This window comes from Zemynaea arenosa (genome assembly GCF_004614185.1).
Lineage (GTDB): Bacteria > Pseudomonadota > Gammaproteobacteria > Burkholderiales > Burkholderiaceae_D > Telluria > Telluria arenosa.
Genome location: NZ_SPVF01000252.1, coordinates 57,672 through 104,120 on the forward strand (window position 1 = coordinate 57,672; position 46,449 = coordinate 104,120).

Annotated in this window: 53 protein-coding genes, 1 tRNA gene and 1 pseudogene (1 of these 55 cut by a window edge); 41 read left to right on the forward strand and 14 right to left on the reverse strand. The window is 60.3% G+C overall.

Annotation, left to right across the window (positions count from 1 at the left end; translation table 11 throughout):
* Nucleotides 1-197 carry the 3' portion of a hypothetical protein gene (locus tag E4L96_RS19935; protein WP_135208961.1) on the forward strand. 1,135 nt of this gene lie to the left of the window's left edge, so only the last 197 of its 1,332 coding nucleotides appear in the window; its start codon lies beyond the left edge, outside the window; its stop codon occupies nucleotides 195-197.
* 10 nt (nucleotides 198-207) lie between these two features.
* Nucleotides 208-1,104, forward strand: a complete 897-nt coding sequence (locus E4L96_RS19940; RefSeq protein ID WP_135208962.1) for an HNH endonuclease — start codon at nucleotides 208-210, stop codon at nucleotides 1,102-1,104.
* A gap of 29 nt (nucleotides 1,105-1,133) precedes the next feature.
* Here E4L96_RS19940 and E4L96_RS19945 read toward each other — a convergent pair whose 3' ends face one another.
* Nucleotides 1,134-1,751, reverse strand: a complete 618-nt coding sequence (locus E4L96_RS19945) for an AcaB family transcriptional regulator (protein ID WP_167758755.1) — start codon at nucleotides 1,749-1,751, stop codon at nucleotides 1,134-1,136.
* 503 nt (nucleotides 1,752-2,254) lie between these two features.
* Here E4L96_RS19945 and E4L96_RS19950 point away from each other — a divergent pair.
* From E4L96_RS19950 to E4L96_RS19960, 3 genes are read left to right on the forward strand one after another with little or no spacing between them, the layout of a single operon-like run.
* A complete protein-coding gene (locus E4L96_RS19950) occupies nucleotides 2,255-2,803 on the forward strand; it encodes a hypothetical protein (RefSeq protein WP_135208964.1) in 549 nt (182 codons plus the stop codon).
* A complete protein-coding gene (locus E4L96_RS19955) occupies nucleotides 2,800-3,507 on the forward strand; it encodes a DUF7146 domain-containing protein (protein ID WP_135208965.1) in 708 nt (235 codons plus the stop codon). The genes E4L96_RS19950 and E4L96_RS19955 overlap by 4 nt, the downstream gene beginning before the upstream one ends.
* The gene (locus E4L96_RS19960) at nucleotides 3,504-4,568 is read left to right on the forward strand and encodes a DUF932 domain-containing protein (protein ID WP_135208966.1); all 1,065 of its coding nucleotides are present in this window, start codon (nucleotides 3,504-3,506) and stop codon (nucleotides 4,566-4,568) included. The genes E4L96_RS19955 and E4L96_RS19960 overlap by 4 nt, the downstream gene beginning before the upstream one ends.
* 75 nt (nucleotides 4,569-4,643) lie before the next feature.
* On the opposite strand, the gene E4L96_RS19965 is transcribed toward E4L96_RS19960, so the two are convergent.
* Nucleotides 4,644-5,330, reverse strand: a complete 687-nt coding sequence (locus tag E4L96_RS19965; RefSeq protein WP_135208967.1) for a S24 family peptidase — start codon at nucleotides 5,328-5,330, stop codon at nucleotides 4,644-4,646.
* Nucleotides 5,331-5,586: 256 nt separating this feature from the next.
* Here E4L96_RS19965 and E4L96_RS19970 point away from each other — a divergent pair, with 256 nt between their 5' ends.
* From E4L96_RS19970 to E4L96_RS20095, 26 genes are all read left to right on the forward strand, one after another.
* A complete protein-coding gene (locus E4L96_RS19970) occupies nucleotides 5,587-5,919 on the forward strand; it encodes a hypothetical protein (protein ID WP_135208968.1) in 333 nt (110 codons plus the stop codon).
* Entirely contained in the window at nucleotides 5,916-6,458 is a 543-nt protein-coding gene (locus E4L96_RS24725; protein ID WP_135208969.1) for a FlhC family transcriptional regulator, read from the forward strand. The genes E4L96_RS19970 and E4L96_RS24725 overlap by 4 nt, the downstream gene beginning before the upstream one ends.
* 99 nt (nucleotides 6,459-6,557) lie before the next feature.
* Nucleotides 6,558-8,084 carry a MobH family relaxase gene (mobH, locus tag E4L96_RS19980; protein ID WP_135208970.1) on the forward strand — a complete coding sequence of 509 codons (1,527 nt, stop codon included), beginning with the start codon at nucleotides 6,558-6,560 and terminating at the stop codon, nucleotides 8,082-8,084.
* Nucleotides 8,078-9,946, forward strand: coding sequence for a conjugative transfer system coupling protein TraD (gene traD / locus E4L96_RS19985; RefSeq protein ID WP_135208971.1), 1,869 nt, complete (start codon nucleotides 8,078-8,080; stop codon nucleotides 9,944-9,946). Before mobH ends, traD begins: the two co-directional genes overlap by 7 nt.
* 9 nt (nucleotides 9,947-9,955) lie before the next feature.
* Entirely contained in the window at nucleotides 9,956-10,552 is a 597-nt protein-coding gene (locus E4L96_RS19990; protein ID WP_135208972.1) for an IncC plasmid conjugative DNA transfer DtrJ family protein, read from the forward strand.
* 2 nt (nucleotides 10,553-10,554) lie between these two features.
* On the forward strand, nucleotides 10,555-11,037 hold the full coding sequence (locus E4L96_RS19995) for a lytic transglycosylase domain-containing protein (protein ID WP_135209018.1): 483 nt from the start codon (nucleotides 10,555-10,557) through the stop codon (nucleotides 11,035-11,037).
* A 124-nt stretch (nucleotides 11,038-11,161) separates the two neighbouring features.
* Entirely contained in the window at nucleotides 11,162-11,503 is a 342-nt protein-coding gene (locus E4L96_RS20000; RefSeq protein ID WP_135208973.1) for a hypothetical protein, read from the forward strand.
* Nucleotides 11,504-11,522: 19 nt separating this feature from the next.
* Nucleotides 11,523-11,822, forward strand: coding sequence for a type IV conjugative transfer system protein TraL (gene traL, locus E4L96_RS20005; RefSeq protein WP_135208974.1), 300 nt, complete (start codon nucleotides 11,523-11,525; stop codon nucleotides 11,820-11,822).
* A gap of 13 nt (nucleotides 11,823-11,835) precedes the next feature.
* Nucleotides 11,836-12,435, forward strand: a complete 600-nt coding sequence (gene traE, locus E4L96_RS20010; RefSeq protein WP_135208975.1) for a type IV conjugative transfer system protein TraE — start codon at nucleotides 11,836-11,838, stop codon at nucleotides 12,433-12,435.
* Nucleotides 12,386-13,186, forward strand: a complete 801-nt coding sequence (locus tag E4L96_RS20015; RefSeq protein WP_220433459.1) for a TraK domain-containing protein — start codon at nucleotides 12,386-12,388, stop codon at nucleotides 13,184-13,186. Before traE ends, E4L96_RS20015 begins: the two co-directional genes overlap by 50 nt.
* Before the next feature lies 1 nt (nucleotide 13,187).
* Entirely contained in the window at nucleotides 13,188-14,456 is a 1,269-nt protein-coding gene (locus E4L96_RS20020; protein ID WP_135208976.1) for a TraB/VirB10 family protein, read from the forward strand.
* Between the two features lie 16 nt (nucleotides 14,457-14,472).
* The gene (locus E4L96_RS20025; protein WP_167758756.1) at nucleotides 14,473-15,189 is read left to right on the forward strand and encodes a DsbC family protein; all 717 of its coding nucleotides are present in this window, start codon (nucleotides 14,473-14,475) and stop codon (nucleotides 15,187-15,189) included.
* Nucleotides 15,186-15,731, forward strand: a complete 546-nt coding sequence (locus E4L96_RS20030) for a TraV family lipoprotein (RefSeq protein WP_135208978.1) — start codon at nucleotides 15,186-15,188, stop codon at nucleotides 15,729-15,731. Before E4L96_RS20025 ends, E4L96_RS20030 begins: the two co-directional genes overlap by 4 nt.
* Before the next feature lie 9 nt (nucleotides 15,732-15,740).
* Nucleotides 15,741-18,248 carry a type IV secretion system protein TraC gene (gene traC / locus E4L96_RS20035; RefSeq protein ID WP_135208979.1) on the forward strand — a complete coding sequence of 836 codons (2,508 nt, stop codon included), beginning with the start codon at nucleotides 15,741-15,743 and terminating at the stop codon, nucleotides 18,246-18,248.
* Nucleotides 18,245-18,607: a hypothetical protein gene (locus E4L96_RS20040; RefSeq protein ID WP_135208980.1), complete on the forward strand. Its 363-nt coding sequence runs from the start codon at nucleotides 18,245-18,247 to the stop codon at nucleotides 18,605-18,607. Before traC ends, E4L96_RS20040 begins: the two co-directional genes overlap by 4 nt.
* 2 nt (nucleotides 18,608-18,609) lie before the next feature.
* Nucleotides 18,610-19,125: a conjugative transfer signal peptidase TraF gene (gene traF / locus E4L96_RS20045; RefSeq protein ID WP_135208981.1), complete on the forward strand. Its 516-nt coding sequence runs from the start codon at nucleotides 18,610-18,612 to the stop codon at nucleotides 19,123-19,125.
* 10 nt (nucleotides 19,126-19,135) lie between these two features.
* A complete protein-coding gene (traW, locus tag E4L96_RS20050) occupies nucleotides 19,136-19,756 on the forward strand; it encodes a type-F conjugative transfer system protein TraW (protein WP_135208982.1) in 621 nt (206 codons plus the stop codon).
* On the forward strand, nucleotides 19,753-20,745 hold the full coding sequence (locus tag E4L96_RS20055) for a TraU family protein (RefSeq protein WP_135208983.1): 993 nt from the start codon (nucleotides 19,753-19,755) through the stop codon (nucleotides 20,743-20,745). The genes traW and E4L96_RS20055 overlap by 4 nt, the downstream gene beginning before the upstream one ends.
* A gap of 202 nt (nucleotides 20,746-20,947) precedes the next feature.
* The gene (gene trbC, locus E4L96_RS20060; protein WP_167758757.1) at nucleotides 20,948-21,418 is read left to right on the forward strand and encodes a type-F conjugative transfer system pilin assembly protein TrbC; all 471 of its coding nucleotides are present in this window, start codon (nucleotides 20,948-20,950) and stop codon (nucleotides 21,416-21,418) included.
* Nucleotides 21,415-22,707 carry a conjugal transfer protein TraN gene (traN, locus tag E4L96_RS20065; protein WP_135208985.1) on the forward strand — a complete coding sequence of 431 codons (1,293 nt, stop codon included), beginning with the start codon at nucleotides 21,415-21,417 and terminating at the stop codon, nucleotides 22,705-22,707. Before trbC ends, traN begins: the two co-directional genes overlap by 4 nt.
* On the forward strand, nucleotides 22,701-23,069 hold the full coding sequence (locus E4L96_RS20070) for a hypothetical protein (RefSeq protein WP_135208986.1): 369 nt from the start codon (nucleotides 22,701-22,703) through the stop codon (nucleotides 23,067-23,069). The genes traN and E4L96_RS20070 overlap by 7 nt, the downstream gene beginning before the upstream one ends.
* Entirely contained in the window at nucleotides 23,066-23,866 is an 801-nt protein-coding gene (traF, locus tag E4L96_RS20075; RefSeq protein WP_135208987.1) for a conjugal transfer protein TraF, read from the forward strand. Before E4L96_RS20070 ends, traF (E4L96_RS20075) begins: the two co-directional genes overlap by 4 nt.
* Nucleotides 23,863-25,275: a conjugal transfer protein TraH gene (locus E4L96_RS20080; RefSeq protein WP_135208988.1), complete on the forward strand. Its 1,413-nt coding sequence runs from the start codon at nucleotides 23,863-23,865 to the stop codon at nucleotides 25,273-25,275. Before traF (E4L96_RS20075) ends, E4L96_RS20080 begins: the two co-directional genes overlap by 4 nt.
* Before the next feature lie 11 nt (nucleotides 25,276-25,286).
* Complete coding sequence (locus E4L96_RS20085; protein ID WP_135208989.1) at nucleotides 25,287-28,007, forward strand: conjugal transfer protein TraG N-terminal domain-containing protein; 2,721 nt, start codon at nucleotides 25,287-25,289, stop codon at nucleotides 28,005-28,007.
* A 27-nt stretch (nucleotides 28,008-28,034) separates the two neighbouring features.
* A complete protein-coding gene (locus E4L96_RS20090; protein ID WP_135208990.1) occupies nucleotides 28,035-28,508 on the forward strand; it encodes a hypothetical protein in 474 nt (157 codons plus the stop codon).
* The gene (locus E4L96_RS20095; protein ID WP_135208991.1) at nucleotides 28,505-29,101 is read left to right on the forward strand and encodes a hypothetical protein; all 597 of its coding nucleotides are present in this window, start codon (nucleotides 28,505-28,507) and stop codon (nucleotides 29,099-29,101) included. Before E4L96_RS20090 ends, E4L96_RS20095 begins: the two co-directional genes overlap by 4 nt.
* A gap of 155 nt (nucleotides 29,102-29,256) precedes the next feature.
* Here E4L96_RS20095 and merR read toward each other — a convergent pair whose 3' ends face one another.
* Entirely contained in the window at nucleotides 29,257-29,655 is a 399-nt protein-coding gene (gene merR, locus E4L96_RS20100) for a mercury resistance transcriptional regulator MerR (RefSeq protein WP_135208992.1), read from the reverse strand.
* 65 nt (nucleotides 29,656-29,720) lie between these two features.
* Between merR and E4L96_RS20105 the strand changes: the two genes are divergently transcribed.
* From E4L96_RS20105 to E4L96_RS24510, 3 genes are read left to right on the forward strand one after another with little or no spacing between them, the layout of a single operon-like run.
* Nucleotides 29,721-30,065, forward strand: a complete 345-nt coding sequence (locus E4L96_RS20105; protein ID WP_135208993.1) for a mercuric transporter MerT family protein — start codon at nucleotides 29,721-29,723, stop codon at nucleotides 30,063-30,065.
* Between the two features lie 12 nt (nucleotides 30,066-30,077).
* On the forward strand, nucleotides 30,078-30,353 hold the full coding sequence (gene merP, locus E4L96_RS20110) for a mercury resistance system periplasmic binding protein MerP (RefSeq protein ID WP_135208994.1): 276 nt from the start codon (nucleotides 30,078-30,080) through the stop codon (nucleotides 30,351-30,353).
* A 4-nt stretch (nucleotides 30,354-30,357) separates the two neighbouring features.
* Complete coding sequence (locus E4L96_RS24510; protein ID WP_135208995.1) at nucleotides 30,358-30,570, forward strand: GDCCVxC domain-containing (seleno)protein; 213 nt, start codon at nucleotides 30,358-30,360, stop codon at nucleotides 30,568-30,570.
* A gap of 914 nt (nucleotides 30,571-31,484) precedes the next feature.
* Here the strand turns inward: E4L96_RS24510 and E4L96_RS20120 are convergent.
* Both E4L96_RS20120 and E4L96_RS20125 read right to left on the reverse strand, forming a co-directional pair.
* Entirely contained in the window at nucleotides 31,485-31,712 is a 228-nt protein-coding gene (locus E4L96_RS20120) for a hypothetical protein (RefSeq protein ID WP_229414644.1), read from the reverse strand.
* The gene (locus E4L96_RS20125) at nucleotides 31,705-32,751 is read right to left on the reverse strand and encodes a PRTRC system protein D (RefSeq protein ID WP_135208997.1); all 1,047 of its coding nucleotides are present in this window, start codon (nucleotides 32,749-32,751) and stop codon (nucleotides 31,705-31,707) included. The genes E4L96_RS20120 and E4L96_RS20125 overlap by 8 nt, the downstream gene beginning before the upstream one ends.
* A gap of 1,017 nt (nucleotides 32,752-33,768) precedes the next feature.
* On the opposite strand from E4L96_RS20125, the gene E4L96_RS20130 reads away from it, so the two are divergent.
* Nucleotides 33,769-34,866 (forward strand): integrase domain-containing protein, encoded by a 1,098-nt coding sequence (locus E4L96_RS20130; protein ID WP_167758758.1) that lies wholly within the window; start codon nucleotides 33,769-33,771, stop codon nucleotides 34,864-34,866.
* Nucleotides 34,850-35,665, forward strand: a complete 816-nt coding sequence (locus E4L96_RS20135) for a hypothetical protein (protein WP_135208999.1) — start codon at nucleotides 34,850-34,852, stop codon at nucleotides 35,663-35,665. The genes E4L96_RS20130 and E4L96_RS20135 overlap by 17 nt, the downstream gene beginning before the upstream one ends.
* Nucleotides 35,666-35,876: 211 nt before the next feature.
* On the opposite strand, the gene E4L96_RS20140 is transcribed toward E4L96_RS20135, so the two are convergent.
* Nucleotides 35,877-36,272 (reverse strand): hypothetical protein, encoded by a 396-nt coding sequence (locus tag E4L96_RS20140; RefSeq protein WP_135209000.1) that lies wholly within the window; start codon nucleotides 36,270-36,272, stop codon nucleotides 35,877-35,879.
* Between the two features lie 248 nt (nucleotides 36,273-36,520).
* Nucleotides 36,521-36,748 carry a hypothetical protein gene (locus E4L96_RS20145; RefSeq protein ID WP_135209001.1) on the reverse strand — a complete coding sequence of 76 codons (228 nt, stop codon included), beginning with the start codon at nucleotides 36,746-36,748 and terminating at the stop codon, nucleotides 36,521-36,523.
* A 62-nt stretch (nucleotides 36,749-36,810) separates the two neighbouring features.
* Here E4L96_RS20145 and E4L96_RS20150 point away from each other — a divergent pair, with 62 nt between their 5' ends.
* The gene (locus E4L96_RS20150; RefSeq protein ID WP_135209002.1) at nucleotides 36,811-37,332 is read left to right on the forward strand and encodes a hypothetical protein; all 522 of its coding nucleotides are present in this window, start codon (nucleotides 36,811-36,813) and stop codon (nucleotides 37,330-37,332) included.
* 117 nt (nucleotides 37,333-37,449) lie between these two features.
* Nucleotides 37,450-37,692, forward strand: a complete 243-nt coding sequence (locus tag E4L96_RS20155) for a hypothetical protein (RefSeq protein WP_135209003.1) — start codon at nucleotides 37,450-37,452, stop codon at nucleotides 37,690-37,692.
* Nucleotides 37,693-37,910: 218 nt separating this feature from the next.
* Here the strand turns inward: E4L96_RS20155 and E4L96_RS20160 are convergent, their stop codons facing one another.
* Nucleotides 37,911-39,125, reverse strand: a complete 1,215-nt coding sequence (locus E4L96_RS20160; RefSeq protein WP_167758759.1) for a DUF1173 family protein — start codon at nucleotides 39,123-39,125, stop codon at nucleotides 37,911-37,913.
* Between the two features lie 187 nt (nucleotides 39,126-39,312).
* Here E4L96_RS20160 and E4L96_RS20165 point away from each other — a divergent pair, with 187 nt between their 5' ends.
* Entirely contained in the window at nucleotides 39,313-39,531 is a 219-nt protein-coding gene (locus E4L96_RS20165; RefSeq protein ID WP_135209005.1) for a helix-turn-helix transcriptional regulator, read from the forward strand.
* A 14-nt stretch (nucleotides 39,532-39,545) separates the two neighbouring features.
* Here E4L96_RS20165 and E4L96_RS20170 read toward each other — a convergent pair whose 3' ends face one another.
* From E4L96_RS20170 to E4L96_RS20195, 6 genes are all read right to left on the reverse strand, one after another.
* The gene (locus E4L96_RS20170) at nucleotides 39,546-39,794 is read right to left on the reverse strand and encodes a hypothetical protein (RefSeq protein WP_135209006.1); all 249 of its coding nucleotides are present in this window, start codon (nucleotides 39,792-39,794) and stop codon (nucleotides 39,546-39,548) included.
* On the reverse strand, nucleotides 39,787-41,091 hold the full coding sequence (locus tag E4L96_RS20175) for a tyrosine-type recombinase/integrase (RefSeq protein WP_135209007.1): 1,305 nt from the start codon (nucleotides 41,089-41,091) through the stop codon (nucleotides 39,787-39,789). Before E4L96_RS20175 ends, E4L96_RS20170 begins: the two co-directional genes overlap by 8 nt.
* Nucleotides 41,092-41,279: 188 nt before the next feature.
* Nucleotides 41,280-41,370: transfer RNA gene (locus E4L96_RS20180), tRNA-Ser, on the reverse strand.
* Between the two features lie 82 nt (nucleotides 41,371-41,452).
* Nucleotides 41,453-42,763 carry a serine--tRNA ligase gene (gene serS / locus E4L96_RS20185; protein WP_135209008.1) on the reverse strand — a complete coding sequence of 437 codons (1,311 nt, stop codon included), beginning with the start codon at nucleotides 42,761-42,763 and terminating at the stop codon, nucleotides 41,453-41,455.
* A gap of 98 nt (nucleotides 42,764-42,861) precedes the next feature.
* Complete coding sequence (locus E4L96_RS20190; RefSeq protein ID WP_135209009.1) at nucleotides 42,862-43,047, reverse strand: hypothetical protein; 186 nt, start codon at nucleotides 43,045-43,047, stop codon at nucleotides 42,862-42,864.
* 131 nt (nucleotides 43,048-43,178) lie between these two features.
* Nucleotides 43,179-44,504 (reverse strand): replication-associated recombination protein A, encoded by a 1,326-nt coding sequence (locus E4L96_RS20195; protein ID WP_135209010.1) that lies wholly within the window; start codon nucleotides 44,502-44,504, stop codon nucleotides 43,179-43,181.
* A gap of 207 nt (nucleotides 44,505-44,711) precedes the next feature.
* Between E4L96_RS20195 and E4L96_RS20200 the strand changes: the two genes are divergently transcribed.
* The gene (locus tag E4L96_RS20200; RefSeq protein WP_229414646.1) at nucleotides 44,712-45,773 is read left to right on the forward strand and encodes a sigma-54 interaction domain-containing protein; all 1,062 of its coding nucleotides are present in this window, start codon (nucleotides 44,712-44,714) and stop codon (nucleotides 45,771-45,773) included.
* Nucleotides 45,774-46,022: 249 nt separating this feature from the next.
* Nucleotides 46,023-46,449, forward strand: a pseudogene (locus E4L96_RS20205) (hypothetical protein); the annotation flags it as partial.

The following is a 46,449-nucleotide window of genomic DNA, read 5'->3' on the forward strand; positions in this document are numbered from 1 at the left end:
ATTTCATATCGAATTCTCATCTCTCGGCTCTCTACGTGCACTATCTCGTTCCCAGGACTTGCGAACGGCATACTTGGCTCATCGATGAAACCGTTGACCGATTTGGTCCGGGCCACGTCCCGGTCCCAGTTATTCCGATTTTCTCTAACTCTGAGCCTTTGGGGAGCGAAGTACCAGCTTGGCGGCAACCAATCTAGGAACTGTGCAATGAACGAACCGCACCTTCGTTTAAGCCCCGACCGACCGACTTCCTTGAAGAATGAAACATGTCCTTATTGCGGAAAGAACCTCTCCCGCCGCTCGTCTACGAAAGAGCATGTGGTAGGCCGGCGCTTTGTTCCCCAGGGGACCATGAGCGGATGTTGGAATTTGATTCTTCGCGCCTGTCGAACCTGCAATCAACTCAAATCTGACTTGGAGGATGACCTTTCTGCCATCACGATGGCTTTTCACACATTTGGATTGACTGGCCTAACGGACGATTTACTTACCCGCGACGCTATGCGAAAAGGTGGGAGAAGTTTCAGTCGAACGACCGGAAAGCCGGTTAGCCAGAGCAAGACAACGTTGAATTTCAGCGGGAAGGCTGGCGCGATGCACATTACTGGAAACTTCGTCGCGCCGGCCCAGCTCGACGAAGAACGTGTCTTCGAATTAGCACGCCTCCAACTCACCGGTTTTTTCTATTTTCTGACATACGATCTCACCGCCAATCGCGGTAACTGGTGGTCTGGCAGCTTCATGCCTCTCTTGGGCACGGCAAGGTCAGATTGGGGCAATCCGATCAACCTTCACTTTATGCGCACAGTTGAGAAATGGGATTACCGACTGATCGTTACTACCGCTGACGGATACTTTCATGCAACCATCAGGAGGCATCCCACGGAAGATCTCTGGGCTTGGGCCGTCGAGTGGAACCGCAGCTACCGGGTTCTAGGCTTCTTCGGTGGCGAAAGAGCGGCGGTAGAAATCGCGTCCACTTTCCCTCAGCTGTATGCGGAGGCAGTTTACGAAAGCGGTTCAGAATGGGTACGAATGCGGATTGAGACGCCGTTAGCGGAAGCAGTGGACACACTTTTTGCAAACCCGGGGGTGGCGCGCTAACCTACCGCATCCACCGCTGGGCAAGCCGTCTACGGCAAACAGTTTGAGGTAGCCGGGTTAGCGGCAGCCGCATCGGACTGCTCGCAGTTCGTGGCTCCAGACAGAGACGAATCTCGCGAAGAAGATTGATCAGTCGATGCCCGCGCCACACCATTCCCTAGCTGGCCGGCACATGCACGAGCAAGTCCGGCTACTCGGCGGACCCATTTCTTTGCACTGCTCTTCGCAGCAAACACCGTGGTATTGGTGGCGATCTGGTCCAACGCCAAGGTCTCCAGCATAGGCATCAACTGATCAATCTTCAGAATGAGCTCATGTAGCGATCGTCCGAAAGGGGATATTAGGGTTACATCGATCGTCAAGGGCGGAACAGCATAGACGGCCAGGGATGTAATCCCATGTTCCCTGCAGCTGGCTTCCGCCCGGCTCAACGCAGCATTCGCAAAGGCGACCTGTTCCTCCATTGCGACCTTGATCTGCTCCTCGACTGAGTCGATATCCACCTTTCGCAGAGCATGCCGTGCGACCACTGAAATGAAATGCATGTGTCGCTGAAACGCGTTGAAGTGACGGAGGAAAAGCCTCTTAGCCTCGGGACTGTAGAGCTCAACAGTCAATTTTCGACCAGCTGCTTCGATGCCACTCACATCGGATGACCGCACGCGTTGGACCAACCGCGCGTTGACGTCTGGCTGTTCCCGTTGGTTTCGCCTTTCCGAAACTCCGCCCCTCTGAGTAGAGCCCATGATCGGTCCCCCTTGATGTCGTACCGTTTCGCCCGATCCTGTCACTTCCTCACACTGCTCTTCAGCAGAAATCCCTGCTGAAATTGAGAGCGTTTCTACCTATTGCGGGACATCAGTAGGAGAGCCCGTAATCCGATTCGTAAAGCACGGATGCGACTACAGTGTCCTGATCAAGCAGCAGCTAGCCCTGCATTCGGCAAGCCTTTCCTCCGGCTCCTCGCGCACGCGGTCAGCCCCTTCACATCAACCGTGCCATTGTCCGAATCGTTCTCGGACATCGGTCGCTTGACCACACACTCCGGTCAGCGTGATCAATCACGCGCGGCCTACCCTTCTTCATCCACTGCGGGATGCAGCATCCCGCGCGGATGCCGCCTCCCGCTTTTTCGTTCGGGAGGTTACACATGGATATGCTGTTCTACCCATCCAGGCGCCGCCCTACTTGGCTCCGCCCTCTGTACGTCCACCACTCTCGTGCTGTGCCGAAGATCGACAGCACAAACATTGATGACACGCCCCTAAACGTCGACTGGACCGAGGAGGAAGTCATCTATCTTCATTGGCGCTTGCTTCGGGAAATCGCCAATCTGGCTCGGCCGACGGCTTCGTTGGAGTGCAAGATCGAAACGCTCAGTTGGATCTTCACGGACGCGGAGCATGACTCCCGGCCATTCTCCTTCGCGAGCTGTCTACGGGTCGTCTCGCTCAGTCCGCTGTCGCCCATAGCGTATCTCGGCCCGATCGACGTCGAGCGCGTACGTGACTCGATTCGACACCAGGTAAGCCGTTGGCTGTGCGATGAACTAGACGCTTATCCGGACTGGATGCGTGCCGCGGTGATCGAGACTCCTTCGTGGGTAGCCAACAAGCTCGACACCGATCCCCGCTGCCTAAGTCGTCTGGTGAATCAAGCTGAGGTTCAGCCCGACCTTTTCACGGAGAGCGGAAGATGAACGAGACCGCTCACCTCGCGCAGACTATCTGGGATTCGGCGACACCCATCACGCGCGGAGATCTTGCCGATCGCTACCTCAGGCAATTCGGGGTGACCTCCGACGACATATCCGATCAGTTGCGGTTTCATCCGCGCCTGGAGTACTTTCAGCGCTTCGGCCGGCATCCGTTCAGCCGCGGCACGATGCCTGCGCTCGTCGCAGCAATTCACGATGACGACTATCGGCTGGTCTCGCTGCATCGGATTTATCTTGGACCAACCCGCTTCGGTCCTGTCGCCCTGGCGCAAAAACGGCTTACCCGGCTCCAGCCAGGCAACGCTCTCCGCCTGGGGAAGCCTGAAGCGGAGCTGGTCATCACGATCGATCTCGAGAGCGCCGTCGCCGTTCGCAGGTACCTCCAATCGCCGACATGGGCGGTGTTGGAGCCACGGGCGCTACTCGACTTAGCAATTCCTGACTCGGTGCGCTACTTGGACATTCTGGCCGCCGATGACAGCGACGCGGATTTCCGCAGCCAGGCAGCGGCATACAGCTTGGCTCAACGGTTCCACCAGACACGCCGAGACCGTCAGGTTCGCGTTCACATACCCCCACACCCGGGGCAGACGTGGAGTGACGTATGGCGCATGCGTTCATCGGCACATCACCTGGCTCGGATCTCTCAATCACACAGCTCGACTTTTGACAGGAGGATGAAATGAAACCCGGAAGAAGCCTGCAAAACCTTGCAACTGAACTCACTCGTCAGCTGGAAACCAAGAAGGACTTTATCGTTCCGACTCCAGCGATGACGATTAAATCTAACGCTATGGGCGAATCCGTCCTGACGGCTCAATTTCCGAACGATAGTCACGACTTCAACCTCACAGCTGTGGCCCGCCGACAGCTCGCCGAAAAGCTGAAGATTCCCTTTCAGTATTTCGAGCGGATGAGGATCGAAGAGCCACAGCTTCTGGACTTGAATGTGAATGCTTGGTTACATCGAGCATTCGAAGAGGTCATGTTGAGGACAGGCGATCAAAAACTGCGCGCCGTACTGTCGCGTCGGTACCGGCGTATCGACAACTACCAGATCGCTGACCAAGTGATTCCAGTGCTGGAGCGGATACCGGGCGCGACCTTTATGTCCGTCGAACTCACGGAGACCCGCATGTATCTCAAAGTGGTGTCACGGGACGTCGAGGCAGAAATCGCTCCTGGTGACGTGGTGCGAGCTGGTGTCGTCATCAGCAATTCGGAGGTCGGTTGCGGCAAGTTGTGGGTGCAGCCGCTGGTGTTCCGACTGGTTTGTGCAAACGGCCTGATCGCCGCCGACCAACACCTCGCGAAGACACACCTCGGCCGCCTGCTTGAGGCCTCTGAGGAGACCTTCGTGGTCTTCAAGGACGATACCCTCAAGGCGCAGGACGATGCCCTGCTTCTCGCCGTGCGTGATGCCGTCGAGGCGGCGGTCTCCCAGTCCACGCTGTCCATGCTGTCGCAAAAGCTGCGCGCGACGATGGGGATACGAATCACAGGCGATCCTTCGTCGGCAATCGAGGTCTTAGCTGACCGGTATGCCCTGAGCGACTACGAGCGGACGGGCGTACTCAGGCATCTGGTCAACGGCGGAACGCTGACCGGATATGGCCTGGTGAATGCGGTCACCGAGTTTTCGCAGACGGTGGCTGACTACGACCGTGCAACAGAGCTGGAAATGTTGGGCGGGAAGCTGATCGAACTGCAGCACGGCGAGTGGCAGCGCCTCGCTGCAGCGACATAGATGTCTGAATCAGGGAGCGGCTCCGGCGCCGCCCCCTGATCTCCCTGACCAAGGTACCCGGCCGAAGGAGATCCTCTACCTGCTCAGGGAGTGTGCCTTCAAAAAGAGAAGTACGCGGCCGATGACTGCGAAGCCATCCCCGCCGTAGGTACTCGCGAGCCACGTCGGCGGATAGGCTGGATTCGCACATCGGAGCATCACTCCTTCACCGATCCGCACTTCCACCCTTCGCACCAGCAGCGCCCCCTCATAGCGCAGCGCATAGATTCCGTTTACGCAGAGCCGTTGCTGTCCTGAGTCAACCAGAATTGGAGCCCCTGGAGGAATCTCGGGCATCATCTCGTCCCCACGCATGACTTCGTACTGCACTTCACCGACAGCATGCTGCTGCATGGTGACCCTGCATACACCCACCCATTCCGTCATTGGATCACGGTCCAGCGCGGGGCATCCGTGCGGCATGGGCGGCTGCGCCGCAGCGAGAGTCGCTCGTTGAGAGGAAAGCCCGAGCAGCCAATTCGCGTCCACCGCGAAGGCAACGCACAGAGCTGCCACCGACGACAGATCCGGGAGGCCCGGCTTGTCCATTGCGATCCAGCGCACCGCCGTTTGAACGGCACATCCGGTTAGCGCCGCCAAGTGCTGCGCCCACGCGTCTTGTGGCACCGAGTTGCGGCGGAGTTCGCTGATGAGACGCTCGCGAAAACCAGGTACCAGACTCAAAAACGCGTTCCGGCGACGATCGTTGGACGGGGCTCGCATCTTCTCCTCCTGCTTAGCAATTGCTCGACCGCATGCCGCGGAGACTGCCGAGTCGCGGCGGCGTGGAGCAGGCGCAGCCATCGGTTGAGGTTCGTCAGCAATTGCTCAAAGTTCCCAGCAAGTGCGAATTGATAGCGGCAAGTCAAAGGTATAGGCTCACTGACGAGCGGGTCAATCACAAACCTCATCGGAATTGGCGGAGGTTCAGCGCCACTCCGAGCACGTATTGGGGGAAACCATGCAACCGAAATTCCGTATGACCGACATCCAGTATCTGAATCTACTCTTCCTCAACGCAATGCGATCTCAGGTACTGGCAGATCCCGTGTCGGCCACCTATCAGTTCCGCATGAGTCCGGTCACCGTGACGAAACTTGCGTCGATGACGCAAGAAGAGCTCGCCAATCTCATACAAGCGAATCCTCATGAGAGCCTCTTCGTCCCGCGATCCGACTTGGGCACTCTGCTGGACGCGCCCATCGAGATGCTCGGCACTCTTCTTGCTGTCCGCGAGCAACGAGAGCAGGACAGCTTTCCCCGGCCGGAACGCCGCAGCCAGCGACAGCCGCTAATGGAGAGCCCATCATGAACAGGTATCGTCATATCGACGCACTACAGCTGGCTCGGGAATGCATCGAGCTAGGGGCGCGTATGAGTACCGTGGAACTGGTCTCAGGTATCGGGCACAGCCAACTAAAACGGCTCTTCTTTTCGCATGGAGAGATGCCTCCCTGTGGGAGACGGCCCAATGCTCCGGAGTGGCTGTTCGAGAGGGCGAAGGTCGAGGGCGCCGCTGAGGCCTCGCTGGTGGCAGTGATCTTTGAGGAGCTCCATCACGCAGGCGCGTCGTACACGTGCGCCCTCGTGGCAGCTTATCGGCTGTATCGTGCTCGCTGCGCTTCCACTCCCCTCGTCAGCTTTGATCGCGCGTTCGACGTCATTTGCTGTCTCTATGGCCTTTGGACGTCCCGCACCGTTGAACTTCAGCTTCACCGCTGTAGCGCGTGCGGGTCCCGCTATCTGGGTTCGATGCATTCGCCCAGCGTCAAGGCAGCAAAGTGCCCGTTCTGCGTCCTACTGCGACGACACACACAAGAACGGCATCAGTCAGAAGCGCACATCGTCTGACACGTTCCGAAAAACCCCGCCTAAGTTGGCGGGGGTTTTCCGCTGTACAGGCAGTGCCGCGCGGTTGAACATGGCCCTCGCTGATCTTGGATACTGGACATGTTTGCACGCGGCCCATCTCACGCCCGCTCGGCTCCTACGCCGGGACATGGCACTGCCGGCGCTACAGGCGCTGACCTCGGCCGTCGCGTCGAAGCGGTCGAGCCAACCGCCCTCCTCGCACTTAACGCGGACCTGCTTCAAAGGATAGAGTTGGCATTCGGCCTGGATGTGGCCTCGTTCAAGGCCACTGTTCACCCGATCATCGAAAGCCTCGCTCGCTTCGTCAACAATCTCCCAGCGAAAGCGTCCCCTCCCTTCGCCCATGACGGCGGCATGTTTCGGCTCGGCCTACTTATCGGCTTCTTTGCTCTGCAAGGAACCGACGGACAAATTTTCAGCGGTGCCGCCACCATCACCGAAAGAAGAACGCTTGATGAGAGATGGCGGCTCGCAGTCTTCGCTGCGGGCGTCTGCGCCGAAATGTACCGAGCATATGACCTACTGAGGGTATCGGACTCCGCCCGCGCTACTTGGTCGCCTCACTCGATGTGTCTGACAGACTGGCTGGCGAAGCGCGATGCCGCCTACTTGACCTGGTCTGGGAGCACGTGCGAACACACTGCGACAGCACTTTTTTCGGTTCCTCACGTGCTACCACCGGCGATCCTGGAGTACTTCCGCTCAGGTCCGGAGAAGGTGACCGCACACATGCTCGCGTCCATCGCCGGCGTTGCCACCTGGCGATCCCGCAATCTGATCTCTTTGCTGGTTCGCGATGCCTCACTGGCAGTATTCGATCACGAGCAACGCCAGCTCGCCGGCGCCGAAGAGCCTCTGCACACTGGATCGCACTGGACCGGTCCAATTGTCCAAGCCCTGCAGCGACTGGCCAACACGAATGCGACATGGAGGCCCGACACTGCCAAATCACGAGTCATTCACACCGTGGACGGAACCTATCTCGCCTGGCCGGGTTTCGCACAAGACGTCATCGGAGTGTTCGAGCGCGAGGGCTTATCAGCCATGCCGAGACATCCGGACGATATCCTTGCGCTTCTCCTCCATTCACAAATCATTGTTCGTGGGCCCGACGGTTCGCCATACTGGCCGCTGACTCGCTCAGAGGAGTCGTCACCCCTTCTCACTGTGAAGCTAGCGAATCCTGACCTGCTGCGCACGCTAGCTGGTTCCGAGACCGTTCCTATAGCCTCAGCCGGCGGTAACGATATCGATCCAGCGCCAAAAGCGCAGCCTTCAGATTCAGCATGCTGCCGCCTTCAAGCGCCCTTGCGCCTTCACCAGACTGTGGCTGCGGGCCTGCAGCGTGCTCTGGATGAGCTCTTGGCCCACGGAGCGCAAACAAACCTCCAGGTACACCGGGACGGCATGGTTGTCACCGACTCCCTGTTCACGAGTTTGCGCCTGGATCCTCTGACAGCTTTTCGGTCACTGAGCGAAGCCGGGATGCTCGTGCGTGGAACGGACGGCGAAATACTGCGGGTGCAGGTCACAGGCCATAACCCGGGCGTTGTGGTCGCGCGCAAATTCATTGTGAACCTTCCAATGCCGGAGGACGCGTGCTGACTCGCAAATACGAGATGCCGTGGCGCGCCGCGTATGAGGGCTACGCGGCCGTCAGTTGGGCGACGGCTGCCATTGCGACCTCAATGGTGACAGCTCCCCCTAATCTGGTGCTGCCGCTCAGCGCGACAGGCATCGGGCTCTCACTGCTACGCGGCGTCAAGGCTTGGCGAATTCTCCGCATCCGCGCCACGTTATCTGGCAAGGCCTTGGAGATGATGTCTGTCGAAAACCTCGCGCGAATCGCTCGACGCAATGACCACATCTACCTTGGCTATGGTTTTGAGTGGACTCCAACGCATTCACAACGCCTGTACGAACTATCGAAGATTGACTACCGCTCACTGCGGGTCCCTGTCGTATTACGTTCGCTGCTCAGGGACGGTACACCGCAACGCGATGAAGAAATGGGGGCACCGTACATCCATGGCGTGGAACCGCGCGAAATTGTATTGCAGCGGCCCCTCAAGAACTTCGATGGCGGAACGCTGATCGTAGGCACCACGCAATCGGGCAAGGGCGTCGCGCTCGGGAATCTGGCAGTGCAAGCCATCAAGCGAGGAGACGTCGTCATCATCATCGATCCCAAGAACTCGCGCCGTCTGCGAACCGTTGCGAAGCGCGCCTGTGAACTGTTCCGGCGCCCAAGCACTTTCCAGTGGTTCCATCCCGCATTCCCACACGACGGGGTTCGCCTTGACTTCATGTTCAACTGGCAGAAGCCAACCGAGATCGCGTCGCGCATCCAGGCGATCATGCCGCCAGACACCGCAGGTGCCTTCAGCGCATTTGGCTGGGACGCGGTGAACGTCGTCATCCAGGGCCTGGTCGAGCTTGAGGATCGCCCCAACCTCGCAAAGCTGACTCGATACGTTGAAGGCGGCATTGAGCCTATTCTGGAGCGGAATCTGGAATCGATGTTCGAGCAGCACATAGGGCCGGGCTGGCGCGCTCATTCTGAATTAGGGCGGCTGGTCGAACGCGCCGCTCGCGGCGGCATCAAGTCGCCATCGCTCGGTGCGAGCCCCGAACTGCTGGCTTACGTCGAATTTTATGAGCGCCACGTTCCAGCGCAGTTCAAGCGCCAGGTGATCAACGCCCAAGTACGCACATTCCGTCATCCGCGTGAACACTATCAGAAGATCACAGCGAGTCTCCTCCCGATCCTTTCCATGCTGACGTCGGGTGACCTGGGCCGGAGCCTCTCCCCCCAGCCTTTCGACACCAGCGATGAACGGCCGATCCTCAATTTCGAGAAGATCGAACGCGCCGGTCATGTTTTCTACATGTGCCTCGATTCGCTGCCAGATGCTGCCGTGGGAACCGCTCTCGCGGCGCTGGCACTGGCTGATCTGGCCGCACGGGCCGGCATGCGGTACAACCTGGGCGAGTACAAACGCATCTCACTGTTTGTCGATGAGGTGTCCAACACCATCAACCGGCCGCTGATCGAGATCCTCAACAAGGGTGCGGAAAGCGGCATTCAAACGACTGTCGCGATGCAGACAATTGCCGACCTCGCAGACCGCCTCGGTAGCGAGCACGCCGCACGCATGGCCCTTGGCAACCTGAACAATCTGATTGCCTTTCGCACCAAGGATCAGCCAACGCAGGAATTCGTAGTGGAGACGTTTGGGAAAACCGCGATCCATAACGTTCGGGTCGGCCTGAACACGGGGTTTGATGGACATATCGGCGACTTCTCCGCAGGTCACTCGACTCAGATTGCGGAGTCAATGGAAGAGATGATTCCGCCCAGCGTCCTTGGGAAGCTCCCGGATCTCCAATACTTCGGCTCGTTCTCCGGGGGACGGCTGGTGAAGGGACGATTCACCCTCGTCGATCCAGGGCCCATCGATTCATAGGTTCCCATCATGTACCGCGCGTTGATCATTTGTAGTCTCGTCACGCTCCTGGTTGAAGGCCTGTTTGTCATCACTCGATTCCAGGCGCCGCAGATCGTGTCCATCATTCAGGTGGAGCGGAGCATGCAGCGCGGTTCCTGGGGCGAAGAGCCATCGAACCTGATCCTCTTGCGCGCGCTCGACTGGGCGAAACCTCAGGCGCAGGACGAGCCCCGCCACTCCAAAGAAGACCCATTCACGTCCGCGCTGTCACGGGGCACAAACGGCATCACCTTAAGCGCGGTGTACAAGTCAGCCGAAGCGCTGCGAGTACTCGCTCTGCTTCGGATCTCTGGGTGGATGCAATGGCTCCCGATCTCACTCGTGCTGCTGGTTCCATGTGCGGTGGACGGTGCGGTGAGCCGCAAGGTAAAAGCGAAGGAATTTCGCCAACACCACCCAGAGCTTTTCGTGCTTTCGCTCTCGGTACTGATTGCGCTTCCGTTCCTACTGGCGATCACTGCCCTGCTTCCGCTGCCCCTCTGGCCCAACGTCGCCCTCGTTCCCTACCTCCTGATGGCGGCGGCTACCCGCGGGGCCATATCAAACTTCCACAAGAGCGCATGAAAATGTGGCCCACACTCGCAAAGGGTCTTTTGCTCGCCCTCCTCCCCATAGGCCACGCGCAGGCATGCTGGGACGCTGCGGGAGCTCGCCACGGAGTCTCGCCAGCGCTGCTCTATGCAATCGCCCGAGTGGAATCCGACCTCGATTGCACCGCAGTCAACCGCTCGCACTTCAAGGTGACGGGCACGTACGACATAGGATGCATGGGGATCAACAGCTCGCATCTTCCTCGGCTGCAGAAGCGCGGCGTCTCCGAAAGGGACCTCTTCAACCCGTGTACCAACATCGACTTCGGCGCAGAAATCCTGGCCGATCTATTCCATCGGCGTGGAATATCCTGGGACACGATCGGTGCCTACAATGCCGCGTGCACGAAGTTGAGTGAGGATGCTTGTCGCGCTGCGCGATCGCGATACGCATGGCGAGTCTACTGCTATCTGTACACCAACCGGAGTTGCCCTCGCCCGGGGACGCGAAAGCGCTAGCGAGTCAGCACAATCACCCCCGTCAAACACCTGGGTTTTCTGCTAGAGCCGAAGTCCGATCCTCAGGAAGATGTCAGGTAGCTGCTCACGCAGCTCCGATAAATCTTTCGATAACGAGGATCACATGAACGCCTTACGCCTCTCTCTTCGCACCTGCGGTCCACGTGCTTCGCTGGCGTGGCTGCTCGCCTTCTTCTCGCTGTCGGTGCTCGTGGCCTCCCCCAGCTTCGCGATCGACCTCATCGCGTTCACCGGGATTACGGGGCCGCTGACATCCGCGCTGACGCAACTGGCCGCGCTCACGCCCGGTTTCAAAGCCCTGATCGGGGTGATCACCTTCACCGTGAGTCTCATCGCACTGTCCGTGCTGCGCGACTTCGGGCCGGTGCTGAAGTTCTTCGGCGTAGCGATCTTCGCGGCGACCGGCCTGGTCATCGGCGGCGCCATCATGGGCATGTGCATCTAAAGCTCACCGGGCGGCCGCCATGAAGAACAGCCCGTACATTCCCACTCGTCTGGATGACACCTGGAAGCTCGGCTTGTGGGATGTAGACGTTGCATCTCCTGTGCTTCTTGGCTGCTTGCTCGGCTACGCCTCCAATTCCAAGCTTGGCTTGGTGGCTTGGGTCAGCGGCGGAATCGCGGTCGCACGCCGGCTGGCCCGGCTCAAAGCGGACAAGCATCCGGCATTCGCTTTGCACTGGGTGTACTGGCACCTGCCTGTGACCCCTCTGACCTCCATGCGTGTTACGCCACCTTCCAGTACTACCAGGATGGTGGGATGAGCGGGAGTTAGCGATGGATTCCATCGAATACAAGAGCGACATGAAGGACCTCAAGCGCCGCAATGCCATGCTGAGCGGCGTGACCGGGATCTTAGGGATGGGCTGGTTGCTGACTTTGTGCCTGGTCTTCAGCATCCTCGGGCACGAACGAACGGTCGTGGTCCCCGTAACCGCTCAACGCACATTCTGGCTGACCGCCGAACATGCCAGCCCTGCGTACCTTGAGGAGATGGCGTCGTTCTTCGCCTGGCTCATTCTGGACGTCTCGCCAGAGACAGCGGATTGGAAGCGCGAGGTGCTGCTCAAGTACACCTTGCCCGATCAGGTGGATGAGATTCGCAAGCGCCTTGAACTTGGCGCCAACCGTCTCCGCAAGATCAACGGAAGTTCCACCTTTACGCCCCGCCAGCTGATCACCGACGAGAAAAGCCAAACCGTCACGCTCATAGGGACCGAACGTGTACTCGTCAACGGATCGGAAACGTCGAGCAAATTGAAGCGGTATAACGCGGCGTTCATTGTGATCGCCGCACGCATCCACCTGAAGTCTTTCGAGGAGGCTGATGATGGCCACGATCAGCAAACTGTTGCTACTGGCGCTGTACCTCAGTAGCGCGCAGGCGGCGTTCGCCGCGCACCGACTGGATGCCCGCGATGGCGCGGTTATCGAATCGGTCATCGCTGCCCGAGAATCAACGCGCATCCGCATCGAAGGCAGCCGCATTGTCGACGTGGTGGGGAACATCTACGCCAACACCTGCCAATCAGCGACATCGGGGGCCACCGCGCTTCAAGGCGCGAGTCCACAAAACACCGGTGTGGGCACATCGGCGGGAGAGTTCATCCTGAGCTGCGACCTTGCCAAGGGCGAGATTTACGTGAAGCCAGTGGCGCGCCAAAAGAAGCCGATCAATCTCTTTGTATCCTCGCCGCGGGCCACCTATACGCTTGTCTTGCGGATCGCCGACGTGCCGGCCGACACGCTCGTCCTGGTCGACAAGTCCCAGCCCAGGGAACCGGCTGCGGATGCTCGTCTTGCTGCCGCTTCGGAGCGCATCCGCACGCTCAAGATCCTGATGGCCGGCATGGCTACGGGACGCATCCCGTCGGATGCTCGGATCGAGGAGCCCAACCAGACCCAGAATCTGAGGGTCGGCAGCGCCCTAACTTTGCAGAACGTCGTGCGCTGGAGCGGATGGACCGGCGAAAGGTATCTGCTCACGAACATATCCTCAAGCGAGATCGATCTCGCCGAGCAGGAGTTTGATCGCGATGGAGACCAGATCGCTGCTATCGCTCTGGAGAACCACCGTCTTGCGCCAGGCGCCTCCACCCAGGTGTACGTGATACGGCGAGGAGACTGACATGAAGCTCGCCGAAAAATATCAGCAGCTCACGTCGTCCCTCAGCCCGAAGCAGCGCCAATACGTCAATATCGGGCTGATTGCCGTCGTTGGTTTCGGAACCTTGTGGGCGCTCTTTGCGTTGTCCGAACCGGCCACGAAGGCGAAGCCTGCACCAGTCAACGCCAGTGCCGGGGTCACGAACATCGGCGCAATGGTCCCCGGGAGCCAGGTCTCGCCACAGGACGTGTGGGTCGGCACCGCAGGACGCAAGCTGGCGCAATACGAACAAGAGCGGCAGGACCAGGACCGGCTGAACGCGGACCGTAAGTCGTTCGAGGACACCATCACTCGCCGCCTGAGTGATCTGGAGTCGAAATTGTCTTCCCCTGTTATGCCGCCGGGTGTCCCGCCGATCGCGCCACTCGCGCCGTCCGTCCCCGCTTTGCCTAATCAGGGAATACCCGCCGGTACTCCGCCAGTCATCATGGACCCGCCGCGCGAGGAGCCGGTCGGCCTGCTACACGTGTCGCTGGGCTCAAATCCGGCGAGTGCCACGCCCACACCACCGCGCGACCTCGGTGCGAACGTCGAGAGCTTCCTGCCGGTTGGATTCGTCCGCGCGGAGCTACTCGGCGGTCTTGATGCGCCGACCGGTGGTCAGGCCCAGAGCAATCCACATCCGGTTCTCCTGCGACTCGCCGACACCGCGGTGCTGCCGAATCGAGCACGCGGCAAGATCAAGGAATGCTTTGTCATCGGAGCCGGTTACGGCGACATCAGCTCAGAACGCGCATTCATCCGGACTGAATCGTTGTCCTGCGTTCGGACGGACGGCAGCGTCCTGGAAGTGAAGGTCCAAGGCAGCGTCTTCGGCGAAGACGGCAAGGCTGGCATGCGGGGACGGGTCGTGACAAAGCAGGGGCAGATGCTGGCGAACGCCCTCCTCGCTGGCATCGTCGGCGGCATTGGCCAAGGATTCGCAAACTCGGGCACCACAGTAACGACGTCGGCCCTTGGCAGTGTCGCCACAAGCCAGGGCGACACGCGCGAACAGATGCGCCGTGGGATTGGCACAGGAACTGGTCGGGCTTTGGACCAGCTAGCACAGTACTACATCAAGCTAGCCGAGCAAACGTTTCCGGTGATTGAGATCGACGCCGGCCGCCAGGTCGACATCGTCATAACCAAAGGTGTGAATTTGGAGAGCCCGTCTACTACTTCGACTAGTGCGCCGTCTGAAGACAAAGCTCCGCAGCTGGTACCGGGAGGCGGAAATGTCCAGGACTAGACCGACGCTGTTAGCGTTGCTGTTACTGACCTCCCAGGTCGTTCATGCAGGTGTGCGGGAAGACCGCATTCTCAATGCGCTGCGCAAGGCACATCCAAGCACCAACTTCACATCGGTGGTGCCGACACCCCTCAAGGGAATTTACGCGGTGCAGATGGGCGAGAACCTGGCCTACGTGACAGCGACAGACTCCCGTCACATGATATTCGGGCATCTGTTCGACACGGCCACTATGCGGGATTTGGCGCCGCAGAAGCGGGCGCCGGCAGTTCTGTCTTCCACTGGGGCCGTCACATCTGCCGATATCAGCGACCTGCCTTCGCGCGATGCGATCCGCACAGTTCATGGCACTGGTGCGCGCCGGCTCGTCATCTTTACCGATCCGGGATGCGGCTACTGCAGGCAGCTACAGGCAGAACTCGACCATCTGGAAAACGTGACGATCCTGAACTTTATGGTTCCGTTTTTCGGAGCGGGATTACCGGCCACCATCTGGTGTGCAGAGGACCGCGAGGCTGCATGGAAGGCAGCCGTGTCCGGAAAGCTCACCGCCGCCAGCGCCACGTGTGATACGCCCCTGGCAAGGAACGAAGCGCTCGCCCGGCGACTCGGCGTCTCCGCTACGCCGACCCTGTTTTTGGAGGGAGGCCGACGGATCGAGGGCGTCCTGACCGCGGCTGAACTACAGACTCTCATCCATGAAGAAACCCCACGTTCTGGAGGCGGGAAATGAACATCCTTCGTGATGCCCTGATCATCGCATCGGTCTGCGTGCTCAACGGATGTACGGATCTTACGGCGGTTGGCGGTAACGACCGCTTTGGTTGCCAGGCTCCGCCAGGCGTCCAGTGTGCATCGATCTCCGGCGTATATGCAAACGCCCTGCGGAACAATCTGCCCGGGCAGCACCGCGCGGTGGGCACAGTTCCGGCAATATCTCCATCGCTGGGATCGATGCGCCCTTCCGCTGACACCGCCGCCGGTCTCTACGAATCTGCACACGTCATTCGCATGTGGGTGAAGCCGTGGGAGGACGCAGACCACGATCTCCACGATGAAACCTTCGTGTACATGCAGGTCGAGCCGCAGCGTTGGAAGGTCGAAGCAGCCGAGCAGCGCAACCGTGAAACATTCCTGCGTGCTCGAGTAGCGGCACTTGCCGCCGAACCTCGCCGCGCGGCTGCTCCAAAAGCGGGCGCATCGATTCGGAATTCTCCCGCCCCAGCCAACTCGCTGGCGCCAGGCGCTGACAAACAAGCCGCCCTCTCTCGATAAGGTGCCCCCATGTTCGGCTCTAGCAAAGCTAAGGGTGAGTCGCGGTCCGGTGAAAGATTCGCGGACTGCCTGCCATACCGCGCGTATGACCAGAAAACTCAGCTCTTCCTGAATCGGTCGGGTCCTGGCTTCATGCTTGAACTTGCGCCGCAATCCGGCGCGGACGAGCAGATGATTGAGGTGCTCCTTAGTCTATACGCGACCTGCCCTCCCGACACCGGCATTCAGTTCCACCTGTTCGGGTCGCCCGACATAGGCGAACTGCTTCGCCAGTACGCAAATCTGCGTCAGGAAGATCCGGACCAATACGACAAAGCAGAAACGCTCGGGCGTCCGGTCCGGAATGAGAACCTCTACCGGAAGCTCGCCCGTCAACGCGTTGGACACCTCCTGAACGGGGCCCGAACCTCCCTCTCGAAAGGCTTTACGTTCAAGGTCCGGCACTTCCGGCTGATGCTGAGCGTCTCATTGGACCACAAAGCCGAATGGACTGAGGACGAGGTGCTTGCGCTACGGGACTCCATGTCCGCAACGCTGCTCACTGCTGGGTTCCCGAACCGGAGCGCCACTGCGGATGACCTAATCAAGTGGTGCGGGAAGTTCGTGAATCCTGGCCGCCTTTTCGGCAGCCACACAGCGCCGGCATACGATCCAGGCCGTGAGCTGTGCGACCAGATCGTCGATTTTGACACCATCCAAGACCCTACACCGTCTCACCTGCATATCTGGAAGGAGGAGGATGCCGAAGGGATGGAGGTACGGCTGCTGTCGGTACAGCGCCATCCCCGACAATTCTATCTCTGGCAGGCCGGCAGCCTGATTGGCGACCTTATGCAGCCAACCCTGCAATACGGAGTGCCGTTTCTGATTACGATGGGCGTGTACATGCTGAACCCCAGCACAGTGCGCACTGCGGTTACGGCGAATCACATGAGGGCCGCCAAAAACGCGAAGAGCAAACTCGCCGAGGTTATGCCCGATGTGCCAGAAAAGCTCAAGGATTGGGCGGCCGCCGCCGCAGTCATCGACGCTGGCGGCGGTCTCGTGTCGCTGTACCACCAAGTCGCCCTGTTCGTGCGGCCTGGCGAGGCGGCAACCGCTGTCGAAACCGCGAAGAGCATTTGGAGAGCCCGCGGGTTCGAGCTGAACGTCGATCTGTACCACCAGCGGCAGGCGCTCATCGCCAGCCTGCCGATGACGCTGAGCCCAGGGCTTCACGCGGATCTCCACAAGATGCGCCGCACATCCCGCAAGACCACGGCCAATGCGGTACACCTCGCACCTCTACTTGCTGAATGGCCTGGGACAGGCACCCCAGTACTGATGTTCCAGGGGCGCCGTGGACAGGTGGCCGCCTGCGACCTTTACGACAACGCCCTCGGCGGCGGCAATTACAACTTCGCCCTCATCGGCACATCCGGTTCGGGCAAGTCAGCCACCCTGAATGAAATCGCCTGGTCATATCTCTCGACCGGCGCCAGCGTCCGCATCCTGGATTTCGGACGCTCTATGGAAAAGCTCTGCCGTAAAGCGCACGGCACACACATCGAAATCAAGAGCGACGTAAAAATCTGCTTCAACCCCTTCACCCGCGTACAGCAGATCGAAGAGGACATCGAGATTCTGGAGCCGACGATCGCGCTGATGTGCTCACCCAAGAGTGAACTCTCGGACGTTCAACGCAAATCCCTCTCCGCCCTGATCCTCAAGTTCTATCGGAGCTACGGGCAAGATCTTACGATCACAGCGATTCGGGACGCAGCGGTAGAAGGCACCATCGCAGAACTCGGGCTGAAACAGGACCAGCGCGTTCGTGACTTGGCCATCATGCTGAACCCATACGCGAAGGGCGGCCAGTACGAGCGCTTCTTCGAAGGTCCGAATACGATCAATTTCGACAACGACCTGGTCGTCATCGAGAACGAAGAGCTGGTACGCAAGCCCGCACTGCGCCCTGTCCTCAACAGCCTGCTGCTTTACCAAATCACCGGCGAAATGTACCTCTCGCGCGACCGCAAGAAGATCCTGATCCTCGATGAAGTGAAGCAGCAACTGGACACGGGCGGCCGGGACGACCCGAATCTCTCTGCGGTGATCGACGCCGCGGCGCGGCGTGCGAGGAAGTACGGCGGCGCCTTGGGCACCGCGACCCAGAACGGAGACGACTATTACACCTCAACCCAGCTGGAAACGGCACTGAACTGCGCAGACTGGGTCTTCCTTCTGCGGCAGAAGCCCGAGTCCATCGAAGCCCTGCAGTCCCGCGGCCGCATCCTCATGGACGACGCGAAAAAGCGGCTGCTCAACTCACTGCGCACGGAACCTGGTGTTTTTGCAGAGATGTACATCTCCTGCCCAATTGGGGAAGGGTTGGTGCGATTGGCGCTCGATCCGGCGGCTCACCTGCTCTTCTCCAATCGTCTGGAAGACAACCGGGTTCTCGACCAGCTTCGCGCCGAAGGCTATTCAATTGATGAAGCCATTGAGATCGTCCTGAAAGCGAGGGCCGAAGCATGAAACCCGGTATCGCAAGCGCGCTTACGGCGGTTGCAGTCACGCTGCCGCTCGTCCTCCTGACGTACTGGCACACGGTGCGGCAGGTCCGTATCGGCACCGTGGACCTTGGAGCGATCGTGAGAGCCGAGGAGTCGAAGTTCAATGCAGCGGCAACGCGTCCGATGTCAGCCAGTGAGCGACAGGCGCTCGTCGACCGCGCACGCCAAGCCGGCGAACACTTCGCACGTGAGCTTCCGCGGGCGATCGCGGAGGTGCAGCAGGAGTGCGGTTGCACCCTGCTTGATCGCAGCGCGGTGCTGCAGGCGCGTCCCGAAGTGTCCGATTGGACGCCCAACCTGCGCTCGAAACTGGGGCTGTGAACATGAAATGCCAGATCCCGCTGCGCCGGCCCAGGGTGTCAACACTGGTAGCGACTATCTCGGTGGCCGCAGTGTGCTGGCGGCTACTGGTCAATCACACGCCATTGACCCCACTGGTCTTCAACATCAGCGATAGCCTGCCCTACCGCGTCGGATGGCTGCACCGCGGATGCTACTCGCCCGCCCGGGGAGATTTCGTCGTGTACGCGTTCAATGGCCCTGCCGTTCGGATGAAACCAGGCCTGCAAGGACAGCCATTCTTCAAAAAGGTGGCAGGGGTCGCGGGGGACATCGTCCAGGTGTCCGGCCAACAGGTATTCATCAACTCGGCGCCGGTCGGAGTCGCCAAGACGCATACGCACGACGGTAAAGCTCTCCGCCCCACTAACGCTGGCCCTATCCCGGACGGCTTCTTCTACGCACAAGGCATGAGTGCGGACAGCTTCGACTCACGCTATCTGGAGAGCGGATTGGTCCCGATAACCAACGTGATCGGAAGAGTGACGCCTTTGTTTTAGGGAGACCGGAATGAGACTCTCAGTCGCAGTGCTCATCACGTTGGTCGCGCGGTTCGCCGAGGCTCAGGACCTTGGCCAGCTTGGTCCTGTCTATCCGATCGCCGAGCAAAGCCTGCTGGAGCAGATTCGTGAGCGGTTGCTGGCCAAAGAGCGGACCGGCGAACTCTCGGCACTGAGTCAGCGGATGATTCAGCAGTCGCGGGATCGAATCATCCACCCCTCTCCAGTTTCGGGCCTGCTAACGTCAGATTCGACCCGCACACACTACGTGGACCTCACATTCACATTGCAGCGGAATATCTCCGACGCCCAGGGGCGACTGCTGTTCCCAGCAGGGACCCGCACCAACCCACTGGATGTGGTAGGCCTGTCCCGCAGGCTGCTTTTCTTCGATGCGCGCGACCCGCGTCAGCTGAATCTCGCAGCATCCCTGCTCGCTGAGCGCCCGGCCAAAACTCGTCCGGTGCTCGTTGGAGGTTCCTATCTCGACCTGATGAAGGCCTGGAAGATTCCGGTGTACTTCGATCAGCAGGGCATCCTCGTCAAACGCTTCGGCATCCGGCAAGTGCCCGCGCTTGTGTATCAGGAAGGACGCCGCCTTCGCGTGGACGAATTGGGAGTCCAGCCATGATCGCCCGCCTGCTGATCCTGCTGTGCATTGCACTGCTCGGCACCCCAGCCGGCGCGGCAGTCAACTGCAGCGGCAAATTCCCGAACCCGGTCACGGACATATGCTGGAGCTGCATGCTTCCGATTAGCATCGGTTCGGTGCGCATCGGCGGTGGTGCACAGGAAGACATACCGAATCCGTCCAATCCACTCTGCAGCTGCGGCGGGAATCCGATTCTTGGCCTTTCGATCGGCTTCTGGGAGCCGGCGCGCCAAGTGGAAGTCGTGCGAAAGCCGTTCTGTCTCGTCTCCATGGGTGGCATCGACCTGAATCCGGGATTGCCGGCGGCGGAGAGCGCTCGGTTCGCACGCCCGGGCGGCAGTAGCAACAGCTTCTACCAGGCGCACTTCTACATCAATACGGTCATGGCGTGGTTACAGGTCATCACCGACTTCCCATGCATGGAAAAGGCTGGCTTCGATCTCGCCTACCTCACAGAGGTTGACCCGACTTGGGACGACGACGAGCTCGCACTGATACTGAACCCGGAAGTGGTCTTGTTCGCCAACCCGGTGGCTGTCGCTGCTTGCGCTGCCGACTGTGCCGCCGCCACCCTCGGCTTCGGGTCGTCGTCGCTGTTCTGGTGTGCGGGCTGCCAAGGCGGCCTGTACCCATTTTCAGGCGAGGTGCCAGTGCACATGGGCGGCGTTCGCACTGCGGAGCTGATCACCGAGCGTCTTACCGCAAAAATGCATCGCGAGCTGCTCGCATGGGGATGGCACGGCCGCGCAGGACTATGCGGCCCGTATGTGCTTCCCGTGATGGACAAGACAGCATACAAGACGCAGCTCATCTACCCCATTCCGGCCACCGAAAAGTTCGGAGGCCGGTGCTGCCAGCCGTTCGGCCGTACCACAGCGCTCTGGGGCGCTGGAAAAGAATTCCCCGTGCGTGGCGAAGACTTCACCTTCCTGCTCTTCAGGAAAAGGAACTGCTGTGTCGGCTATTAGGTTCTTACTGCTCGCTGTTTGCTGGGCCACGTCTCAGTTTGCTGCAGCCCAGACGCCTGCGGGCTCCTCCGCCGCTCGCTCCCCGACCGAAGCCGAGGTGGCGGCGGTCGCGAAGAAGTACGCCGCTCCGTCCATACCAACGAATCGGTCGGCTCCCGTCCGAATCGACAAGATGCCGGCCGCTCGTATTTCGGACGTCGATTTGGACCAGATCGCCGGTGGCTACGCACGCGAGGTTCAAGACCGATTGCGGGCCGGACCTGGGGGCGCGAGCGTCGGTCTCTATATATTCATCAGCCTCTCGCTCCCTCAACAGACCTTGGATCGCATCTTCGATCAAGCAGCGCGAGCACAGGGCGTCATAGTCATCCGCGGACTCGCGGACGGCTCGATGCAAAAGACGCTGCAGCGCGTGAAGCAGCTGATCGGCCAGCGCCAGGTGGGGGTGCAGATCGATCCCCAGGCGTTCGAGCGCTATGCCGTCACGTCAGTGCCCAGTGTGGTGCTCACCCACCAAGGTGACGAGTGCGGTGCGGCCTCCTGCCCTGCCTCAGGCTTCGTGAAGGCGACAGGAGATGTGTCGCTCGACTATGTTCTGGAGCGCTTTGCGCAAATCCCCAAAAGTGCGGCCGAGGCAAATCGTCGCTTACAAACTCTGAGGGGACATCCATGAAACTGGCCACCGTTCTATGCCTGCTCGTCGCCGCGGGGTCGGCCGCCGCACAAGATGCAAACGACCTGGATGCCGCGCGACAAGGGAATTCATTTGCCTCGTCACAGGCTCGCCCCGGCGCCATCAACGACCTGGTGCCCGGCGCTTCGCTGACGCCACCGCAGGCGGGCCTGAATGCGAGGGACCTACGCCAATCTGCCAACGCACAGGTTCGGTACTGCGCCACCCACGTCAGCGATCCAAGCTGCGCTGGCATCGTTCAAGCCACGGAGGATGCCCAGCGTCCGCGCGTAGGGCCTGGCAATAACGACCCAACCGTCGTCGGGGCTCGGCAGGTGTTTTCAGATCCTGGCGTCGCTCTCGGCGGGTTGGGTCAGTTCAGTGGATGCGCGCTGAACGGTGTGTGCTCCCGCGACCAGTTCTGTTTGGGTGCGCGCTGCTTCAGTACGCGCTACACAAATGACGCGGACTTTGCCCAGACCATGACGTTCATGGAGGCAGTACGCGAGGCCGGAGTCTACCTTGACCCAGCCACAACCAAAGTCTTCAGCGGCCAACCCAACGTCTGCCGTGATCGCCTCCTAAAGAACTGCTGCTATTCCGACTCCGCTGGCGCGAGCATGAGCAACCAGCGCCTGTTCACCACCGGGTCGCGCCTGGTCTACGACCTGCTGATGAATTCCACCAACCGGAATTTCGTCAAGGCCGGACTGACCGCCCTCATGAGCGGTGGTGGCTTCACCGGGACCTACTCCACTTTCGGGATATCGGTAGCCGTTAACGGCAGCTCGCTGCCAGCCGGGTCGATGGTTCTCGGTTCAGGGGAAAACTACGTCATCGCCATCGATCCCTGGTCGCTTGCGATCACGGCCACCATTTTCATCGTGGCCGAGCTCAGCCAGTGCAGCAAGGCCGAGTCGCTGGCGGCGCTGAAGGAAGGCGCCCACCTCTGCCACTCGATCGGCACGTGGTGTTCCGAGTGCTTCCGGGTCTTGGGACACTGCGTCAGCTGCATTGAGCGCTCTACGGGAAAGTGCTGTTTCAATTCGCGACTCGCCCGCATGATCAACGAACAAGGCCGGCAGCAGCTCGGGCTAGGCTGGGGCACACCCGAGCGACCGGCTTGCGACGGATTCACCGTCGCCGACTTACAGAGGCTGGATTTCTCTCGGATGGATCTCACCGAGTTCTACGATTCGATCGTTCCATCGATGCCAAACGTGCCGGCAATGCAAGCCGGTGCACGCGAGCGCGCTGCGAACTGCTACCGCGGAGGTGGAAAATGCTAGCCGCTCTTGCCCTGGTTTCGGCGCTCTCTGCGCCAGGCCCGCGGATGCAGGTTGATGACCTTCGCCCCCTGCTTCGCACCGCGCTGCTGGCACCCAATGGGACTGCTCATGGCCAGCTCGCTGGACCTATTGCCGGCGCATTTGGCGCCCGTTTCAAGACGAACAACCCGGTCCTGATCGACGTGACCACCGAGTTCCGGTATGCGAGCCCCGGATGCGCCCGGCTGAGGATCGAGGTAGAGCAGCGGGCGGTGACGCTGTACCCCGAGGAGTCACCACGGGACATGAAATTGCAGTCGACTCTGAACTACTGCCTCGATGGCGGCCCGCCGCGCACTTTGGAACGCAGGAGGGAGCCATGAAGAGACTTATTCTGACTTTGGCACTCCCAACGTTTGCCGTCGCCCAGGAGGCGAGCACGCCAGCGAATCCATATTGGTCCGATAGCTGGCGCGGCTGGCACTTCTACGAGGCCCCAGCTTCGCCCCCTCCCGTTCGAAAGGAGGCAGAGGCAAAACGGACGCCCGAGCTGCAGGCGCTCGAACGACTGCAAGAAGAGGCAAAGCGCACCCGAGCGATTGCGGTGATGAACCCGACAGTTGACCATGTCCGTCGCTACATGGAGGTTGAGAGGCAGATTGCGGAACTCGCGTCCGCATTCTCGGAAGTTGCGCGCCGCGTCGCCTGGACCCACCCCTACCTGGATCCGACACTGAGCGGACGTCCCGCAAATGCGAAGGCGCTGCAGGTCTTCGAACAACAGGAACAGCAGGATCGTGCTCGTATCGTGTCAACGCTGGCTGGAACACACGTTCTGTTCTTCTTCTTTCGGGGCGATTGCCCATACTGCCATGCATTTGCGCCTACCGTTGCCGCTTTCGAAAAGCGATTCGGCTTGAAGGTCGTGCCCGTCTCCTTGGATGGGGGAGCGCTCCCGGACTTCCGAACGCCACGGGGAGATAACGGCATTGCCCGCACCTTGAAGGTCTCCCAGGTACCGGCAGTCTTCCTGGCGCAGCCGTTCACGGGACAAATCGCTCCAATTGGGGTCGGTGTGCTCTCCGAGTCCCAGCTCCTGGAACGCATTGCCGTTCTCAGCGGAGCAAATCCTGAGGTAACTCAGGCAACAACCTTAACTGCCCTGCCGGAGGCACCATGAAGATTCGATCCATTGCAGCAGCGATTGCGCTGCTTACTGCTCCTAGCCTTCCTTGGGCCGGGGACTTGAACTCGGAAGTGAACCGAATGTTCAACAACCTGGGCACGATCGGCAATTACACCGCGCCGGGTGCGTTCCGCGGACAAGCATTTAACACCTACACCGGAGGTAGCCTGATGCTGCGGTCACAAAACAAGACCTATCAGCTGATGGCGATTGACTACCCAACGGCACGCGCGGGTTGCGGCGGCATCGACGTGTTCGGGGGCTCGTTTTCCCACATCTCGTCGGCCGAACTCAAGAACATGCTGCGCAATATCACCTCGGCGCTACCCGGCGTCGCGTTCCAGCTCGCTCTAGACACCGTGTCGCCGTTATTGGGCAGCGTGACCGAACGCTTCAACAACCTTTCGACCATGGTGAACAATGCACGGATCAATTCATGCGAGACCGCGAAGGCGATGGTTTCGACGGGCGCTGAAATGGTCGGATTCAATGCGCAGGAATCATGCGCGGACGTCGCTGTGGCGCTTGGCCTGGAGTCTGATCGCGATTCGGCGCGCCGGCGCTGCGGGACTGACCGCAGCGGAGTGCTTAATACCGCCCGCAATTCCGATAACCCCGAAGCCAAAGCCCGGGCTGGCTTTGCGGGGAACATTACGTGGCACGCCCTCCAGCTCGTGAGCCCAAACCTCGACAACGAGGAGCGGGAGCTAGTGATGAGCATTATTGGGACGGCTGTCTACGAAGAACCGGACAAGAATCCGATTATCTGGTCGGCCACTCTCACCTCCATTCCCCAGCTGCTGTACGGGCAGAGCGACACGCCTGAGGGCGATATCGAACTTCCAATGCTCCGGTGTGATGAATACACGAAGTGCCTGAACGTACGGGTGGATGAGCACTACCGGCACACACCGCTCACGGTCAAGGTTGCGAACCTCATGCATTCCATCGCGGAGAAGATCATTAATCGCCAACCCATCGCCAACAACTCCCGCGAGATCGGCTTCGTCAATCAAACCAGCGAGCCCGTGTACCGGTTGCTCTCCATCGCAACCAGTCGGCTCGGCACAGGCCTCGACGAAACCCTGATTGCGCAATATCGAGACGTGATCGCAGCGGACTATGCCTACGTATTCCTCGATCGTACATTTCGAATAGGGATGGACGCTCTCGAAAAGGACTACCTGCTGAACAGCCAGCAGCGGCAGCAGGTCGCGTGGCTGCGGGAGCGGGCCATGCGGCAGGCGATGGCGCTCTCCGAACAGAAGCAAACAGTCTACGCCAAGGTGAACTCAATAAACTCGATGGCGAGTGCTCTCGACACGCTCGACCGGCAACTTCGGGCGGGCCTGCCGCAGCAGATTCTGGATGCCCTCGGCCGTCGCAATGCATTCATGCGGTAACGGAGCTGGCCATGTGGGAGATCTACGCCTATCACAACAGCGAGAGTCTCGCTGGCCTGTTCAATGCCATTGCAGCGGTCTGCGGCGGAGATTCGTTTCTCGCCAGCCTGGCTGCCACTGTGGTGATCGGTTTCATCGCAGCGATGATTGGCTATGCGTTTGCCCCGCACAAACTGATTGGCTGGCAATGGCTGGCATCCGTCATGCTGATCTACTCGGTCCTGATCATGCCGAAGGTCACCGTCGGGATCGTGGACAAGACCGGCGGCAGTGCGGTCCGGATCGTCGCTAACGTGCCTTTCGGTCTCGCCGCGCTCAAGAGCCTTTCAAGTGTCATAGGAAATACGCTAACGGAGGTCACCGAGACCGGATTTCAAGCGCTTCCTGGCTTAGCGAATCTGCCCTCGGAAATGGCGTATTCAAGAAACGGCCTGGTGTTCGGAAATAGGCTGATCAGGGAGTCTTCCGATGTCGTTTTTTCCGATCCCAACTTTCGAGCGAACATGATCGAGTTCATGGGGAACTGCATTGCTTACGATGTCGCGTCCGGATACATCAGTGCTTCGCAATTCGCCAACTCGACGGACATTTGGGGGCTCATACAAAGCAATCCCCCCAACCCCGCGCGCTTCACGCCATACACAGAGAATTCAGGGGCGGCCTCGGTAGTTCCCTGTGACCAGGCATTCCACAAACTGGATGCTCTGATGCCCGCACAAATGAATCCGCTATTGGCGAGACTGAGTCAACGTGCCCATCCCACCCTCTCCGCGACCGCAGCCCTCAACGTTTATCCGTCGCAGCTTCAACAGGCCTATTTGAAATACGGATTGGCAGACGCCACCGCTGCGGCGGCCGACATCATTCGGCAAAACGCAATGATCAACGCCGTCAACGACACCTCGATGATCTCGGGGGTTCGGCTTAACGATACGAGCAAACTGCTACTGGCCGTGGGTCGGGCCCAAGCGATCCAACAGACTAATGCTACATGGCTGAACAATGGCGCGGTGGCCGAACAATCGCTTCCGGTCGTGAGAAATGTGATCGAAGGACTGGTGATCGGACTGTTCCTTCTACTGGTCCTTTTGTTGATGATCATGGGTGGGCCCGAAGCCCTGATGGCGTTGAAGGCCTATGTGGCGCTGATCGTCTGGACCGAATTATGGCCTCCGTTGTTCGCCATCCTGAACTACATTGCGCTGATTTATACCGCTCAGGATAACGCCGCGGCCGCGGCGCTTGGTGGAACCGCCCACGGACTCGCGCTGACAACTTCAGATGCTGTGACCTCCAATGTCATCGCGAACACCGGTGTCGTCGGCTACCTGACGCTCAGCATCCCCTTCATCGCTTGGGCGGCAGTCAAGCGAATGGAGAATCTCGGAACGGCCCTCATGAGTGGCTTCAATTCCCTGCAGTCCGGGATCTCCAGCACTGCGGAAGCGCTGAAAGGCCAGCTCCAGATGGGGAGCGTGAGCATGGACCAAATGGCTCTGGCGCCGAGCCGCACCTCGCCGTTCTGGGAACGCCACCAGGAACAGGCATCCGGGGACACCATTAGCCGCCAACTTGCCACAGGAGTAGCCGCGACATCGAAACTCACGAACCAGGGCATGGGGAGTGCGGTTATTCAATTCAAGGCGAGCCAGGAGGACGTGTCCGGAGCGCGGAAGTCACTTGATGCAGCGCTCACCCGCACGGTTGCCAACGTTAACGAGCATGCCAAATCGGTGAGTACATCACTGTTCTCCGGCAGCGTTCGCACAGAAGGACAGCGCGACAGTACAGGAATCGGACACAGTCAAGTCAGCGAATCCGGCGCCCAAAACCAACACCTAACGCAGATCGTGGACTCGGTCGCGCACGAGACAGGTGCGTCCAAAGAAGAGGTCGCACGAGTCGCTATCGGCGCGGCTCTGGTCTCAAATCTGAAGATTCTGGGTGCCGGAATCGAAGGATCTCTTCAAGGCAGTAAAGCATGGCAGTCATCCCTGTCCGAAAGGGATCGTCAGATTTACCAAGCCCTTACCAGCGACCAGATTTCCGAATTTGGACGAGAGCTTCAGCGCACATCGCACGAAGCTAACACCAGTCAGTCAAAAGGTAACGAATCCCGCAGCGGAACAGAGCGGGCAAATCGCACCTCGGACTCTGCTCAAAAACTCAAACAAGCAGCCGCTGAACTCGGTGAAAGCAGTCAGCTCTTCTCCAACCTGAGCTCGGCATTCGCACATTCAGCCACGATTACTCTTGATCTAGCGCAGAACCCGAAGGACTCGCACTGGTTCAATGTGCTAAACGGGCCCGCGTCGCAGGCCATGTTGCGCGAACTAAACACTGAACTCGCGAATTTCGCTCGCGTTCCACAACCCGCGAATACAGTAGGAAATTTGCCGACCAGCCGCGAAGACCTGCAAGCTGATTTCGAGAAGAATTCCACCGAAACTGGTTCCGTTGCCGGGTCCGGTAAGCCTTCGCCAACAAGGGGCAGGCCATCAACAGCGACACCTAAGCCGTCCGAAGCGTCTGCACCAGCATCCCCCGAACCCACCATGGACGACAGAAAGGCCAAGATTAATGCGCGTGCCGCGACCCTTCGAGCTGAGGTAGCTACTGGAATTGAGGAAGGCAAGCTCGATCAGCTGAAAAAGGAAACCTATCTCAAAGGGGCCTCAAGCGCAGGAAGGATCGTGGGCGGAATCAGGAATACGATAAGGCCGAAGAATTGACGCGTTCAGAACTTTGGGGGAGGTATCATGAAAATCAAGGTTGGGCAGGTACGCAGAATCCGTTATGCCCGAGATAAGGGTGAATATGTGGCGTCGTTCTTGTTGAACGAGGTCCCGGCTAAGCTGCATGCGTCCCAGATTATTCCGGTTCGTAATGGTGACTGGCTTGCGATGGAAGGCAACCTCCGTGACGGTGTGTTCGCGGGCCGAAACGCCTACAACAAGACGACTGGGGCAGTCTGCCGCGCGAGTTCAGTAGACGATGTGGTAGCAGCGCTTGTAATCGCAGTGCTTGCGGCGGGTGGACTTTTTGCCGGGCTACCCAACTTCGTTGGCCTTGCAGTTCCGGCCTCGCTCATCATTGGTCTCTATCGCTGGCTCGCGCCTCGTGCCGCCACCCGCAAGCTCGCAATGATAAATTTGCCCAGCAAAGCTAAAGCGATCACTCGGGCCTTCGTAGTCCCGGCAGGTCCGTTACAGGTCGATCGGAGGCTCAAATGACGGTCTGGAGAACGATACTTATCTCGATCCTGCTGGCCACGGGCGACGCCCAGGCCACGGCTCTGAGATCCGATCGCCCCACCGACGACTCAGTTTGCGATTTGGGATCAAACACCTCCCTCGCGCTGATGAAGATTCGCTCTGTTCCCTGGCATACTCGTGAAATCGACAAGGTCCATGAGCGGATGCTAGTCTCCTGGGTCGTGCATCAATGCCACGATGGACAGATCCTCATCATCGATGGCGCCAACGGAGACGACTGGGAACACCGCTACGCGGAATCTTCGGCTCTTCGCTTATGCACCGGCGCGGATATTCGCCAATTCTCGAAGGGGTCGTCCCAATACCCTCAAGCGTTTGAACTGCGATGCCTGATCCGAAAAATCACAAGCGCGCGCAATTGGAGTGAGAACCAGGACCGGCTGGAGTCGCTGGACGCCATGATCGCTTCGCGTGCCGGCGTGTTACCGGAGGGGGAAGCTGTGCACCGCAGCGACGCGACCAACGTAGTTGACAAGGCCGCCGACCGCTGTTCGGGCAAGTCAAAACTCGCGTCGATCCTATTCGGGGGCGGAACCTGTAAAACGAAATAGTGCAGATCCTGTTTGTCGATACACCGCTAGCGCCGGCCTGTGGTAAGGTATCCCAGCAGGAATAACCCAGCTGGCCAGTTCAGTACTTCAGACTGACGCCCTAATAAAGTGCTCGGAGGACGTAGTTGATTACATACAAAGCCTGGGGTAGCAAATCAATCGTCTAGCAGCGCCTGAATAATGGGGCAGCCGACACTAGGATGCTCGCTGTCGCAGTGAGATACCATCATTGCGAGCGCGGTCTTAATTGCAAGCAAATCTTTAAGTTTTGCCTCGACCATGGCCAGCTTCCGCGCAGCCAGGTCGCGGGTGGCGGCACAGGTTTGCGAGCCTTCCAGCTTGAGCAAGCTCGCGATTTCATCCAGGGTAAAGCCAAGACGCTGCGCCCGCTTGATGAATCGGATTCGGCGTACGTCGTCGCCCCCATAGGTGCGGTAGCCGCTGTACGGCCGCGCCGGCTCATCGATTAATCCAGTCCGTTGGTAGAACCTCACCGTCTCGACGTTCACGTCGGCGGCGCTGGCCAAGCGGCTGATCGTCATTTTTTCGGTCATTTACTTGACTCCGTATATGTGTACGGAGTTTATCCTGTTTCTGTGTAAACCTTGTCGGAGTCGGGATGGCGATCGGAACAAAAGCATCTTTAGCCGCAGGCGTGTTAACCGCCATGGGCGCCTCGGCATGTTGCGCTGGTCCGCTCGTCCTCCTGTTGATGGGTGTCGGCGGCGGCTGGGCATCTCAGCTGATTGCGCTCGAACCGTATAGCCCGTATTCCACGGCGCTGAGCGTTCTATTTTTGGGAGCCGCCTTCCACAATTTATACCTTCGTAGGAGGGCATGTGCGCCTGGTGACGCCTGCGCCAATGACGGTGTCATCAGGAGCCAGCGCATCATGTTCTGGCTCGTTGCCTTGCCTGTCTTAGTGCTACTGACGTTTCCCTTATACGCCCCACTGTTCTATTGAAAGGACTCACCAATGCGAATCCCTACATTCATTGTCACGCTGCTGCTGAGTGGCTCGGCCTTCGCTGGAATACCTGAAACGCTTACCCTTGACGTGCAGAACATGACCTGTGCCGCATGCCCGATCACCGTCAAGAAGGCGCTAGAACAAGTCCCAGGTGTGAGTGAAGTGAAGATCGACTACGAGCGCAAGACGGCCACCGTGCATCTGGATCCAGACAAAGGCAAGGTAGCAATGCTGACCAAAGCGACGGCTGACGCAGGCTTTCCTTCGACCGTCAGGAAGTAACGCGATGACCGAAGCAGTTTTGGAATCGGTACTGACCTGCCCGCATTGTGGGCGGCGTGAACAGGAGATCATGCCGACTGATGCCTGCCAGTTCTACTACGAATGCAAAGGCTGTTCCGTTGTGCTGCGGCCGAAGGCTGGGGACTGCTGCGTCTTCTGTTCATACGGCACGGTCAAGTGCCCGCCGATTCAAGGTGAGCGACCCTGCTGCGGCTGAGACATTTCCATCGAAGCTCCATTGTGGGCGACTACAGCATGTTTGTGCATTTCCAAGGTAAGAACTCATCGGCTCGGCTTATGGGATGGTTGGCGATATGGGCCAGCACGTCCATGCCTCTGAGTCGTCACTTCGGAGCTAACGGGTTCGGACGATCACACGACATCCGGCGCGCGCAGTGATGGCATCGGCTTAAACTGTGCGGGCCGGACGCGCTCAATCGTCCGCTACGAAGTTCAATTCGCCTCCGATGGAGGGCGACTATTTCATCATGGCTCATGAGGAATACCCGACAGTACACGTCGCGCCCGTTCTCCATTTGAAATCGCAGGATCCCGTAGTCAGCAGTAGGTTGGCCTGTGGCCGCCTGCGGCACCATTGCCTGGGCAGACAGCTCAATAACATCTGACTTGCTGACAGTCCGTTGCGCCCGTACCTTTGTTCGCATCACTACGGCATACCCTTGAATCAGAAAAGCACTCTCTACTTGGCCCGCTAGCGGGATTGGGCTCGATATACGCAGGTCTCCACCCCTAAAAAAGACTCGGGCCCCTTGCAGCTCAGGCAGGCCATCTGTGTCCCGGCGCGTTAGTAGACTTTGCACTGCTGCAGCGATTGTTAAGCTCGCCCATACGTACAACAGTAGTGTCATGATCTGCCCCTTCGAAAAAATCGAAACAAGGTTCTGAGGCTGCGGGACATGGCCCCCTCCATCGCGCGATCATTCGCAGCTCGCTGCCGACACTCTTCAGGTACCTGGTCGACTACGCGACGCTGAAGCGCCCGTTCCCTTTCTTCAGAAACCGCATCCTCAATACGGGCATCTATCCTTACGAGGTGTTCGCAATAGCCCATTTCGGCAAGTTCGGAAATACTCACCTCATGGGCGGAGCAAGCAGAATTAGGTTCGATATTCATAGTGACGGCCCAAACAATTCCAGCGAGGCCGCCTGGAGGTCATTCGGTGCAGCGGCGGCCGGTGGAGGCGAAGTGTCGATCAAAACATGCTGCAGCCCGTCGTGGGCCAGAATGCGCAGGCGATTTACCCGTTTGCTGCCTTTGGAGAAGCGAGCCAGCTCATCGTAAAGCCGAGGGTCATCCGCCCGATCCAGGACGAAGTTAAGACGGATCGTGTCACTCATCACCAGCCTCCCCCACATCAACCACCTTTGCTGGAGTGCCGGCAGCGCGCGCCAGCTCCATTCCGGCGATCTGGAAACCGCGCACATTCGCGAACAACGGGTCTTTTACCTCTTGGATCGAATGGCGTGGAAAAGATTCCTTCACGGCCTTGCGGAAGAAGAAAGCGCCACCGCCTACCAGGATGATGTTCTGCACGTCGCTCGCATCGCCGACGTAGTGCTGCATCTCCGCCACCGCCTGCTCCGCAATCTTCCGTGCCAGCGGCATATGCTTCGCGAGGTCGTACTCGCGCTGGAAGATCACTGGCTTGCGGCCGTCTCGCAGCGCCCGATCAACGAGCTCGTAGTCGCGGAAATCGATGCCCAGCGTGCGGCTCACGCCATCGGCAATCGCATGCAGCACATCGAACATGCCTCGGTTCACTGAGTGGCTCCGCTTCTCGATCTGCTGCATCCCCTGCGCGACAATCCAATCAAAGGTGCGCTGGCCTACATCGATGATGAGATGCCGCTCCTTGCGCATGTTGGCCACGCAGTTGTTGGTATGCGCGAAATGCATCAGCGCGCCGGCTGGCTGGGGGATAGCTTTCACCTTCGCGATTGTCACCTCTCGTCCACGTCCGATCACGTGGCGGCTCGCGAGTCGCTTCTCCAACGCCGTCACCACCTTGCGCACCTTGAAGGTGGCCACAGGCAGCCCTACGACCAGAAGATCGAGCGCGTCCACCCGCATGAAATGCAGCGCACCCAATGTCAGCGCCATGTATTCGGGCAGCTCGCAGTATCGGTCGTGCTGTAGCACCCTGGAGTTGTACACGTCCGCCGCAAGATGCACGTCTGGCCCGACCTCATAGATCAGCCCGGCCACAGGAACGCCCACAGTCTTCCGTCGACCGGTCCAGGTTTCTCCGCTCACAGCGACATCTGTTGGATGCGCCTCCGATGGAAAAGCGGCACAGCGAATCTCCGCGCCGTCCACGGCGGTCACGTACTTTGTGTTCCCACGTCCCACATCGACTGCACGTACGATCGGTTCCACGGGCCTCTCCTTTGAAGTTTGAGATGACCAGACTAGCCAGCCGCAGCCTGCCAAGCCAACCGAAATGCGCCCAAGTTTGGGCCAAGATTTCGTCGGACTACCACTGCACCCGCGCTCCACAGGTTTTTAGCTCAATCCAATCGTCGCATGAGCCCCACGAATACAAGTCGGCTTGCTTCCCCCTCGTTCTGCAGTCGTAGGGTGGTCTCGAAACCAACCTCCTCTCCTAGCGGCAGGGCCGTGAAGCCTCCGCGCTGGCACAATCAGAGGTAACACGGACTGCGGCGCTGTCAAGGGCCGCGAGCCGAAGATGCTGCGTCCACAAAATCAATTCGGCATCAATCGCATGACTTAAGCGACCTTGACTTCCTGAGTCTGCCCTCCTACCCTGAGAGAGCTGTACGGCAGTCCATGCCATCGACATCGCGTCGAAAAATCTGGACGTTGGCCAAGAGCCCGTTGCGGTCGAGACCCGCCCTCTTCTTTTCTCCCGTTCACGCATTCAGCGCAAGCGCCGCGAGCGCTGCCTGGATGCTCGTCAACCAGACGCACACGATGCGTTCCTCCGAAGAGCTGCGTTTCAAAGCGTAGCTATGCATTCAACAGGCTGCAAGCCTGCGAGCCGTCGGCACGACCGACGAGCACTCCCCGACACACACACTGCCGCCACGCGTGCACCAGTCCTGCATGGACGCCTTCGTCACGAGCACATTCGACGTGCCGACGAAGTCAGCGCACGCGAGCGCGCGCTACGCCCGGTGGTAGGGCGCTGGATACCGCGCGCGGCCAGCAGGTCGGACAAGCCAGTGTGGACTGGCCCTGGTACGCCAGGACGCTACCCAGATGCACGACATCAGGTACTCGCCCTCGACGCGAGGGAACGCGCCGCGACGAAAGCCGCACGCCTTCCGCATGCACGTTTTTACGACACCCGTGCCGCGTGGCGGCCGAACTGTATCCGAGGCGGGTCCCTTCGCTGCGAAGGGCTCATCACTGAATCAGACAAAGGAGGACATCATGGTGATCGCAAGTAAGGCAGGCGCACGCGGATGGCGCGGCGAATTGCAGCGCATCCTCGTGCAGCACAATGAACGTCACGCCGATCGCGAGAAAGGAGTCTCGCATCGCACCCGGGAAGCGCGGGCACTGGGGCTCTTCCGGTGCTTTCGGCTGCTGCACCAGCTGGGATACCGGATCAATCCCACCGCCCTCGGAGGCCGACACGTGAAGGCACTGGTCCGATACTGGACCGCGGAATCGACGGCGGCCATGGACGGCGTTCCGAGCGCGAACGCGCGCCAAGGACCGCTAAGCGCGGCCTACATACAACAGCAACTCAGCCACCTTCGGGTATTTGCGCGTTGGATTGGCAAGCCTGGACTTGTGCTGTCCGCGGAGCGCTATGTGAACGACAGAGCGCTGGTGACACGCCGCTACGCTGCCACACGCGATAAGTCCTGGTCGGGCAACACGGTCGACATCCACGCCGTTCTCAGGCAGGTAGGTGAGATTGACGAGTACGTGGGACTCCAGCTGCACCTCATGCTGGCGTTTGGGCTTCGCAGAAAGGAGGCAGTCATGTTCTGCCCCTCTGTGGCGGAGGTACCAGCGCACGCCCTGCCGCTGCAGTATCAGGGAACGGAGATCTTCCTATCATTCCTGCGCGTCAGGCGCGGCACCAAAGGAGGCCGTCTGCGCTACGTCGCTGTGCGCACGCCTTTTCAGCTGGAAGCGCTGGAGTTGGCACGCCGATTCATCCGCCATGAGTCAGGTCATATCGGCCGCCCTGGCCTGACCCTGAAGCAAAGCTTGGATCGTTTCAGCTACGTCATGCGCACAGTCGGCGTCTCGAAACGAAGTCTCGGCGTGACTGCACACGGTTTGCGGCACCAGTTCGCGGCGGACCTCTACTTCGAACTGACCCATGTCCACCCACCGGTGCGGGGCGGCGCACCGTGGCTCGACCCGGAGACACGGCGCCTGGCTTATCTCGAAGTCGCGCGGCAGCTTGGCCACAACCGCCCCCAGATCAGCGGCGCATACCTCGGTGCTGCAACTGGACGCACCATTTCATCACCTGCCAACGAAGGAGACCATCATGCTCGCCACTCGTGATCTATATCTCGGCGACCGCATCGTCCAGACACAGCACGTGCCTCTCAAGCTCTTCCCTGGGATGCTGCTGGAGCTGGAGGCGGCCGGAGTACCGGACTCGATTTGCCAGATCCTGCAAAGCACGCTGGCCGGCCGCCGAGGCTATGAAAGCCGCGGCATTGCCGTCGTCGAGGTTCACGCTGACCAGGAGCCAGGTGTGCCGCCCGAGTGGCGCGTGTACCTGCCGCAGCTCTGGCTGCACATCAGAACGGACTTCAATCCAATCCGCTGGATGGCCGGTCAGGCTGCGGCTATCGTCGGCTCAACATTGGAAACTGGACTTCTGTTATCCGAGGGCGACGGTCTCTACGTAGTAAGCCTCCACGCTTCTCCTGAACGGGAGTTCACGGCGCGCCGCTGGCTCGCGGAACGCCTGGGCGACCAGGTCGTACGGCGCAAGCTGAACACACTGTCCCAACAGGCTCGAAATGCGACCAAAGAGCGCGACGTGGCACGCAAGCCTCCGGAGGAGTACGTTCGCCAGCTCGTGACCACCACCTTCCGGCTCGGCCCCTGTGAGCTGGATAGTTTCATTCCGGTCGTCGCGCGCAGGCTGCAAGAAGCTGCGCTGGATCTTCGCGAAGTAAGACTTGGCGCGTCGGCCCGACGGTCGGCCAACTTCGGCTCAAGCCAACGCGAAGAGAGAATGAAGCTCGCGGCGGCCCGGCGGTGGCTGACCGAGACTGCGACTCAGACGGGCATAGTGACTGCGATGTCCGATTTTCGCACATCTGATCAACCGCAAAAGGACTTGAATTAGCGGTTCGCTGAGCACGTATCGGTCGCCGTTCGCCTTGAAGTACGCGGATCAGAGTGCAAGAATGGCCTTGCATTCCGCAGGAATCGCTCCTGCATGCCATCGTGGCGACACGATGCCCTGGCTAGCCCAGGCGTTGCGCTCGTGACGCGCCTTCTCCGCTGATCGCCATGCCTTCAGCTTTCCCGACCGAGCGGTCCGTCGTTCGGGTATTTCATCCGGTGGTCAGGTGACCGGCCTCCGATGCAAACACTGTGCGTGTTTGTCCTTCCAGGTCCTGCTCGCAGCATGAGCAGGACCATTCCATCCAGCCTTTGAGGGAACGATCGATGTTCCCCCAAGGGCGCACCGGCGTTCCCTTCGATTTTTTTGACTGAAGGAGAACGTCATGTCCGACAATCGTCGAGAAGAAAGTGGCAATCCGCGTCCGCGAGCCCGTCGCACGGCTGTGGACCTCGAAGAGGATCGCACCTGGAGTAGTTTTTACCGCCAGGTGACCGATCCAACGGTCGCAGCGGATCTCGTCCAATACCTGGACGCGCATCCGACGCTGCGTGACCGCTGTCCGGGCCTCTACATTAAAGCCAAGCAATCCATCCGGCACGGGCATGAACGCACGGCTCGGGTACGTCGAGTTGCACACGCTGTCAGTCTCGCCGCGTCGTGGCTGTTCGTGAGGCCGATAGGCGTGGCGGCAGCGATGGTCCGCGTCGTCGGACGGGTCGCACTGGAGACTCTGCCCTCCGAACGCCGCAGCCGCTCCGCACCTGCAGTGAGGCCGGCTCAATTCGTTATGACTGGCCATGCGGAGCAACCGGCACCGCAACAGGCATCGCCTGAGGTGGTGGAACGTACGGGTTAGTTCGAGTTCGATTCGCCTTCGGTCAGGCGCTTCATCGCTCCGTCGATGGAGCGCCTGCGCCGGCGGCAGTCTGCGGTCTCGCCAGGGTAATGCTCTTTGGCCAGGCGGACAAACTCGATCAGCTCTGCGACCGAGCCAATCTCCACCGGCTCGAAACCCGTCGCCGCTCGCAACAGCTCAACGTCAAGTTCGCTCAGTCGAATGGTGTCTCCGAATTTCAGCATCGCGATCCCCTGCAATTTGTATCCGCCGCACGTCAGCGACGGGCTCAGCCAACGGAGGCCGTATGGACCCGACGAATAGTTCCAACGCCCACGCGGCCGTGAACTGCAGTGCCGAATTCATAGCTCTGGTACGGACGCCCGCTGGCAAACGATTGGTGATGCGTGATGGCAGCCGATTTATCCGAACCGATCGATTTTGCGACGGCTTCTGCAACCTGCGGACCGGCCACATTTGTTCAGCACATGCACTGATTTCAAACCATGGTGGATGCATCACGCACCCCGCCAATTTTCCACCGGAGGACCAAATGCGCAACGAAGATGAACTTCGCGACATACAAGACACCGTCAATCTCTACAACGATGGCGTCGCCGCTTCTGAGGCCGGGCGCCCGATGGTCCTGTCGGCGCGCATTGACGCCTTCACTCAAGGGAATTTCGACTGCCGCTGCGACTGCGCGGAACCGCCCCTCGCTTTCCTGGAGGTGCCGGAACTGCTGGCCGAATGGTATCGCGGCTATCGCAGCGCCCTGCCCGCGGCATTACCGGAGAGCGCGGGCAAGACGGAAGGCGTCCGCTCGTGACGACCACAGAAATCATGAATCTCACCCAGCCTAACCTGGGTTCTTCCCCCCCCGAATCGGGATGCGCGCATCCCGTTAGGGGGATGCCATGTGTTCTAGCGACATGTGGAGATCATCATGGTGAAGTTCACATTCAACAGGAAGGCCCGTGCCACAGCGATCGCGGCCATTAAGAAGCTTGAGACCGGCTCCTTTATGAGCGCAGTGCTGGGTGCGTTCGGTGCCAACCCCAGGGTGACGGCCGTGGCGGCCTTGGCGGTATTTATCCTCTGCAGGATCGGGGAGACCGTGATCGCCGGTATTGTCGATCACCCAGACGGCACGCCTGAGCATGTGGCGGGCGATGACGACATGCCGTGAAGTGCAGCGCGACCGGACGGAAAAGCCGGTCGCGCTCCGCTTGCATTCAGTTGGGATCTCGTTAGACTAAAACCTTCATGACGGAGGCGCACAATGGCTTTGACAATCGGACTGCTTATCTTTGACGCAGCCGCAGCTTTGGCGGTCGTGCTGCTGACACTAGGTTGCGTGCGCGGGGCACGAGCGGAGCGGGGACACTAAGGAAGTTTTTTGAGTCCCTAGACGGCGCATTCATTGGATGCGCCGTTTTCATTTCGCGCTATCGGCAGAGTGTCCCTGTGTGGCAGTGGCGGAGCTGGCTGGTCCAATTGCCAGATCCAGCTTCCCTCAGCAACTTTGCGTTTTCGTTCGATATCCGCCTGATCGGCCCATGGATCGATGACGTGAAGAGGTACCGGTTCAGGCCCAGCATCGAGAAGCACGAAGTTTGGCAGTTGTGTCCATGAACTCGCGTCATATCGCAGCGGCTTGTAGAAAGTACGCTCACCACTAACAAGTCTGTCATGCAAATCCAGCTCAAAGCTACCGGCGATCGGAATCCAGCTTTTCGTGGTGAGGACCAATGCGCACGACTCGATCCGTATTTCCTGACCCGTTCCGTCGGAGATAACAGCAGCCAAGAGAACTCTCACTGCGAGGCCAGCATCGAGCGCTTCCAGCGCGCCGCGGAACCGAACTGTCGCTAGTTTCCAAGTCTTTTCTTCGACCAGGATCGGGCGTTCCGGCATGTGCTTCAACCACACCCGCCGCAACAGATTGCCGGGCTCACTGTGCTTCAGCTCACCGACCAGTACCGCTCGTGGACTCTGGATCCCGTTCCGATGCAACAGCGCACGCACACGGTGGCGTCGCCGCTCAAGCACTTCCAACTTGCGCTTCGGGTCATACGTCTCGGGGATGAACAGCACATCCGATAGCGAGTGGCCCTTGATGCGAAAGTTGGCTGCGGCCTTCTCGATTTCACGCTGCAGGTAATGATACGGACGTTGGCTGGGCGGAGACCAACGGTTGATCTGGGCGTGATCGATAAGCAAGTGAAGGAGCGCTGTAAGTGTGAAAGGCCGTGGACGCCGCGTAGCGTCGCCAGCATGCGCGCTCTCACTGCGCCCTGGCGACGCACCGCGCGACATCAGAGAGAACTTAACCAAGACATCAAATCGCCCGTCGGCACCTGCCCGAATAGCTTCATGCTCACCCTCTTGCTCAGTAAGGAACGAAGGACATTGAGGCTCATGCTGGCGCCCGGTCCCGGGCATGCATTTCACGACATACCGCTCATAGCGCGCGATGTACATTTCGACCCCGGCCTCGCGGCACAAGCACCGTGGCCGGACACCGGCCTCGTAAGCCTGGGCCAGAGCGGCCTGCAGGTCTTTATCGCTGATCGCAATTACACCGCTCGGCAAGAGCAGCCTCTGTGCTTGGTCACGCATGATCATGTTCCTCCATTGTCAGGAGCACGGTACGGCGCCGCCCTTCCGGCAAGCAGGAACGTCGGTCGAACCTGCACAGGAATTGGGTGTGAAAATGTGGACCGAGTCAGGGAGGTATTTTCCGTTGATACGGACGGAGGCCAACCATATCCTCAGCGCGTGATAAACCCTGTTGAGGAGCCAAACCGTGAGCGATGACACCACATCAAACAGCCCTGGGCGGCTGCTAAAACTAAAGGACGTGGTGGAACGGTGCGCTCTTTCGCGCACGTCCATTTATGCCAAGATCAAAGCCGGCACGTTCCCGCGTCAGATCGTCATTTCCGTGAAGGCTGTCGCCTGGTTGGAGACAGAGATCGACGACTGGATTCGAGCCAACCTCGCCGCACGCGACGGCCGGCAGTGACATCAATTATGCAATCAGTCACGGTAACCGTGAGAGCTCAGAACCTGCGACATGTGCGCGCCTTCCCACGATCCCGGCCTCGTCGCCGTCATCGCCAGATCTTCAGCCAACATGCCAAGCGCACTTTCAATCGTCAGCTTGCCATGCGAGGTGGCGCCAGCCCGAGCGGCATCGACCTGATTGCATTGGCGTACCACTTCGCGAAGGACGTAATAAATGTTGGCGTCGATTCGCAGCGTGATCGTTTTTGTCAGCCTATTCATGAGCACCTCCCGATTTCAGCCCCAAGGACAATTGAGAAAACGGCGTCAGAATCTCCTTCTGGCTGGGTGCCCTCGCGTGCGCGCTGACCGCGTCCAGGTAGTCGGCCCAGTCCTGCATCATCTTGCGGCGCTCGCGCATGTAAGCAGCGCGGTCATACGTATCCATAAGCTTGTCGTCGAACTTGTGGGCCAGTTGCCGATCGACCGTCTCATGCCGGTAGTTGAGCTGCTCTTTCAACGTCGACATCGCTAGTGTCCGGAACCCGTGACCAGTCATTTCGTGCTTGTACCCCATTCGCTCCAGAACTTTCAGGATCGTGTTTTCGCTCATGAAACGGTGTTCATCTTTTTCGTTGGGGAACAAATACGGACAGTGCCCAGTCAGCTTGTGCAGCTCCATCAGGAGCTCCTTCACCTGGCGCGAGGGACAAACATCGTGGTCGGCCTCGGACGGGTTCACCCTTCGTCGGCCCATCTTCATACGGTGCGCGGGGATGACCCAGTCGAGCGTGTCCAGCGGTATTTCCGACCAAGGCGTCTCAATTAATTCACTGGTTCGCACGAAGGTGAGCATCATCAGCCGCACGGCAATGCGGGTCGTCTTCTTCATCCTCGCTTCGTTCGACTCCAGTGCGATCAAGAAATCGGGAAGCTGATCGACCGTAATTGCGGCAAAGTGACCAGTCGTTTTCGGTCGCAAAGCTTTGCGAACCGGAGTCGCGGGGTTACCGGTGACATAAGTACACGAAGCGGCATAGTCAAAGATTCGCGCGCAATTCGCCAGATTGCGACGGGCGACTTCGAGTGCACCTCGTTCCTCGATCTTCCGGATCGCTGCAAGGACGTCCCGGCCGGTGACCTCCGCGACGGGCAGGCTACCGAACTCAGGAAAAATATCGGTTTCCAGGCGACGTAGGATATCGGCCGCCGTGTCCGGCTGCCAGCGGGACTCAAAGATCGTGTGCCACTCCCGGGCGACACTTTCAAACGTCATCGATTCATCCTGCTGGCGAGCCAAACGGCGAGGCAACTCAGCGGGGTCGCGGCCAGCTCGAATCTCCGCACGGGCGGCCACGGCCTTCTCGCGAGCCTGGACGAGACCGACCTCGGGGTACGGACCGAACGTCAGGCGGTTCTCGCGACCGTCTGGACGACGATACTTGAGCCTCCAGATTTTCGATCCTGTCGGCATGATTTCAATGTAGAGACCATGACCGTCAACCAGCCGTTCAGGCCGGTCCTTGATCTTGGCGCGGCGGATCTGCAGATCCGTCAAAGGGGGGACGCGTTTAGGCATTTTGGGGGCATGCTCCTATCAAAAGTCACGATACTCCCAGGGGGTATGTCCAAACGTGCCACCAAACAGACCCCGAAGAAGTGTGGATCTAGGCGGCCCCATCAGGATGAGGTAGAACAAAAAACCCGCTGTCTCAGAGGGAGATCAGCGGGTTCCTTGTCGAGGCTGGATGGCCTCGGATGCAATTCTGGCGGAGAGGGTGGGATTCGAACCCACGGTAGGGGGACACCCTACGCCTGATTTCGAGTCAGGTACATTCGACCACTCTGCCACCTCTCCAGGTACTGCAGCAACGGTGGTCACCGTCGGAAGACCAAGATTATAGCAGCCTTGGCCGAAAATGGAAGGGCAAACTCAGCAATTATTTCCACGAAGCGGCAGAGGCCGCGGACAGCACCGACAGCCCGCCCATGTACGGCCGCAGCACCTCCGGAATCACCACCGACCCGTCGGCCTGCTGGTAGTTCTCCAGCACCGCCACCAGCGTGCGCCCCACCGCCAGCCCGGACCCATTGAGCGTATGCACCAGCTCCGGCTTCCCGGCCGCATTGCGGAAGCGCGCCTGCATGCGCCGCGCCTGGAACGCCTCCGTGTTGGAGAGCGACGAAATCTCGCGGTAGGTGTTCTGCGCCGGCAGCCACACTTCCAGGTCATAGGTCTTGGCCGCGCCAAAGCCCATGTCGCCAGTGCACAGGGACATCACGCGGTACGGCAGTCCCAGCCCCTGCAGGATGGACTCGGCCTGCCCCACCATCTCTTCCAGCGCTTCGTAAGATTTCTCGGGATGCACCACCTGCACCAGCTCCACCTTGTCGAACTGGTGCTGGCGGATCATGCCGCGCGTGTCGCGGCCGTACGAGCCCGCTTCTGAGCGGAAGCACGGCGTGTGGGCGGTGATCTTGATCGGCAGCGCGTCGCCCGCCACGATCTCGTCGCGCACCAGGTTGGTCAGCGACACTTCGGACGTCGGGATCAGGTACAGCGCCTCGCCGTCGCCTTCCTGCCCGCCCTTCTTCACGGCAAACAGGTCGGCCTCGAACTTGGGCAGCTGCCCGGTGCCGCGCAGCGAGTCGGCGTTGACGATGTACGGGGTGTAGCACTCGGTGTAGCCGTGCTTGTCGGTGTGCGTGTCCAGCATGTACTGCGCCAGCGCGCGGTGCAGCTTGGCGATGCCGCCCTTCATCACAGAGAAGCGCGAGCCGGTCAGCTTGGTGGCCACGTCAAAGTCCAGGCCCAGCGGCGCGCCGATGTCGACGTGGTCACGCACTTCGAAATCAAACGTGGGGATGGTGCCGACCTTGCGGACTTCGACATTGCCGGTCTCGTCATTGCCGACCGGGACGGAGGCGTGCGGCAGATTCGGCACCGCCTCCACAAACGCCGCCAGCTTGCCCTGCAGGGCCGCGAGCGCCGCTTCGTTGTTCTTCAGTTCGTCGCCAATGCCGGCGACTTCCGCCATCACGGCGCTGGTGTCCTCGCCCTTGCCCTTCAACATGCCGATCTGCTTCGACAGCGAATTGCGCTTGCTCTGCAGTTCTTCGGTGCGCGTCTGGATCGCCTTGCGCTCGCCTTCGAGGGCGTTGAACGCGGCGACGTCCAGCTGGAACTTGCGCGTGGCCAGGCGGGCGGCGACGTTATCGATATCTTTGCGGAGAAGTTGGATGTCTATCATGTGGTCCGGGTACGGCGTGGTGATGTCGAAACCACCAATTGTACCAAGCCATCACAGACACCGGCCGCTTTCCTCGGCCTTGCTGCAAGGGGCCGGGATTACTCGGCGGCGCTCAGGCGCTTGGCGTGCACGACCACGGTCGGGATGCTGGTGTCGATCTTCTGCACGACCGGGGCCTTGGCGACGTGCGGAGCGACCGGAACAGCGGCGCTGGCATAGGTGGCGACCACGGTCAGGGTGGCGGCGACGAGGAACAGGCCTTCGAGGTTTTTCAGGGTTTTCATGACAGTCTCCTTCAGGGGAATCGGGTTCAAATGTGCTTCGGTATGGTGGTACTGTACCGAGCCGCATCGCCCTTCTCCATCGGGTTGCGACGGACTGTCAAAAACGCGGAATGAAACGCGCAGACGCTGGATTAGCCCCGTGGTTGCGGGGGTTCCGAAGCGCGCGCGTCGTCGTCGAGGCTGCGCAGCCAGGCCAGCTTCTCGGCGATCTTGGCCTCCAGCCCGCGCGGTACGGGCTCGTACCAGTGCGGTTCGGCCATGCCGTCGGGCAGATAAGTCTCACCGGCCGCGTAGGCATTGGGCTCGTCATGCGCGTAGCGGTACTCCTTGCCGTAGCCGAGCTCCTTCATGAGCTTGGTCGGCGCATTGCGCAGGTGGACCGGCACCTCGCGCGACTTGTCCTTCTTCACGAACGCCATCGCGCGGTTGTAGGCGTTGTAGCCGGCGTTGCTCTTCGCCGCCATCGCCAGATAGATGACAGCCTGTCCCAGCGCCAGTTCGCCCTCCGGCGTGCCCAGCCGTTCGTAAGTGGCAGCCGCGTCGTTGGCGATGGTGAGCGCGCGCGGGTCGGCCAGGCCGATGTCTTCCCAGGCCATGCGCACCACGCGGCGCAGCAGGTACTGGATGTCCGCGCCGCCGTCAATCATGCGGCACAGCCAGTACAGCGCGGCGTCCGGATTGGAGCCGCGCACGGACTTGTGCAGCGCCGAGATCTGGTCGTAGAAATTGTCCCCGCCCTTGTCGAAGCGGCGCGCGTTGAGCGTCAGCGCGTTCTCCACGAACTCGCCGGTGATGTGCTGGGTCTTCTGCGCGCCCGCCGAGGTCTTGGTCTGCTCCAGCAGGTTGAGGAAGCGGCGCGCATCGCCGTCCGCATAGCCGATCAGGGTGGCGATGGCGACCTCGTCGAACTGCAACTGCGGCATCACGCGTTCCTGCGCGCGCTTGAGGAGCTGCAGCATCTCGGCATCGGTGAGCGCCTTGAGCACGTACACCTGGGCCCGCGAGAGCAGCGCCGAGTTGACCTCGAACGAGGGATTCTCGGTGGTCGCGCCGATCAGCGTGACCAGACCGCTTTCGACGAAGGGCAGCAGCGCATCCTGCTGCGACTTGTTGAAGCGGTGGATCTCGTCGATGAACAGGATGGTGTGCTTGCCGCCCGCCAGATAGTGCTCGGCCTGCTCGATGGCGGCGCGGATGTCCTTCACGCCGGACAGCACCGCGGACAGCGCGATGAACTCGCAGTCGAAGGCGTGCGCCGTCAGCCGCGCGAGCGTGGTCTTGCCCACGCCGGGCGGGCCCCACAGGATCATCGAGTGCGGCTTGCCGGACTTGAACACCAGGTTCAGCGGCTTGCCCGGGCCGAGCAGATGGCTCTGCCCGATCACCTCGTCGATGGTGCGCGGGCGCAGCGCCTCGGCGAGAGGCGGCGCGGGCTCGGTCTTGAACAGGTCATCCATACAGGAAGCATAAATCAACAAATGCATAGTCTAGCGCACGGGCCGGGTCCGGCGCTCCCGCTGCTATGACTGCCCGCTCTCCAAAAAGTGCCCGCCGCGACTTTGATGCGCAAATGCGGAACTTCTGCGGCTGTGCCGCACTCGATACATCAGCTCAGCACCATCCACAAGAAACCAGACACGAGAATTCACCACACGGGACACACCATGCCAGATAAACCAAGCACAACAACGTGGGACGGCAGGGACAACAGACCGGCAGTCAACGGCCATGCCCACGGCCGGGACGCAGCCGGCCTCGGCCTTTCGCTGCAGCAGGCCGCGCCCGGGCAGGAGGCCGGCGCGGCGGACAACATGGGCATCATTGGCGCCAGCGCCAGCGTGATCCGGCTGCGGGGCCAGATCCGGCGCGTGGCGGCGGTCGATGCGCCCGTCCTCATCTGGGGCGAAAGCGGCAGCGGCAAGGAGCTGGCGGCCCAGGCCATCCACACCGCCTCGCGGCGCGCGGGCGGGCCGTTTGTCGCCATCAATTGCGGCGCCATTCCACCCAGCCTCATCCAGTCAGAACTGTTCGGGCACGAGCGCGGCGCGTTCACCGGGGCCAACCGGGCGCGGGCCGGGCTCATCGAGACGGCCATCGGCGGCACGGTCTTTCTGGATGAAATCGCGGACCTGCCGCGCGAGCAGCAGTCCAACCTGCTGCGCTTTTTGCAGGAGAAGACCATCTACCGGGTCGGCGCCACGCGCAGCATCACGGCGGACGTGCGGGTGATCGCGGCCTCGCACGTCAACCTGCAGCAGGCGGTGGCGGAGGGCTGTTTTCGCGAGGACCTGTATTACCGCCTGTCCGTGCTGCCGCTGGACGTGCCGCCCCTGCGCGAACGGCGCGCGGACCTGCAGCCGCTGGCCGAGCACATCTTCCGCCTGCACGCGGCCGATGCGCCGACGCGGCTGGAGGGCTTCTCCAGCAGCGCCCTGGCCGCCCTGCACGACTACGCCTGGCCCGGCAATGTGCGCGAACTGATCAACCGGATCCGGCGCGCGATGGTGATGGCGGAGGGCCGCTATATCACCGCAGACGACCTCGGCCTTGGACAGCGGACGCCAGTGCAGGAGCTGCACGGCAGCCGCGGGCACGCCGAGCGCGAGGCGGTGGCGGCGGCGATGGGGCGCAACGCCAACATCGTCAGCCGCGCCGCGCGCGACCTGGGCGTGTCGCGCACCACGCTGTACCGCCTGCTGGCCAAGCACGGCCTGGCCCCGCACTGACCGGTGTGCGCCAGAACTGTCACGGGGGCGTGGCAGTTGGCCCGTGCGGGGCGGTCTTGCCGGTTCATAAATCGCTGGCGTTTCAAGCACTTGCGTTGGCTGGACCGGGCTGGCACTGCGCTTGCTGTAAGGGTCCGGGTGCAGCGCTCAGCGCACACGGGCTCGATGTCTAGCCATCGACCGCAGGACCCCGACGCAGGCCAACCACCGCACCAACTCAACGCAACTCAACGCACAGTGGGAGATCACATGAAACACACCTTGATTGCAGCTGCCATCGCCCTCGCCTTTGGCAGCGCCTATGCCCAGGAAACACCGGGCACGACCAAGACCGCAACTCAGACTTCGGGCAACGGTGCCAATGCCAATGGCTATTCCACGGCCTCGGCCGATACCGGCGCCGGCATGGCGTCGGCCATTGGTGCGGTTGCCGCCAACAACGGCGGGACCGCCACCTCCACCTTCACCAATGCCTTCAACACCTCCACCGCGACGGCCACCAGCAACCTGTCCGGCACGGTGACGGGCAACGCGATTTCGAATATCGGCAACATCGCCAGCAACACGGGTAACGCCAATGGCGGCCGCGCGACCGGCGGCAATGGCGGCGACGGCTATGGCGGCAATGCGCGCGGCGGCGCTGGTGGCGCCGGTGGCGCCGGCACCGGCGGAGCGG

Bases quoted from the DNA above. Each gene is read 5' to 3' on its own strand.
- traW (WP_135208982.1), top strand. From the start codon at position 19,136: ATGAGACTCTCAGTCGCAGTGCTCATCACGTTGGTCGCGCGGTTCGCC.
- E4L96_RS20130 (WP_167758758.1), top strand. From the start codon at position 33,769: ATGGTGATCGCAAGTAAGGCAGGCGCACGCGGATGGCGCGGCGAATTG.
- E4L96_RS20195 (WP_135209010.1), bottom strand. From the start codon at position 44,504: ATGGATGACCTGTTCAAGACCGAGCCCGCGCCGCCTCTCGCCGAGGCG.
- E4L96_RS20145 (WP_135209001.1), bottom strand. From the start codon at position 36,748: ATGCTGAAATTCGGAGACACCATTCGACTGAGCGAACTTGACGTTGAG.
- E4L96_RS20020 (WP_135208976.1), top strand. From the start codon at position 13,188: ATGAAGCTCGCCGAAAAATATCAGCAGCTCACGTCGTCCCTCAGCCCG.
- E4L96_RS20200 (WP_229414646.1), top strand. From the start codon at position 44,712: ATGCCAGATAAACCAAGCACAACAACGTGGGACGGCAGGGACAACAGA.
- serS (WP_135209008.1), bottom strand. From the start codon at position 42,763: ATGATAGACATCCAACTTCTCCGCAAAGATATCGATAACGTCGCCGCC.
- merR (WP_135208992.1), bottom strand. From the start codon at position 29,655: ATGACCGAAAAAATGACGATCAGCCGCTTGGCCAGCGCCGCCGACGTG.
- merP (WP_135208994.1), top strand. From the start codon at position 30,078: ATGCGAATCCCTACATTCATTGTCACGCTGCTGCTGAGTGGCTCGGCC.
- E4L96_RS19950 (WP_135208964.1), top strand. From the start codon at position 2,255: ATGGATATGCTGTTCTACCCATCCAGGCGCCGCCCTACTTGGCTCCGC.
- E4L96_RS19965 (WP_135208967.1), bottom strand. From the start codon at position 5,330: ATGCGAGCCCCGTCCAACGATCGTCGCCGGAACGCGTTTTTGAGTCTG.
- E4L96_RS19995 (WP_135209018.1), top strand. From the start codon at position 10,555: ATGTGGCCCACACTCGCAAAGGGTCTTTTGCTCGCCCTCCTCCCCATA.
- E4L96_RS20015 (WP_220433459.1), top strand. From the start codon at position 12,386: ATGATGGCCACGATCAGCAAACTGTTGCTACTGGCGCTGTACCTCAGT.
- E4L96_RS20190 (WP_135209009.1), bottom strand. From the start codon at position 43,047: ATGAAAACCCTGAAAAACCTCGAAGGCCTGTTCCTCGTCGCCGCCACC.
- E4L96_RS20135 (WP_135208999.1), top strand. From the start codon at position 34,850: ATGCTCGCCACTCGTGATCTATATCTCGGCGACCGCATCGTCCAGACA.
- E4L96_RS20155 (WP_135209003.1), top strand. From the start codon at position 37,450: ATGGTGAAGTTCACATTCAACAGGAAGGCCCGTGCCACAGCGATCGCG.
- E4L96_RS20085 (WP_135208989.1), top strand. From the start codon at position 25,287: ATGTGGGAGATCTACGCCTATCACAACAGCGAGAGTCTCGCTGGCCTG.
- E4L96_RS20160 (WP_167758759.1), bottom strand. From the start codon at position 39,125: ATGCGTGACCAAGCACAGAGGCTGCTCTTGCCGAGCGGTGTAATTGCG.
- E4L96_RS19955 (WP_135208965.1), top strand. From the start codon at position 2,800: ATGAACGAGACCGCTCACCTCGCGCAGACTATCTGGGATTCGGCGACA.
- E4L96_RS20095 (WP_135208991.1), top strand. From the start codon at position 28,505: ATGACGGTCTGGAGAACGATACTTATCTCGATCCTGCTGGCCACGGGC.
- traF (WP_135208987.1), top strand. From the start codon at position 23,066: ATGAAGAGACTTATTCTGACTTTGGCACTCCCAACGTTTGCCGTCGCC.
- E4L96_RS20105 (WP_135208993.1), top strand. From the start codon at position 29,721: ATGGCGATCGGAACAAAAGCATCTTTAGCCGCAGGCGTGTTAACCGCC.
- traC (WP_135208979.1), top strand. From the start codon at position 15,741: ATGTTCGGCTCTAGCAAAGCTAAGGGTGAGTCGCGGTCCGGTGAAAGA.
- E4L96_RS20120 (WP_229414644.1), bottom strand. From the start codon at position 31,712: ATGAGTGACACGATCCGTCTTAACTTCGTCCTGGATCGGGCGGATGAC.
- E4L96_RS19940 (WP_135208962.1), top strand. From the start codon at position 208: ATGAACGAACCGCACCTTCGTTTAAGCCCCGACCGACCGACTTCCTTG.
- E4L96_RS19990 (WP_135208972.1), top strand. From the start codon at position 9,956: ATGTACCGCGCGTTGATCATTTGTAGTCTCGTCACGCTCCTGGTTGAA.
- E4L96_RS20170 (WP_135209006.1), bottom strand. From the start codon at position 39,794: ATGAATAGGCTGACAAAAACGATCACGCTGCGAATCGACGCCAACATT.
- E4L96_RS20175 (WP_135209007.1), bottom strand. From the start codon at position 41,091: ATGCCTAAACGCGTCCCCCCTTTGACGGATCTGCAGATCCGCCGCGCC.
- E4L96_RS19960 (WP_135208966.1), top strand. From the start codon at position 3,504: ATGAAACCCGGAAGAAGCCTGCAAAACCTTGCAACTGAACTCACTCGT.
- traL (WP_135208974.1), top strand. From the start codon at position 11,523: ATGAAGAACAGCCCGTACATTCCCACTCGTCTGGATGACACCTGGAAG.
- E4L96_RS20140 (WP_135209000.1), bottom strand. From the start codon at position 36,272: ATGCCCGTGCCGGATGGATTGCTTGGCTTTAATGTAGAGGCCCGGACA.
- E4L96_RS24510 (WP_135208995.1), top strand. From the start codon at position 30,358: ATGACCGAAGCAGTTTTGGAATCGGTACTGACCTGCCCGCATTGTGGG.
- E4L96_RS24725 (WP_135208969.1), top strand. From the start codon at position 5,916: ATGAACAGGTATCGTCATATCGACGCACTACAGCTGGCTCGGGAATGC.
- E4L96_RS20090 (WP_135208990.1), top strand. From the start codon at position 28,035: ATGAAAATCAAGGTTGGGCAGGTACGCAGAATCCGTTATGCCCGAGAT.
- E4L96_RS20150 (WP_135209002.1), top strand. From the start codon at position 36,811: ATGGACCCGACGAATAGTTCCAACGCCCACGCGGCCGTGAACTGCAGT.
- E4L96_RS20000 (WP_135208973.1), top strand. From the start codon at position 11,162: ATGAACGCCTTACGCCTCTCTCTTCGCACCTGCGGTCCACGTGCTTCG.
- E4L96_RS20080 (WP_135208988.1), top strand. From the start codon at position 23,863: ATGAAGATTCGATCCATTGCAGCAGCGATTGCGCTGCTTACTGCTCCT.
- E4L96_RS19970 (WP_135208968.1), top strand. From the start codon at position 5,587: ATGACCGACATCCAGTATCTGAATCTACTCTTCCTCAACGCAATGCGA.
- E4L96_RS20040 (WP_135208980.1), top strand. From the start codon at position 18,245: ATGAAACCCGGTATCGCAAGCGCGCTTACGGCGGTTGCAGTCACGCTG.
- E4L96_RS20030 (WP_135208978.1), top strand. From the start codon at position 15,186: ATGAACATCCTTCGTGATGCCCTGATCATCGCATCGGTCTGCGTGCTC.
- E4L96_RS20055 (WP_135208983.1), top strand. From the start codon at position 19,753: ATGATCGCCCGCCTGCTGATCCTGCTGTGCATTGCACTGCTCGGCACC.
- traE (WP_135208975.1), top strand. From the start codon at position 11,836: ATGGATTCCATCGAATACAAGAGCGACATGAAGGACCTCAAGCGCCGC.
- mobH (WP_135208970.1), top strand. From the start codon at position 6,558: ATGTTTGCACGCGGCCCATCTCACGCCCGCTCGGCTCCTACGCCGGGA.
- traF (WP_135208981.1), top strand. From the start codon at position 18,610: ATGAAATGCCAGATCCCGCTGCGCCGGCCCAGGGTGTCAACACTGGTA.
- traN (WP_135208985.1), top strand. From the start codon at position 21,415: ATGAAACTGGCCACCGTTCTATGCCTGCTCGTCGCCGCGGGGTCGGCC.
- E4L96_RS20070 (WP_135208986.1), top strand. From the start codon at position 22,701: ATGCTAGCCGCTCTTGCCCTGGTTTCGGCGCTCTCTGCGCCAGGCCCG.